Origin of the sequence: Shewanella sp. ULN5 (genome assembly GCF_030731885.1) — a bacterium.
In the GTDB taxonomy this organism is placed as follows: domain Bacteria; phylum Pseudomonadota; class Gammaproteobacteria; order Enterobacterales; family Shewanellaceae; genus Shewanella; species Shewanella holmiensis.
The window spans coordinates 320,105-377,775 of sequence record NZ_JAPJEE010000001.1 but is presented as its reverse complement, the minus strand read 5'-3'; the positions used below and the strand labels follow the sequence as shown (position 1 = coordinate 377,775).

The 57,671-nt window shown below is 40.7% G+C and carries 50 protein-coding genes and 2 tRNA genes (2 of these 52 running past the window's edge); 33 read left to right on the top strand and 19 right to left on the bottom strand.

The features are described 5' to 3' along the window. Nucleotides 1-244 carry the beginning of a phosphoketolase family protein gene (locus ORI98_RS01660; protein WP_261297579.1) on the bottom strand. 2,123 nt of this gene lie to the left of the window's left edge, so the window shows 244 of its 2,367 coding nt (coding positions 1-244); its start codon is at nucleotides 242-244; its stop codon lies off the left edge, out of view. Nucleotides 245-735: 491 nt separating this feature from the next. Between ORI98_RS01660 and ORI98_RS01655 the strand changes: the two genes are divergently transcribed. Both ORI98_RS01655 and yaaA read left to right on the top strand, forming a co-directional pair. Next, complete coding sequence (locus ORI98_RS01655; protein WP_261297622.1) at nucleotides 736-2,172, top strand: sodium:alanine symporter family protein; 1,437 nt, start codon at nucleotides 736-738, stop codon at nucleotides 2,170-2,172. A 124-nt stretch (nucleotides 2,173-2,296) separates the two neighbouring features. Continuing rightward, entirely contained in the window at nucleotides 2,297-3,073 is a 777-nt protein-coding gene (gene yaaA / locus ORI98_RS01650) for a peroxide stress protein YaaA (protein WP_261297580.1), read from the top strand. A 173-nt stretch (nucleotides 3,074-3,246) separates the two neighbouring features. Here the strand turns inward: yaaA and ORI98_RS01645 are convergent, their stop codons facing one another. Continuing rightward, nucleotides 3,247-4,683, bottom strand: a complete 1,437-nt coding sequence (locus ORI98_RS01645) for a M20/M25/M40 family metallo-hydrolase (protein WP_306134000.1) — start codon at nucleotides 4,681-4,683, stop codon at nucleotides 3,247-3,249. 134 nt (nucleotides 4,684-4,817) lie between these two features. Between ORI98_RS01645 and ORI98_RS01640 the strand changes: the two genes are divergently transcribed. Then, nucleotides 4,818-5,114 carry a metalloregulator ArsR/SmtB family transcription factor gene (locus tag ORI98_RS01640; protein ID WP_188841265.1) on the top strand — a complete coding sequence of 99 codons (297 nt, stop codon included), beginning with the start codon at nucleotides 4,818-4,820 and terminating at the stop codon, nucleotides 5,112-5,114. Nucleotides 5,115-5,252: 138 nt separating this feature from the next. Here ORI98_RS01640 and rpsT read toward each other — a convergent pair whose 3' ends face one another. Continuing rightward, entirely contained in the window at nucleotides 5,253-5,519 is a 267-nt protein-coding gene (rpsT, locus tag ORI98_RS01635) for a 30S ribosomal protein S20 (RefSeq protein WP_261297582.1), read from the bottom strand. A 258-nt stretch (nucleotides 5,520-5,777) separates the two neighbouring features. On the opposite strand from rpsT, the gene murJ reads away from it, so the two are divergent. The 12 genes from murJ (at nucleotide 5,778) to ORI98_RS01575 (ending at nucleotide 19,739) form a co-directional block, all read left to right on the top strand. Next, nucleotides 5,778-7,346, top strand: a complete 1,569-nt coding sequence (gene murJ, locus ORI98_RS01630) for a murein biosynthesis integral membrane protein MurJ (protein ID WP_261297583.1) — start codon at nucleotides 5,778-5,780, stop codon at nucleotides 7,344-7,346. A 110-nt stretch (nucleotides 7,347-7,456) separates the two neighbouring features. After that, the gene (gene ribF / locus ORI98_RS01625; RefSeq protein ID WP_306133998.1) at nucleotides 7,457-8,392 is read left to right on the top strand and encodes a bifunctional riboflavin kinase/FAD synthetase; all 936 of its coding nucleotides are present in this window, start codon (nucleotides 7,457-7,459) and stop codon (nucleotides 8,390-8,392) included. A gap of 31 nt (nucleotides 8,393-8,423) precedes the next feature. Then, nucleotides 8,424-11,246: an isoleucine--tRNA ligase gene (ileS, locus tag ORI98_RS01620; protein WP_306134063.1), complete on the top strand. Its 2,823-nt coding sequence runs from the start codon at nucleotides 8,424-8,426 to the stop codon at nucleotides 11,244-11,246. Nucleotides 11,247-11,258: 12 nt separating this feature from the next. Then, nucleotides 11,259-11,777: a signal peptidase II gene (gene lspA, locus ORI98_RS01615; protein ID WP_261297585.1), complete on the top strand. Its 519-nt coding sequence runs from the start codon at nucleotides 11,259-11,261 to the stop codon at nucleotides 11,775-11,777. After that, on the top strand, nucleotides 11,774-12,217 hold the full coding sequence (fkpB, locus tag ORI98_RS01610) for an FKBP-type peptidyl-prolyl cis-trans isomerase (RefSeq protein WP_306133997.1): 444 nt from the start codon (nucleotides 11,774-11,776) through the stop codon (nucleotides 12,215-12,217). Before lspA ends, fkpB begins: the two co-directional genes overlap by 4 nt. A gap of 39 nt (nucleotides 12,218-12,256) precedes the next feature. After that, the gene (gene ispH, locus ORI98_RS01605; RefSeq protein WP_306134062.1) at nucleotides 12,257-13,186 is read left to right on the top strand and encodes a 4-hydroxy-3-methylbut-2-enyl diphosphate reductase; all 930 of its coding nucleotides are present in this window, start codon (nucleotides 12,257-12,259) and stop codon (nucleotides 13,184-13,186) included. Nucleotides 13,187-13,445: 259 nt separating this feature from the next. Continuing rightward, nucleotides 13,446-13,973 carry a type IV pilus modification protein PilV gene (gene pilV / locus ORI98_RS01600; RefSeq protein WP_306133996.1) on the top strand — a complete coding sequence of 176 codons (528 nt, stop codon included), beginning with the start codon at nucleotides 13,446-13,448 and terminating at the stop codon, nucleotides 13,971-13,973. Then, nucleotides 13,974-14,987, top strand: coding sequence for a PilW family protein (locus ORI98_RS01595; protein WP_306133995.1), 1,014 nt, complete (start codon nucleotides 13,974-13,976; stop codon nucleotides 14,985-14,987). A gap of 12 nt (nucleotides 14,988-14,999) precedes the next feature. Further along, nucleotides 15,000-15,470 carry a pilus assembly PilX N-terminal domain-containing protein gene (locus ORI98_RS01590; protein ID WP_306134061.1) on the top strand — a complete coding sequence of 157 codons (471 nt, stop codon included), beginning with the start codon at nucleotides 15,000-15,002 and terminating at the stop codon, nucleotides 15,468-15,470. Next, nucleotides 15,467-19,054 carry a pilus assembly protein gene (locus tag ORI98_RS01585; RefSeq protein WP_306133994.1) on the top strand — a complete coding sequence of 1,196 codons (3,588 nt, stop codon included), beginning with the start codon at nucleotides 15,467-15,469 and terminating at the stop codon, nucleotides 19,052-19,054. The genes ORI98_RS01590 and ORI98_RS01585 overlap by 4 nt, the downstream gene beginning before the upstream one ends. Nucleotides 19,055-19,056: 2 nt before the next feature. Further along, nucleotides 19,057-19,446, top strand: a complete 390-nt coding sequence (locus ORI98_RS01580; RefSeq protein ID WP_306133993.1) for a type IV pilin protein — start codon at nucleotides 19,057-19,059, stop codon at nucleotides 19,444-19,446. Further along, complete coding sequence (locus tag ORI98_RS01575; protein ID WP_306133992.1) at nucleotides 19,443-19,739, top strand: TapY2 family type IVa secretion system protein; 297 nt, start codon at nucleotides 19,443-19,445, stop codon at nucleotides 19,737-19,739. The genes ORI98_RS01580 and ORI98_RS01575 overlap by 4 nt, the downstream gene beginning before the upstream one ends. A gap of 77 nt (nucleotides 19,740-19,816) precedes the next feature. Here the strand turns inward: ORI98_RS01575 and ORI98_RS01570 are convergent, their stop codons facing one another. Together ORI98_RS01570 and ORI98_RS01565 are read right to left on the bottom strand one after the other, a co-directional pair. After that, the gene (locus ORI98_RS01570) at nucleotides 19,817-20,314 is read right to left on the bottom strand and encodes a GspH/FimT family pseudopilin (RefSeq protein ID WP_306133991.1); all 498 of its coding nucleotides are present in this window, start codon (nucleotides 20,312-20,314) and stop codon (nucleotides 19,817-19,819) included. 121 nt (nucleotides 20,315-20,435) lie between these two features. After that, nucleotides 20,436-20,960 carry a GspH/FimT family pseudopilin gene (locus tag ORI98_RS01565; RefSeq protein ID WP_306133990.1) on the bottom strand — a complete coding sequence of 175 codons (525 nt, stop codon included), beginning with the start codon at nucleotides 20,958-20,960 and terminating at the stop codon, nucleotides 20,436-20,438. A gap of 236 nt (nucleotides 20,961-21,196) precedes the next feature. Here ORI98_RS01565 and glnB point away from each other — a divergent pair, with 236 nt between their 5' ends. Both glnB and ORI98_RS01555 read left to right on the top strand, forming a co-directional pair. Continuing rightward, nucleotides 21,197-21,535: a nitrogen regulatory protein P-II gene (glnB, locus tag ORI98_RS01560; protein WP_188841253.1), complete on the top strand. Its 339-nt coding sequence runs from the start codon at nucleotides 21,197-21,199 to the stop codon at nucleotides 21,533-21,535. Nucleotides 21,536-21,620: 85 nt separating this feature from the next. After that, the gene (locus ORI98_RS01555) at nucleotides 21,621-22,907 is read left to right on the top strand and encodes an NAD(P)/FAD-dependent oxidoreductase (RefSeq protein WP_306133989.1); all 1,287 of its coding nucleotides are present in this window, start codon (nucleotides 21,621-21,623) and stop codon (nucleotides 22,905-22,907) included. Between the two features lie 65 nt (nucleotides 22,908-22,972). On the opposite strand, the gene ORI98_RS01550 is transcribed toward ORI98_RS01555, so the two are convergent. Further along, a complete protein-coding gene (locus tag ORI98_RS01550) occupies nucleotides 22,973-23,992 on the bottom strand; it encodes a LacI family DNA-binding transcriptional regulator (RefSeq protein ID WP_261297595.1) in 1,020 nt (339 codons plus the stop codon). Between the two features lie 394 nt (nucleotides 23,993-24,386). On the opposite strand from ORI98_RS01550, the gene ORI98_RS01545 reads away from it, so the two are divergent. The 3 genes from ORI98_RS01545 (at nucleotide 24,387) to ORI98_RS01535 (ending at nucleotide 29,478) form a co-directional block, all read left to right on the top strand. Beyond that, complete coding sequence (locus ORI98_RS01545; RefSeq protein WP_306133988.1) at nucleotides 24,387-26,987, top strand: TonB-dependent receptor; 2,601 nt, start codon at nucleotides 24,387-24,389, stop codon at nucleotides 26,985-26,987. A gap of 77 nt (nucleotides 26,988-27,064) precedes the next feature. Next, nucleotides 27,065-28,588, top strand: a complete 1,524-nt coding sequence (locus ORI98_RS01540) for a tryptophan halogenase family protein (protein WP_306133987.1) — start codon at nucleotides 27,065-27,067, stop codon at nucleotides 28,586-28,588. 188 nt (nucleotides 28,589-28,776) lie between these two features. Continuing rightward, nucleotides 28,777-29,478, top strand: coding sequence for a SapC family protein (locus ORI98_RS01535; protein ID WP_306133986.1), 702 nt, complete (start codon nucleotides 28,777-28,779; stop codon nucleotides 29,476-29,478). 86 nt (nucleotides 29,479-29,564) lie between these two features. Here the strand turns inward: ORI98_RS01535 and ORI98_RS01530 are convergent, their stop codons facing one another. Continuing rightward, the gene (locus tag ORI98_RS01530; protein ID WP_306133985.1) at nucleotides 29,565-30,467 is read right to left on the bottom strand and encodes a sulfite exporter TauE/SafE family protein; all 903 of its coding nucleotides are present in this window, start codon (nucleotides 30,465-30,467) and stop codon (nucleotides 29,565-29,567) included. 592 nt (nucleotides 30,468-31,059) lie between these two features. On the opposite strand from ORI98_RS01530, the gene ORI98_RS01525 reads away from it, so the two are divergent. From ORI98_RS01525 to nagP, 5 genes are all read left to right on the top strand, one after another. Beyond that, the gene (locus tag ORI98_RS01525) at nucleotides 31,060-33,753 is read left to right on the top strand and encodes a family 20 glycosylhydrolase (protein WP_306133984.1); all 2,694 of its coding nucleotides are present in this window, start codon (nucleotides 31,060-31,062) and stop codon (nucleotides 33,751-33,753) included. A 267-nt stretch (nucleotides 33,754-34,020) separates the two neighbouring features. Next, the gene (nagK, locus tag ORI98_RS01520; protein WP_306133983.1) at nucleotides 34,021-34,926 is read left to right on the top strand and encodes an N-acetylglucosamine kinase; all 906 of its coding nucleotides are present in this window, start codon (nucleotides 34,021-34,023) and stop codon (nucleotides 34,924-34,926) included. A gap of 338 nt (nucleotides 34,927-35,264) precedes the next feature. Next, nucleotides 35,265-36,416 (top strand): N-acetylglucosamine-6-phosphate deacetylase, encoded by a 1,152-nt coding sequence (nagA, locus tag ORI98_RS01515; protein WP_306133982.1) that lies wholly within the window; start codon nucleotides 35,265-35,267, stop codon nucleotides 36,414-36,416. 54 nt (nucleotides 36,417-36,470) lie between these two features. Beyond that, nucleotides 36,471-37,631, top strand: a complete 1,161-nt coding sequence (gene nagX / locus ORI98_RS01510) for a transmembrane glucosamine N-acetyltransferase NagX (protein WP_306133981.1) — start codon at nucleotides 36,471-36,473, stop codon at nucleotides 37,629-37,631. Between the two features lie 162 nt (nucleotides 37,632-37,793). Then, nucleotides 37,794-39,092 (top strand): N-acetylglucosamine MFS transporter NagP, encoded by a 1,299-nt coding sequence (gene nagP / locus ORI98_RS01505; protein ID WP_261297604.1) that lies wholly within the window; start codon nucleotides 37,794-37,796, stop codon nucleotides 39,090-39,092. A 627-nt stretch (nucleotides 39,093-39,719) separates the two neighbouring features. Here nagP and ORI98_RS01500 read toward each other — a convergent pair. Both ORI98_RS01500 and ORI98_RS01495 read right to left on the bottom strand, forming a co-directional pair. Next, nucleotides 39,720-39,795, bottom strand: a tRNA-Thr gene (locus ORI98_RS01500). A gap of 7 nt (nucleotides 39,796-39,802) precedes the next feature. Further along, nucleotides 39,803-39,878 (bottom strand) — tRNA-Phe (locus ORI98_RS01495). Between the two features lie 380 nt (nucleotides 39,879-40,258). Here ORI98_RS01495 and ORI98_RS01490 point away from each other — a divergent pair. Both ORI98_RS01490 and ORI98_RS01485 read left to right on the top strand, forming a co-directional pair. Next, nucleotides 40,259-40,807: a cytochrome b gene (locus ORI98_RS01490; RefSeq protein ID WP_261297605.1), complete on the top strand. Its 549-nt coding sequence runs from the start codon at nucleotides 40,259-40,261 to the stop codon at nucleotides 40,805-40,807. Between the two features lie 125 nt (nucleotides 40,808-40,932). After that, complete coding sequence (locus ORI98_RS01485; protein WP_261297606.1) at nucleotides 40,933-41,520, top strand: YceI family protein; 588 nt, start codon at nucleotides 40,933-40,935, stop codon at nucleotides 41,518-41,520. Between the two features lie 400 nt (nucleotides 41,521-41,920). On the opposite strand, the gene ORI98_RS01480 is transcribed toward ORI98_RS01485, so the two are convergent. From ORI98_RS01480 to mutY, 3 genes are all read right to left on the bottom strand, one after another. Further along, on the bottom strand, nucleotides 41,921-42,718 hold the full coding sequence (locus tag ORI98_RS01480; protein ID WP_306133980.1) for a sugar-binding protein: 798 nt from the start codon (nucleotides 42,716-42,718) through the stop codon (nucleotides 41,921-41,923). A 179-nt stretch (nucleotides 42,719-42,897) separates the two neighbouring features. After that, complete coding sequence (locus ORI98_RS01475; protein ID WP_261297608.1) at nucleotides 42,898-43,173, bottom strand: oxidative damage protection protein; 276 nt, start codon at nucleotides 43,171-43,173, stop codon at nucleotides 42,898-42,900. 2 nt (nucleotides 43,174-43,175) lie between these two features. Next, the gene (mutY, locus tag ORI98_RS01470) at nucleotides 43,176-44,294 is read right to left on the bottom strand and encodes an A/G-specific adenine glycosylase (RefSeq protein WP_306133979.1); all 1,119 of its coding nucleotides are present in this window, start codon (nucleotides 44,292-44,294) and stop codon (nucleotides 43,176-43,178) included. Nucleotides 44,295-44,448: 154 nt separating this feature from the next. Between mutY and trmB the strand changes: the two genes are divergently transcribed. The 5 genes from trmB to ORI98_RS01445 all read left to right on the top strand — a co-directional run bounded on the left by trmB (nucleotide 44,449) and on the right by ORI98_RS01445 (nucleotide 49,067). Beyond that, on the top strand, nucleotides 44,449-45,165 hold the full coding sequence (trmB, locus tag ORI98_RS01465) for a tRNA (guanosine(46)-N7)-methyltransferase TrmB (protein WP_261297610.1): 717 nt from the start codon (nucleotides 44,449-44,451) through the stop codon (nucleotides 45,163-45,165). A gap of 23 nt (nucleotides 45,166-45,188) precedes the next feature. After that, nucleotides 45,189-45,515, top strand: coding sequence for a 50S ribosome-binding protein YggL (locus ORI98_RS01460; protein ID WP_261297611.1), 327 nt, complete (start codon nucleotides 45,189-45,191; stop codon nucleotides 45,513-45,515). Continuing rightward, complete coding sequence (gene glsB / locus ORI98_RS01455; RefSeq protein WP_261297612.1) at nucleotides 45,516-46,430, top strand: glutaminase B; 915 nt, start codon at nucleotides 45,516-45,518, stop codon at nucleotides 46,428-46,430. 345 nt (nucleotides 46,431-46,775) lie between these two features. Continuing rightward, entirely contained in the window at nucleotides 46,776-47,651 is an 876-nt protein-coding gene (locus tag ORI98_RS01450; RefSeq protein WP_261297613.1) for a YggN family protein, read from the top strand. 474 nt (nucleotides 47,652-48,125) lie between these two features. Next, nucleotides 48,126-49,067, top strand: a complete 942-nt coding sequence (locus tag ORI98_RS01445) for a LysR family transcriptional regulator (RefSeq protein WP_188841233.1) — start codon at nucleotides 48,126-48,128, stop codon at nucleotides 49,065-49,067. Nucleotides 49,068-49,955: 888 nt separating this feature from the next. On the opposite strand, the gene ORI98_RS01440 is transcribed toward ORI98_RS01445, so the two are convergent. From ORI98_RS01440 to ORI98_RS01410, 7 genes are all read right to left on the bottom strand, one after another. Further along, nucleotides 49,956-51,803, bottom strand: coding sequence for a DUF885 family protein (locus tag ORI98_RS01440; protein ID WP_306133977.1), 1,848 nt, complete (start codon nucleotides 51,801-51,803; stop codon nucleotides 49,956-49,958). A 384-nt stretch (nucleotides 51,804-52,187) separates the two neighbouring features. Further along, nucleotides 52,188-53,324 (bottom strand): radical SAM family heme chaperone HemW, encoded by a 1,137-nt coding sequence (gene hemW, locus ORI98_RS01435; RefSeq protein ID WP_306133976.1) that lies wholly within the window; start codon nucleotides 53,322-53,324, stop codon nucleotides 52,188-52,190. 44 nt (nucleotides 53,325-53,368) lie between these two features. Beyond that, nucleotides 53,369-53,986, bottom strand: coding sequence for an RdgB/HAM1 family non-canonical purine NTP pyrophosphatase (gene rdgB / locus ORI98_RS01430; RefSeq protein WP_306133975.1), 618 nt, complete (start codon nucleotides 53,984-53,986; stop codon nucleotides 53,369-53,371). Nucleotides 53,987-54,170: 184 nt separating this feature from the next. Continuing rightward, complete coding sequence (locus ORI98_RS01425) at nucleotides 54,171-54,611, bottom strand: DUF4426 domain-containing protein (RefSeq protein WP_261299271.1); 441 nt, start codon at nucleotides 54,609-54,611, stop codon at nucleotides 54,171-54,173. A gap of 71 nt (nucleotides 54,612-54,682) precedes the next feature. Then, nucleotides 54,683-55,231, bottom strand: coding sequence for a YggT family protein (locus ORI98_RS01420; RefSeq protein ID WP_261299272.1), 549 nt, complete (start codon nucleotides 55,229-55,231; stop codon nucleotides 54,683-54,685). Nucleotides 55,232-55,379: 148 nt separating this feature from the next. Further along, entirely contained in the window at nucleotides 55,380-56,198 is an 819-nt protein-coding gene (gene proC, locus ORI98_RS01415) for a pyrroline-5-carboxylate reductase (RefSeq protein WP_306133974.1), read from the bottom strand. A gap of 371 nt (nucleotides 56,199-56,569) precedes the next feature. Next, complete coding sequence (locus ORI98_RS01410) at nucleotides 56,570-57,262, bottom strand: YggS family pyridoxal phosphate-dependent enzyme (RefSeq protein ID WP_306133973.1); 693 nt, start codon at nucleotides 57,260-57,262, stop codon at nucleotides 56,570-56,572. Between the two features lie 24 nt (nucleotides 57,263-57,286). Between ORI98_RS01410 and ORI98_RS01405 the strand changes: the two genes are divergently transcribed. Continuing rightward, nucleotides 57,287-57,671, top strand: partial view of a type IV pilus twitching motility protein PilT gene (locus ORI98_RS01405; protein ID WP_188841225.1) — the beginning only. It continues 653 nt past the right edge of the window; 385 of the gene's 1,038 nt are visible here — the first part of the coding sequence; the start codon lies at nucleotides 57,287-57,289; its stop codon lies off the right edge, out of view.

Here is a 57,671-nt window from a genome sequence, read left to right as displayed (position 1 = left end):
GTCCTGGGCCAACAAGATAAATGAATTCACGGTTATGTTTAACGATAAGACGGTTTACGTTGGCATAAACAAAGTTGATACCAGGACATGTTCCCCAGTGGCCTAATAATCTTGGCTTAATATCCGTGTGCTCAAGCTTGCGTTTGTACAATACATTTTGCTTAAGATAAATTTGTGAAGTAGCAAGAAAATTGGTAGCTCTAACATATTTTTTCAGAGCAATAATTTCATTAGCAGTTGTCATAGTGGCCTCGTACATAGTGAAATATAAAATATTTAGTCTTAATTTAAGAACACTGTATTCTTATTTTGCAGTTAATAATGTGTGATGGTTCAAACTTTTGCTAACCAGATGGGATAAAAAAACAGCAGTATTGTTTTTGAAGTGTTAACGGGTTTAATTTTGAGCAGTTTATAAGGTTGTCGATTTGTTATTCTGGCGGGGGAGGAATGTTTTTTTGCGATCAGCTTATCAAGATCAGTTTGACAGCTCGTGTTAATTTGCTCTTGTTAAAAAAATACAATTAACACTGAAATTTCAGTTTAGTTGGGCAAACTAAATTAGAGATAGTTTGTTGAATGAGTATAATGAAGCCAGTTAAATAACGGGTTATTACTCAGTTATTACATTAAATCTATAATAATCAAATAACTAAGATATTTTTATTTTGTCGTGCTTATACTTAGGTTGCACAAAATAAAGCTATCCCAAAGGAATAGACAAGCATTATGGCAATGTTAGAGACGATCGTTAATTTTTTAAATGACCTCCTATGGGGCAAATTATTAGTCTACGGACTAGTGGGTGCAGGGTTATATTTCACCATTAGGCTGGGATTTATTCAGTTTAGCCAGTTTGGTCATGGTCTTAAGTTACTTTCTATAAGTCGCCGACCAGGAAAGAATGGCTTGTCATCTTTCCAAGTATTTTGTACCAGTATGGCAGCGCGTGTCGGTGCAGGTAATATGGCTGGTGTAGCCTTTGCGATAGGTGTTGCAGGACCAGGGGCTGTTTTTTGGATGTGGGCTATTGCGGTTTTAGGCATGGCCACAGCAATGATCGAATCCACACTTGCTCAAGTTTACAAAGTTAAAGATGTGGATGGACAATATCGCGGCGGCCCTTCTTATTATATGGAGAAAGGTTTAGGGCAGCGTTGGATGGGGATTTTATTCTCCATTCTACTCATTATCTGTTTTGGTCTAGTCTTTAATGCTGTTCAAGCTAATACCATTGCTGGCGCAATGACGACGGTATTTGATTTTAATCCGCTTTATGTGGGGATTGGGATCACAGCCTTTAGCGGCGTCGTTATTATGGGTGGTTTAAAGAAAGTGGCTAAGGTTTCTGAATTTATTGTACCTGTGATGGCGCTGGCTTATATCTTGATGGCATTTGTAGTTGTAATGATGAATGTAACCGAGCTGCCTAGAGTGTTTATGCTTGTTATCAATAGTGCGTTTGGTTGGCAAGAAGCGGCTGGTGGTGCCATTGCTTATAGTGTTGCGCAAGCCATGCAAGCTGGTATCGCACGTGGTTTGTTTTCAAATGAAGCCGGTATGGGCAGTGCGGCAAATATTGCCGCCAGCGCATCTCCTAATCCGAATCACCCAGCATCACAGGGTTACATTCAAATGATGGGGGTATTTTTCGATACCATCGTGATTTGTACCGCGACAGCAGCAATTATTTTATTATCAGGTGAGGCTGCTGGTTCTGGTGAAGGTATTGGTATGACAATCAATGCCCTATCTTCGCATGTTGGCAGTTGGGGTGGTGGATTTATTGCAGCTGCCATTTTGCTATTTTGCTTTACTTCCATTATTGCAAACTACTCTTATGCTGAAACCAATGTGATGTTTTTATCAGGTAATAGTAAAAAGGCGTTACCCATTTTTAGATTGATTGTATTAGGCATGGTAATGTTTGGTGCTATGGCTAAAATTGGTTTGGTGTGGGATTTAGCCGACGTTTCAATGGGCTTAATGGCCTTGGTGAATATTGTCGCCATTTCATTACTATCTGGTTTGGCTATTCGAGTCATTAATGACTATCGCGAGCAAGTTAAGGCTGGCAAAGATCCCGTATTTGATACCAGTAAATTTCCGGAGTTAGCTGATCAATTAGAAGAAAAGATTTGGCCTGACGGCTCCGCAAAACATAAGTCATAGATAGTACAAAGATATAATGCATTGAAAATGTGCGTTAGCTTAATCGAAAAAACCATGCTGATTTAGCATGGTTTTTTTATATTAGTCACGTATCATAAACCTAATTAAGAAAGAGGAGCAAACTATGCTGGTTTTAGTATCACCTGCCAAAACGTTAGATTTTGAAAATCCCCCTGCGACGAAAACATTCACTCAGCCAACATTATTATCCTACAGTGAATCACTTATTAAGGTTTGTCGTGAGCTTTCGCCAGTTGATATAGCCAGCTTGATGAAGGTCAGTGATAAAATTGCAGGGTTAAATGCAGCCCGATTTGCGCAGTGGCAGCCCAACTTTACTCCCGATAACGCCAAGCAAGCCATTTTTGCTTTTAGAGGTGATGTCTATACAGGCTTTGATGCGGATAGTTTATCTGAAGCACAAATTCAATCAGCACAGCAACATTTACGCATACTATCTGGTTTATATGGATTACTTAAGCCGTTAGATTTAATGCAACCATATCGCCTTGAAATGGGAACAAAGCTTGCTAATCCTCATGGAAGTAACCTATATGCTTTTTGGGGCGATACCATTACCAAAGAGGTAAATAATGCATTACTAGAACAAGGTGATGACATCATTATTAATTTAGCTTCTAATGAGTATTTTAAGTCGGTAAAAGTAAAACAACTTAATGGTCAGTTAATTACGCCAGTGTTCAAAGATTGCAAAAATGGACAATACAAAGTCATCAGCTTTTATGCCAAAAAAGCCCGTGGTTTGATGGCAAGATACTTGATAGATAAGCAACCTAAGACATTATCAGCATTACTCGAATTTGATCTTGAAGGCTATTTTTATAGTCCCGCGCAATCCACCCCGAATAGCCCTGTGTTTTTACGAGAAGAGCAAGTTTAGAGCTTGTAAGGCTTTAAAGATTGTAAGCTAAGGGATTGTTGGTCATGAGTGCAATGAAGGCTTTGTGGTGTAGATGTTTTACCTATTAAACCAGACCTCAGCTTAAATAGCGCTTTATCAGTTAATGCAAAAAAGCCCTTAATAAGGGCTTTTTTATCAATATGACATTGAAATTATTTAGACGAAGCTAACGGTCTTAAATCAATTTCAGATTGCGCCATCATATAAGCAAATTGAACATAAGCAGCCACATTTTGGGCTAATGCCTTGGGATCAATTTTATCTAAGGTGTCATTAGGCGTGTGGTGGTAATCAAAGTAATCGGTACCATCTTGTTTTAATGATGCAACAGGAACGCCTAAACCCGGCATCATAGATACATCTGGGCCACCAGACGCATCGTTTGTGCCTAACGCGACGCCAAATAGCGTCATTGCAGAGACTTGATGTTGTGCCTGACTAAAGCTGCTAGGTGCGACATTGAAGTCTATTTGATAAATTGGTCCTGCGCCAAAATCAGATTCTGCCGCAATATAGTGCTTATCTAATTCATCCGCATGTTGAGCAGCGTATGCTTTACCGCCGACCAAGCCCACTTCTTCAGCAGCATATAAGACAACCCTTACAGTGCGAGCTGGCTTTTGCGGCAGATCTTGAATTAACTTTGCCGCAGCGGTCACAATTGCCACACCTGCGCCATCATCTATTGCACCTGTGCCTTCATCCCATGAGTCTAAATGTGCTCCGATTAGCACTATTTCGTCAGGCTTACTGCTGCCAGTCACTTCGGCGATGACATTATATGATGTTGCAATACCAAGGTTTTCTGAGGTCATATTTAATGACATCACAATATTAGGGTCGCGTTTAAGCATGTCGTTAATCAGTTCTGCATCAGGAATAGACATTGCCGCGGCAGGAATTTTAGGTACATCTTCTTCATATCGCATCATGCCAGTGTGTGCCATACGGTCGTGATTTGTGCCTATTGAACGAATGACAATGGCAACCGCTCCCTTTTTAGCTGCTTCAACGGCACCTTTTGAACGACCACCCACAGTCACACCATAACCATTACCATCTTTATGACGCTCAGTTTTATGGTCGATGAATACTATTTTACCTTCTATGCGACCAGGAGAGGCTAATGTAAGTTCTTCTAATGAATCAAATCGTACAATCGGAGCTTGAATTCCTTTAATTGGGGTCGCAACACTTCCACCTAGTGCGGTAATCACTAGAGGCTGATCATATGGCGCTATGATACTGGCACTTGCATGGCCGCGAGACCAAGCGGGTACTTGAACAGATTCTTTATAAACCTTATCAAATCCCATCAACCATAACTTTTCCATGGCCCAATCAACCGCCATGATATCTTTGTCTGTTCCAGCTAACCTTGGACCCACTTCTACCGTCAGTGATTCAACAATGTCATAAGCGGCATTTGAATTTAAGGCTTTTTGGGCAAGTTGCTGACTAATGATTGCGTCTTGTGAATTATTTATCACCAATTCAGGTTTTTTTTGAACCGAGGAGGAGGTCGGTTGACAGCCTAATAATGCCATTGTAAATAAGGCGGTTAAGCTGACGTGCGTATAGTTTTTCATGAGTTTCCTTCAAATATTCTAACTATGTCTCACTTTTTTAAACAATCTACCAAAAAGTGTGCTTCATGTCCCGACTCTATTTTTAAGGTGACGCTATATTAGGCTAAGGTTAGATGAGGAGAGTATTTCGGGTGATGAATATAGAAAAAATGCAACAACAAGCCGATCATGCTGTTGTGTTACTGAAGGCACTAGCAAACGAACGTAGATTGTTTATTTTATGCCACCTTTTAAATGATGGTGAAATGTGCGTTGGCGATATGAATAAAAAGCTAGGTTTGAGTCAGTCTGCGTTATCACAGCACCTCGCATGGTTAAGAAAGGATGACTTAGTGTGTACACGTAAAGAAGCACAAACTGTTTATTACTCGTTAAAAAGTGATGAAGTGAAAGCGTTAATTCAAGTGCTAAATAATATGTATTGCCACTAGTTTTCAATTTTTTATTGAGCCTTAATCATTAACCTGATTAAGGCTTTTTTATTGCAAAAAAAAACATAAATAAGATAGGGCTAAATTTTAGGCATAAAAAAACCGGCCTAAGCCGGTTTTTTAAATTGATTACTAAAATTAAGCAGCTAGTGCTTTGATTCTAGCATTCAAACGTGCCTTTTGACGACCAGCTTTATTCTTGTGAATAAGGCCTTTTGTCGCCATACGGTCAACGATTGGTTGTGCAACTGCGAACGCTTCTGTAGCCGCTTTGTGGTCACCGCTCTTGATAGCAGCGATAACTTTTTTAACGTATGTACGTAACATAGAGCGACGGCTTGCATTATGCTGACGACGCTTTTCAGACTGAAGCGCGCGCTTCTTTGCAGACTTGCTATTAGCCAAGGTGCAACTCCTAAAAACTGGATTTGATACTTTTAAAGGCCGAGGAATATGCCTGCTTTTTGTCGCTTTGTCAACGACAATGATTGAAATGCCATCATAAAGATAAAAATTTCAATCGAGCGTGCTTATCTTCAACCCACTCGTGTAATATGTGGCGGCAATTCTAACAGCTCTTTCGCCTATGTGACAGGGCTTGGTTAGAATATTTGTGACAAATCCCATTAAATTTTGTGGGCAGGATGTGCTTCAGGGGGCCAATTGAGTAAAAAGTTAATAAGATCAGGTGTGATTGTTAGTGCTATGACATTGATTTCACGCGTATTGGGTTTGGTGCGGGATGTTGTCATTGCAAACCTAATGGGTGCGGGAAGTAGTGCCGATGTGTTTTTTTTCGCGAATAAAATACCAAACTTTTTACGTCGACTGTTTGCAGAAGGTGCTTTTGCACAAGCTTTTGTACCTGTTTTAACTGAATACCAAGAAAAGCATACTCCAGAAGAAACAAGGGAGTTAATCGGTAAAGTTGCCGGTACCTTGGGGGGATTAGTTACATTGGTGACACTTTTTGGGGTATTAGGCTCACCTATATTAGCGGCATTGTTTGGCGGAGGCTGGTTTTTAGATTGGTTAAATGATGGCCCGAATGCCGAAAAATTTGAACTTGCATCATTAATGCTGAAAATCACCTTCCCCTATTTGTGGTTTATCACCTTTACCGCCTTAGCAGGATCAATTTTAAATACCAGAGGTCGCTTTGCTGTTTCAGCGTTTACGCCTGTTTTTCTTAATATTTCGATCATTGCATTTGCTTTATATGTCTCGCCTACCATGGAAAGCCCTGAAATTGGATTAGCATGGGGTGTTTTTGTTGGTGGCCTAGTACAATTTATATTTCAAATTCCTTTTTTAATCCAAGATCGTGCTTTAGTTAAACCTTCATGGGGGTGGCATCATCCTGGTGTGGTTAAAATTCGCACTTTAATGATCCCTGCGCTTTTCGGCGTTTCGGTTTCGCAAATCAACTTACTGTTCGATACTTTTATAGCCAGCTTTTTAATGACGGGATCGATTAGCTGGCTATATTACGCCGATCGATTGCTTGAGTTTCCGCTCGGATTATTTGGTATTGCCATTGCCACGGTGATTTTACCTGCGCTCTCAAAAAAGCATATTAATGCTGAAGGAGAAGGGTTTCGTCACACAATGGATTGGGGAGTTAAAGCTATTTTGCTTTTGGGTATGCCCGCGATGTTCGGCTTGATTTTACTCGCTCAACCAATGTTAATGGTGCTATTCATGCGTGGAGCATTTAGCATCACAGATGTTGAAATGGCTTCATACAGTCTAGTGGCTTATGGTGCCGGCCTGCTGAGCTTTATGATGATTAAGGTGTTAGCCCCAGGCTACTACTCAAGGCAGGATACTAAAACACCGGTTAAATTTGGCATAATTGCTATGGTAACCAATATGTTTTTTAACCTTATTTTTGCTATTCCTTTTGGTTATGTAGGCTTAGCGATAGCAACATCAATGTCCGCACTGCTAAATGCTGGGTTACTGTATCGAGGTCTGCATAAAGCTGGGGTGTATCAAGTCAGCCGTTCTACTTTGATTTTTACCTTTAAAATTATTGTTGCTACAGCTGTGATGTCTGGTTTGCTATTTTATTTCTCCCCAGATCAATCTCAGTGGCTGAGTTGGAATATTGGTCATCGAATGCTGATGCTTATCACCTTAATTATTGCTGGTGCAATCAGTTATTTAATGACGTTGCTTTTACTTGGCGTGAGGCCATGGAAAATTAAAAAAGCCCCTGTTTCACGATAAAGATAGAATTAAACGGGCTTAATAGAGTTAGTGGGTTTAAGTGAATAGGGCTTTGGGTATATAATCTGCCGATTTACTAACATCAAATTACTTGGGCAAGCATTGGCGAAATGGAATTAATCCGCGGTATACACAATATATTACCTTCTCATCATGGGTGCGTGCTCTCCATTGGTAACTTTGATGGTGTGCATCGTGGCCATGCTGAAGTGATAAAACGTTTGGTAGATAAAGCGCATCATTTTCAATTGCCTGCAACGATAATGACCTTTGAGCCTCAGCCACAAGAATTGTTTCGTGGCGACAAAGCGCCTGCAAGGTTAAGCTTGCTGCGTGATAAAGTCCGTTTACTTGATGAGCTAGAAGTCGACCGTTTATTGTGTGTTAACTTTACACCTTCTTTTGCCAGTCAACCCGCACAAGCTTTTATTGAAGATTTACTTGTTAATAAGCTTGGGGTGAAATACCTCGTAGTTGGTGACGATTTTTGTTTTGGCAAAGGCCGTGAAGGCACCTTTGATATGTTGGTCGCTGCAGGAAAAGAATTTGGTTTTACTGTGGTGAGTACGCAAAGTTTTATTGTTGGCTCGCAACGTGTGAGTTCAACCTTAGTACGCGAGCAACTGCAGCTTGGTAACTTAGAGCAAGCAAGGCGGTTGCTGGGACACCCCTTTATCTTAAGTGGTAGAGTGGCCCACGGACAAAAAATTGGCAGAACCATAGGTTTTCCAACGGCAAATATTGCTTTAAAAAGGAAAGTTGTTCCAGTACGCGGTGTTTTTGCTGTGCGTTTTTTTTGGGATGACAGTGATATATATGAGGGTGTTGCTAATATTGGTTTTAGACCAACGGTGCAAGGCCAAGTTTGCCAATTAGAAGTGCACTTATTCGATTTTGATGGTGACTTGTATGGCAAGCGAGTAGAAGTAGAATTAGTGGCAAAAATTCGTGATGAACAACCTTTTGAATCACTCGATGCACTAAAAAAACAAATTTTGAATGATGCGAATGAAGCCAAGGCTTTGTTCAGCTTTGATGCAAGCTGATGTATTCAGCTTAAACAACGGTATGGGATCAATGAGCGACTATAAACTGACTTTGAATTTGCCGGAAACTGAATTTCCGATGCGTGGTAACTTAGCTAATCGCGAGCCAGAAATGTTAAATCGCTGGACGCAAGATGGGCTGTATCAACACATTCGTGAAAATAGAACGGGTCGTAAACCGTTTATTTTGCACGATGGCCCTCCATATGCGAATGGCAGTATTCATATTGGTCACTCAGTTAATAAAATCCTAAAAGACATTATTATCAAGTCTAAAACCATGTCAGGTTTTGACGCGCCTTATATCCCTGGTTGGGATTGTCACGGTTTACCTATTGAGCTGAAAGTTGAGCAAAAAGTGGGTAAGCCTGGGCAGAAAATTTCTGCTGCAGAGTTTCGTGAAGAATGTCGTAAATATGCGGCTATTCAGGTTGAAGGTCAACGTGATGACTTCATCCGTTTAGGCGTGTTAGGTGATTGGCACAACCCATACCTGACCATGGACTTCAGCACTGAAGCGAATATTGTTCGCTCACTGGCGAAAGTGATTGACAGTGGCCACTTGCATAAAGGTGTTAAACCTGTGCACTGGTGTACCGATTGTGGTTCAGCGTTAGCTGAAGCCGAAGTTGAATACGAAGATAAAACGTCACCCGCAATCGATGTGGCTTTTGAAGCGACTGATAGCGCAGCCATTGCGGCTAAGTTCGGCGTTGAAAATTACGCTTATCCCGTTTCTATGGTCATCTGGACAACCACTCCTTGGACATTACCGGCTAACCGCGCATTGTCACTCAGTCCTGAATTAGATTACAGCTTAGTGGAATACACCAAAGAGGGTGTAACCGCAGCGGTGATTTTAGGTCGGGTGTTAGTTGAGTCATGTGTTGAACGTTTTGCATTTGATTCACATACTATTATTAGTGAAATCAAAGGTGCAGAACTTGAATTAACGCGCTTTAAACATCCTTTTTTAAGTTTTGATGTCCCCGCAATTTTAGGTGACCATGTTACCACCGACGCTGGTACCGGTATTGTTCATACAGCACCTGGTCATGGTCAAGACGACTTTGTTGTTGGTCAAAAATATGATTTAGAAGTTGCAAACCCTGTGGGTGATAATGGCGTATTTAAGCCTGATACTGAATTCTTTGCTGGTCAACATGTGTTTAAAGCCAATGATAACGTGGTAGCACTTTTAAAAGAAAAAGGCGCATTACTGAATCATGTGGCTTATCGTCATAGTTATCCGCATTGCTGGCGCCACAAAACCCCGATTATTTTCCGTGCAACGCCACAGTGGTTCATTTCGATGGATAACAAAGGCCTACGTACTCAAGCATTAGCTGAAATTGAAAAAACACAGTGGGTACCTGATTGGGGTCAAAGCCGTATCGAGAAAATGGTTGAGAACCGTCCAGACTGGTGTATTTCACGTCAGCGTACATGGGGAGTGCCAATCACCTTATTTGTACACCGTGAAACCGAAGAGTTACACCCTGATAGTGTTTCGTTGATGGAGCGTATCGCGCACCGTATCGAGCAACAGGGTATTCAAGCTTGGTGGGATTTAGATGAGTCTGAACTACTTGGTGAAGAAGCTTCACAATATCGCAAAGTGACAGACACACTCGACGTGTGGTACGACTCGGGTTCAACCTTCTCATCGGTTGTAGCATCACGTCCTGAGTTCCAAGGCCATGAAGTTGATTTGTATCTTGAAGGTAGCGATCAACATCGTGGTTGGTTTATGTCATCACTGATGATTTCAACGGCTATGAATGGCAAAGCGCCTTACAAGCAAGTGCTGACACACGGATTTACCGTTGATGGTAAAGGCCGCAAAATGTCTAAGTCTGTCGGTAACGTGATAGCGCCATTACAAGTTACCAACAAACTCGGTGCTGATATTCTACGTTTGTGGGTTGCCGCAACTGATTATAGCGGTGAAATGACGGTATCAGATGAAATTCTAAACCGCAGTGCTGATGCTTATCGACGTATACGCAATACCGCGCGTTTCTTATTGGCTAACTTGAATGGCTTCAATCCAGAAACCGATATGGTAGCCCCAGAAGATATGGTGGCATTAGATCGCTGGGTTATGCGCCGTGCAGATGCGTTGCAAAACGAAATTATTGCCGCATACGATCAATATAATTTCCATCTCGTCACTCAAAAGTTAATGCAGTTCTGTTCAGTTGAACTGGGTGCATTTTACTTAGATATTATTAAAGACCGCCAATATACCGCTAAACAAGATGGTAATGCGCGTCGTAGTTGTCAGTCGGCTTTATTCCACATTGCTGAAGCTATGGTACGTTGGATCACACCAATCTTAAGCTTCACCGCGGATGAAGTGTGGCAGTTACTACCGGGTAAACGTGAAAAGTATGTGTTTACTGAAGAATGGTATCAAGGATTACAATCTGTAACGCTTGACTCTGACTTAAGCGATGAATATTGGCAGAAGCTGCTTACGGTTAGAAATGAAGTTAACAAAGTGATTGAACAAGCCCGTCGTGATAAGCGTATTGGTGGTTCATTAGAAGCTGAAGTGACGCTATTTGCTGATACCGAGCTTATGGCGCAGTTGGCTAAGTTAGATGATGAACTACGCTTTGTATTGCTAACTTCTAAAGCCGTTGTTGCACCTTTAGCCGATGCACCAGCAGATGCAGTGGTTACAGAGCTCGAAAGCCTTAAATTAGTGGTGACCAAAAGTAATGCGCAAAAGTGTGAACGTTGCTGGCATCACCGTGAAGAAGTTAGCACCATTGAAGCTCACCCAACATTGTGTCAACGCTGTGTGACCAATATTGAAGGTGAAGGCGAAAAACGCGAGTTTGCATAAGGGTATGATTTTATGAGTACTGCTCCATTAAATTGGAAGGACAGTGGCTTGCGTTGGTATTGGGTAGCTGTATTTGTGTTTATTGCAGATCAGCTATCTAAACAATGGGTGCTGAATACGTTTGAGTTATATGACTCAATTCAGTTGTTGCCATTTTTTAATTTTACTTATGTACGCAATTACGGTGCAGCCTTTAGCTTTCTAAGTGATGCAGGTGGTTGGCAGAGATGGTTTTTTGCTGTTGTTGCCATAGGGTTTAGTACAATACTGACTATATGGTTAAGAAAGCAATCACATCAAATGCTGCGTACAAACCTTGCATACACCTTAGTCATAGGTGGCGCATTAGGTAATCTAGTTGATCGTTTAATGCATGGTTTTGTTGTCGATTTTATCGATTTCTACTGGAACACCAGCCATTACCCTGCATTTAATATTGCCGACTCAGCTATTTTTATTGGTGCAGTACTGATTATTTGGGAAGCATTTAAACCTGATGTAGTAAATGCTGAACAGGAGCAACCAAAGTGACCGATTTAAATCAGCCAGATATTCACGCGATTGTTTGTCATATGAATATCATTCTTGAAGATGGCTCTACTGCTGATAGCACTAAAGCATCTGGCAAACCTGCACGATTAAATATCGGTGATCAAAGTTTAAGTCCAGCTTTGGAAGCGCAGATTATTAATTTAATGGCTGGAGATAAGCATACTTTTACCCTAGAGGCTAAAGATGCTTTTGGTGAGTCGAATCCAGATGCGATTCACCATATGGATCGGAGTCGTTTTCCGGCGGACATGAAATTAGAGCCTGGTGTTATTGTCAGTTTTGCTGGCCCCGGTGGCAGTGAAATTCCTGGTATCGTGCGTGAAACATTGGGTGATTCAATCACTGTAGACTTAAATCATCCTTTAGCTGGGCGTAAAGTCACTTTTGAATTGGACGTTGTCAAAGTCATCACGGAGTAAACATTAGCCATGTTAAAAGTTGATCCTACCTCTGCCGAATTGAATATTTTATTAGCGAATCCTCGAGGTTTTTGTGCGGGGGTTGACCGGGCTATTAGTATCGTTGAGCGCGCATTAGAGCTATTTGAACCGCCGATTTATGTTCGTCATGAAGTGGTGCACAATCGTTATGTGGTGCAAAACTTAAAAGATCGCGGTGCCATTTTTGTTGAAGAGTTGCATCAAGTACCTGACAATTCAATTGTTATTTTTAGTGCCCACGGTGTTTCACAAGCAGTAAGAAAAGAAGCTAAAACTCGTGGCTTAAAAGTATTTGATGCGACGTGCCCATTAGTGACTAAAGTGCATCTACAAGTGACCCGAGCTAGCCGCAAAGGTATTGAGTGCATTTTGATTGGCCATGAAGGCCATCCTGAAGTTGAAGGCACAATGGGGCAATATGATAATGATGAAGGCGGGGTTTATTTAATTGAATCGCCAGAAGACGTTAATGCCCTAACGGTAAAAAATCCTGACAACTTATGCTTTGTTACTCAAACAACATTATCTGTGGATGACACACTAGATATTATTGCTGCATTACAAGCACGCTTCCCTTCTATTGAAGGTCCGCGTAAAGATGATATTTGTTATGCGACTCAAAACCGTCAAGATGCGGTAAGACAACTTTCTGAACAAGTTGATTTACTCATTGTTGTAGGCTCTAAAAACAGTTCAAATTCAAATAGATTACGTGAACTAGCTGAAAAAACCGGAACCCAGGCTTATTTAGTTGATACTGCTGCTGATGTTGAACCTTCATGGTTTGACGGCGTCACCAAAGTCGCTGTTACTGCTGGAGCTTCGGCACCAGAAGTGTTAGTTCAGCAGGTTGTAAATGCGATTGCTGAACATGCGCCTAGCGTGATCACTGAGGTGGAAGGGCGCAAAGAAGATATCGTTTTTGCGGTGCCTGCCGAGTTAAGGTAGCGTAAGCGCTTTTTCTCAGTCATACTGTATTAAATAAACCCGTAGCTTTTTAGTTACGGGTTTTTTTGTGCTTAAATTTTAATCGGAGTATAGTTGTTAGTTATAGTCGCTTTACGCAAACGTAAACAGATTAAACTAGATTGTTACCAACTTGTAAGTTAGAATTATTTGTCTACACATACGGTATAAGTTATAGATTTTTAAGCTTAAAACGTTATTTTTGAGGTCAAAATTATGGCGATTGTCGAAGGCTTGACACATGCAAGCTAAAGTCAAAGGATTTTCTCTCATTGAGGTGATGGTCTCACTGCTTATTCTAGTGATAGGCCTTATTGGCATTTTCAATTTACATATTGTTGCCAAAAGAGGTAGCTTTGAATCTTTCCAGCAAACTCAAGCTTCTTATTATGCCAATGATATTATCAACAGGATGAAGCTGAATAGAAGTCGATTAGCGCAATATGATGACAACTCACCTTATGTGGATATGCCGTCTACGGCACCTAAATCATGTAATGGCGCAGCCCTTTGCTCCGCAGATGAGCTAATGGCCTGGGATTTATATGAATGGCGAGCATCTTTTTCAGGGGCTAGTGAAAAGATTGGTGAGAAAAATGTAGGAGGGTTAGATACACCTACTGCCTGTATTGAGGTTAATGCAAATACCGTAACTGTAGTCCTCGCATGGCGAGGGATTCGAAAGACGACAATTGATGCCAATTTACCATCGTGCGGAATTGGCAAATTGAACCGCCGTATATTTTCTATTCAAACAGTGATTATTTAGATGAGAAATATAAACCCAAGTCTAAAAGTATATCAAAAAGGTATGTCTCTGGTTGAGTTAATGGTCGCTATGGTTATCGGCTTGTTCTTAACCGCGGGCGTTTTTACCATGTTTAGTATGTCGTCATCTAATGTGACGACAACCAGCCAGTTTAATCAATTGCAAGAAAATGGCCGGATAGCTCTGGCGATTATGGAGCGAGATATAAGCCAACTGGGTTTTTTTGGTGATTATACTGGGAGCGACATAGATACTACCAACCCTAATGTTATGTCGGGGGCAGTGCCTAATGATTGCTTCGGTGGGGGAGCTAATAATGCGACACTTCCAAATACTTCTGGGCTCCAATTTAGGCGCGTTTGGGGTTATGAAGCTGGTGTTAGTGGAGCAGGAATAAATTGTTTGGTTGGGGTGCGAGCAAATACCGACGTCATTCAACTTAAAAGACTCTTAGGACCCTGGGCTCCTTTACCGCTTAATACTTCACGTCACTATGTCGCAACCGCATCTCATGACGCAATTTTTTTCACTGGTGGGCAAGCTTTGCCTGTTCTTGAAAATAGTCGAATTTGGGAGTATCAGCATCATATTTATTTTATTAAAAATGACGGTGAGATACCAGTTCTGAGACGACGTACGCTGACGGTAACTAATGGTATGAATAACGAGGAACAGCTAGTCGAAGGAATCGAAAATATTCGAGTGTTATATGGATTTGATGATGATGCAGATGGTGTTGTTGATATATATAGACCTGTTTCTAACGTTTCAAATTTAATGTGGGAGTCTGCATTAATGAGACCCAATACAGATGCAACATTACTTACGCTACCCCGTTTGGTTGCTGTAAAAATATATGTGTTGGTTAGGTCGCAGCGAGAAGACTTTACTTACACCAATGATGTTGAATATCAGTTAGGAGATAAAACGATAGCCGCACCTAAAGACCACTATAGGCGTAAGGTGATGTCAACAACCGTAATTTTAGAGAACCCAATGCTTATAGGGAGCTAGATAATGGTACAAATCAAAAAGCAAGAAGGTGTGGTTCTGTTTTTTTCATTAATTGTTCTCATCATTATGACAGTTATAGGTGTTGCTTTAGCCATAAACTCTACTCAATCATTAAGAATGGCTGGGGCCGGAGCTGAACGTATTGAAGCAAAGGCGTTGGCTGATGGTGGCATCGCAGCCGTTTTATTAGATAAGGCTCCAGCATTTTTAGCAACTATGTCTAATGTTGATAATGCCAATAACTATTCTGGTGGGACACAAGTATTAACTCCGCTTCCTTTGGTTGATGATGGGGCTGGTGGACTTAAGGTGGAGCCTAAAAATGTGTCTTGTCATCGCGTAGGGCCTGCTAGTGGAACAGATGTATTTAAATGTCGACGTATTGAAATATCTAGCCAGGTTAGTTTTGGCCGAGATAATTTAGGTCAGTTGATAGTCGTTACAGGTATTGAGCAGGAAGTGCTCAGCGGGAGTGGAATATGAAGCTTAGTCAAATATTATGTGCAAGCCTTGTTGCCGCATTAACAATGCCAGCGCAATTACTGGCTGACGACACTGATTTGTATTTAAATCCAGAGTTAACTCAAAACCGTAGTAAGGTTTTAATCATATTTGATAACTCTGGCAGTATGGATGCTGAGGTTGAGGGGGCGCAAAAGGGTTATGACCCAACTATAACTTACCCTGCCGTTGGGAGTTCCAATTCGTATCAAGGTAGAATGATCTATTTTACTGTTGGCACGGGGATGGACGAGTCGTCATTACCTGTACCTGATAGTCCATCCGAGTCTCGCCGATTTAATGAGTTAATTAATGGTTGTGCTGCGTCAAAAATAGCATTAGATAAATATGGTCGTTTTACTGGCTATATTCGAGAGTTTAAATTTACCGGAAATGGTAAAGGTACATGGCAGCAGATTAAAGAAAATAGCGGTGCGGAAAAGAACAATCCGGTTGATTGTGGTGAAGATATCGAAGAAGGCACAGCTGATAATAATAAAACTTTAACAGGGTATGAGCCTGGTTATCCCCAAGATAGTGTTAAATCTGGCAATACTTATACCCCCTATGGCGCTGTAGATTCTGATGCTCAAGATACCGCTAAAGCTATTGGCTTTGGCACTGGCGAGTTAGTAACTCTTTATACCGACAATTATCTACGTTGGTACACTCTGTATAAAGGTGGCTTATTGCCCCCAGATGAAACCCCACCAACTCGACTAGAAATGGCGCAAAGTGCAATTACAGGTGTGATTAGTTCTATTCCCTCGGTCGATTTTGGTTTGGCTCTTTTCAATTTAAACTATCCTGATGAAGGTGATAGAGATGGCGGACGTATTGTCGCGGGCATTAAGCAAAGAACAAGCGCTGAAAAAGATTTATTAATTGGTACTGTTGAGAATATACCTGCTGAAACCAATACCCCTTTGTGCGAAACCTTATTCGAGGCATATAAGTATTTTAGCGGAGGGAAAATTACCTTTGGTCATTCTGATAGTAACTATTCAAATTGGTACCGAGCTAACAGGCCGCCCTATGATTCAAGCATTGAAGCGGATGGTAGTTATAAATCACCATTAACTGAGTGCTCAAAAATTGCGTACGTGATTTATATCACCGATGGTGCGCCAACGGTTGATACCAGTGCGAATAATTTTATAAAAGCATTAAATGACGCTCCATATGAGTATGACACCGTTCGGAATAGGTCTAGCTATTTACCTGCCTTAGCTGGATATATGTATAACAACGATATTCTGCCTAATACAGATAACTTTCAAAGAGTGATTACTCACTCAATAGGTTTTAGTTTAGCTGAGGGGTCTGAAGCAGAGCCATTATTGATCGAAACAGCTAGACGCGGTGGAGGTAAGTACTTTGCCGCTAATGATACCGCTCAGTTACAAGAAAAAATTAGTAATATAGTTGATGAAATAACCAAGACCGGACAGCGTTTTTCTGCTCCCGGAGTCGCTTTTAGTAATGCAGATCCTACAAGAACATTAGATTCTGCATATTACGCACTCTTTCGCCCTTCTCAAAGTCCAAAATGGGCCGGTAACCTCAAAAAGCTAAAAGTAAATTCAACTGGAACTCTTGTGGATGCTACTGGGAAACCTGCTATTGATAGCTCAGGAGGTATTTCCGAAACTGCTTGTAGTTTTTGGAGTGATTGTGCAGGAACACCAGATGGTAATGATGTGATTCTTGGAGGGGCAGCTAGAACCATTTCCCCTGACAAACGCATATTATACAGTGATATTGGTGCTGGAGGGGCTGTTACAACTCTATCTTTATCTAATGCGGCATTATATGCAGGCGGTTCAATCTCTTTGGCCACATACATGTCGCTTCCTCTCACAGATGTTAGTGCAGATTTAACTAAAGCGTTTGAATGGATTAAGGGGAATAATGTTGATAAAGCCGATGATGGAGAGTTTACATCTGAAGACTTTTCTGGAATACGAGGCGACATAGTAGGCGATCCCTTACATTCACAACCGCTTGCGATAGATTATGGCGGCGATGGTTCCAATGTGGTTATATTCTTCGGAACAAATCATGGGATGCTTCATGCTTTTAAAGATACAGGTTCATCAGTTTCTGAGAGTTGGGCATTTATGCCTTATCAATTGCTTCCCAATGTGACGACTCTTAGAGGAAATAATTATGCTATAGGCCATAGTGTATATGGAATGGATGGATCACCTGTCGCGTATTTAGAGAGAAACTCTAGTGGTGCAATAACTAAAGCATGGTTATTTATTGGTATGCGAAGAGGGGGCGAAACATATTTTGCGTTTGATGTGACAGATCCTTCTGCCAAACCCAAATTATTGTGGAAAGTGTCTAATAGTACCGATGGATTCACCGATTTAGGACAAACTTGGTCAACCCCGGTTGTGACTAGAGTCCTTGGTTCTGATAAACCTGTAGTGATTTTCGGTGGGGGATATAATCATGGCTATGACTCCGGTACGGGCAAAAATTCCGACGGACGTGCTGTTTTTATTGTGGACGCAGAGACTGGGTCGTTGGTACATAAATTTGGAGCGAGTGGTAGTACTATATTAAGTGGTATCGAAGATTCGATCGTTGGAGCTATTGCAACTCTTGATAGCAATAGTGATGGCTATACAGATAGATTGTATGCATCGGATTTGGGCGGTAAAGTTTGGCGCATGGACATGCCATCTGATGATAAGAGTACTTGGAGTGGGTTTAAGTTCGCTGATTTGGGCGGTACATTAAGTAACGATCGTCGATTCTTTTATGAGCCAATTGTTGCCCAAACCTACTTTACCAACACGACTAAAGTCACTGTTACCGATGCGTCAGGTACGACATCAACAGTCTCCTATCAAAATGTTCCTTATGATGCTGTAACTTTAGGCACAGGTAATAGGGCAGAACCATTAAATCGAACAACTAATGATATGTTTTATGTCTTACAAGATAGGAATGTTATTACTCAACAGTTTGGTTCTGGTGGTTCACCCGTTCCAGAAGCGATTACTTTTTCGAATCTTTACAATGTAACATCTGCGTCACCGACCACAGAGGCTGAAAATATCGAATTTGGTACTAAGAAAGGTTGGTATTATGACTTTCCTGTTGCTGGGGAAAAAAGTTTATCGCCTTCAATCATCATTAAAGGAAAGGTTTATTTTACGTCCTTTATTCCGACACAACCAGCGGCAGATCAAGATGTATGTACCGTTTCTTCTGTTGGTAGACTTTATACATTAGATCTACATAAAGGGGCCCGTTATGCTGAAAAGTATGTTATTGACGTATGTGATAATTGTATTCCACAACCTCCAAAAATTATCACTCCGCCAGCTGATAAGCCAATTCCTTGCGAGGGGGAGGATTGTCCGCCACCTTGTGAAGGGGAGGGTTGTACAAATCCTCCGGAGCCGGAGCCTGATTGTGAAAGCCAAATTAAGTTGATCATTGGTAAAGGTATTTGTGATGAGAATGGATTTAATTGTACAGGAACCATTAACCTTGATGCCTGTTTAAATACCAATAAACTTTATTACCATCAAGCTGAGAATAATTAATAATGCATAAAACTAAAGGCTTTACTCTAATTGAGTTGATGATAACGGTGGCTGTGATTGGTATTTTAGCTTCGATAGCCTACCCATCTTATATCGACTATATCACTAAAAGTGGGCGCTCTGAGGGTGTTGCTGCTGTGATGAAAGTGGCAAATTTGCAAGAGCAGTATTATTTAGATAATCGTGTTTATGCTACTGATATGTCTAAGCTTGGTCTTGCAAGTCCCTTTGTTACAGAACATGGTCATTACAGTGTTGCTTCTGCAGGCACCAGTGATTTTACAATAACTGCAACAGCCAAAGGAAGTCAGGCTAGCCGCGATAGCACCTGTGCAACAATTACCATGACATCAGTTGGAGTTAAAGGCCCCTCTACGGAGTGTTGGAAATGATTAAATATATTAGTGTTCTAACTTGCTTTATTTTATGTAGTTTGGCTTTGCCCGTGATTGCCGCCAAGCAGGACTATAAGTGCTATGTGAATAGTACAAAAGGTTCACAAGTTTTGTTTTATCGCTGGCAAGAGAAAGAAGCTCAATTGAGAGCTGCTAGCATAGTAGGTAAGCAGTTAACTGATAATAAAGGCAAAAAATATTTTATTAAAGAAGTTGAAGAATGTGTGCTGTTAAGTGAAGAATTTACTAGTGAAAAGGCCAAAGAGCAAGATAAGCAAACATTAAGATAATTTATTCGCATAAAAAACCTAGAGTGTGTCTAGGTTTTTTTATGGGCGGCTATAAATATATAAAGGGCTGATTAAATTTACAAACATGATAGGCCATCAACGTCATAAGAGATTAAACCGCTGGTACTGACATTGACGCTTTTAGAGTCAGCATCTTTAGCGCCTGGGCAATATATTATGTTGCCGCTACCAGCACTCACCATACCTTCAGCGGTAAATGAAAGCACAGATGCAGCACCTTTGACTTTATCTTGGCTATTAAAGCTATCAATTACCCTTAACTCATGTTCACCATCTGCATTATTAAGATAAACGCGAATACCATTACTCCAATCTGTAGTCGCTCCACAAGACGTTGCACTAGCAAACGGGCAGACATTAACCGTAGCGCCATAACTAATGGCTTGGTTGCGTGCAAAAGCCATTATATTATGAATTTTTTCGACATTATTATTTACTCTAACACCTTCATAAATAGATGTTAATGAAGGAACACCTATAGTGAGCAAAATTGCTGCAACTGCAATTGTTACCATAAGTTCAACCAAGGTAAAGCCGTTTCGAATTTTGAACATGATTACTATCCCCATAACTGCTTAAATGAGTATATGTGAGAATGGTTTAAATTTCAGTATCTAAAACTTAATCATTAAACAATTTTATAACAGATAGTAAGAATGTCTGATGCAGTTTGCGTTAATTATCTGAGCATTTGATATCTTTATTGGTTGAAAACCTTGCTCTACCAGCTTGATTGATGATTACTGCTCTAGAATAAGGGCTATCAAACGTTTCTGGGCAATAAGTGAGTGTGCCGTTGGTTCCGGAGGCTAAGCCGTCTGGCTGGAAACGTACAGCTTTTCGATTATATTGAACGATATCGTTTACGTGGAAGGCATTTATTTTTTTTAATATTTTATCCTTGCTATCTAATTGATTCATTACACCATTATCACTGAAAATTGAAAAACCAGCCTGCCAGTTGTTACTGCACTTGCCTTGCTCTAGAGGACAGACAGTCACTCTTGTGCCATAGCTGATGGCCATGTTTCTGGCGAATTGCATCGAGTGTTGAATGGTTCTTATATTGCTATCTACTCTTGATTGCAGCTGAATAGCATTAAAAGATGGGAACGCAATGACAGATAGTAAGCTAGTAATGGTTATGGTGGTCATTAGTTCAACCAAATTAAACCCAGTATTATGGCGAGGTAAGTACATAGTTGATTCATCCTTGATAACAATAAAGCCGCATCCCGCAGTAGTTGGTTAAATTATAGTCGATGATTAGGTTTTTAACTGAAAATACGGTTTTAAAATAAGTTCAAAATGCTGCAGAAAAATAAGTTGCTTTCAAGTAAGATGTTGAACAGTTGCATTTTGTTACGATAAACTTTAAAAGTTACATCATCTTAGGCAAGTTAATTCGCCTGTTTAGCCCTTTTAGGAGTGATTAAATGAAAAAAGTAGAAGCCATTATTAAGCCATTTAAGTTAGATGATGTGCGTGAATCACTCGCAGAGATTGGTATTACTGGCATGACAGTATCTGAAGTAAAGGGATTTGGCCGCCAAAAAGGTCATACAGAACTTTATCGCGGTGCTGAATATATGGTTGATTTTCTACCTAAAGTGAAAATTGAGTTAGTGATCCAAGATGATCTTTTAGAGCAAGCTATCGATGTTATTGTCGATACCGCACGAACAGGAAAAATAGGTGACGGCAAAATATTTGTGACTGAAGTCGAGCGCGTAATACGGATACGTACCGGTGAAGAAAACGAAGAAGCGGTATAACCTAAGGCCTTTGTGGCCTTTTTTATTGGCTTAATTTTGTTAAAACGTTGTCTGTTTAAGTTGTGTAATTCATAGGATTGTTGTCATGGCTCAAAAGATTGTCATTGTTGGTGGTGGCGCTGCAGGTTTAGCGTTAGCGTCTCGACTTGGTCGCAAGTTTGGACTCAGTAAACAAATGGATGTTTGTTTAATTGATAAAAACACCATTCATATTTGGAAACCTAAACTCCATGAAGTGGCTGTCGGCGTCATTGATCAGTCGATTGAAGGTTTACAATATCGAGATCATGGTTTAAAAAATGGCTATCAATATGTGCGCGGCTGTATTGAGCAATGTGATCCACAAACTAAGTCTATTCAACTCGCTGCTGTTATCAACGATGAAAATGAAGTCATCATTCCACAAAGAAAAATAGAATATGATTATTTAGTGCTTGCTTTGGGTGGCGTTTCTAATAGTTTTAACACCTTAGGGGCAGAACAGAATTGCATCTTTTTAGACAGTTTGAATAGCGCTAACCGTTTTCATGACAAACTGTTAGATGCCTTGTTGCAATTAAATGAAACACAAGACAAATTGAGTATTGGCATTGTCGGTGCTGGCGCAACCGGCGTTGAGCTGGCTGCTGAGTTGCATCATGTAATCGAGTCGGTTGCTGAATATGGCTATAGTAATATTTCAAAACAACATTTAGAAATACACCTTATCGAAGCCGCAGAAAAAGTATTACCTCAGTTACCTGAACAGGTGAGTTTACGCGCACAGGCAGTGTTATCAAAATTAGGCATTAAATTACATTTAGCCGTTCAAGTAAAAGAAGTTACAAAACAGGGGTTTATAACCTCTAGCGGTGAAACGATTAATGCTAATATTAAAGTTTGGGCTGCCGGAGTGAAAGGCCCTAAGGTGTTAGAGCGTTTTTCTGCATTACCTATCACGCCTCGTAATCAAATTGATGTTGATCAATATATGCAAGTGAAGGGCATCGACAATATTTATGCGCTTGGTGATTGTGCTCAACTGATCCAAGATAATGGCAAGCCTGTGCCGCCAAGAGCGCAAGCAGCTGCGCAGATGGCTGAAACATTATTTAAAAACATATGTTTAAAAATGAAGCATCAACCTGAAAAACCTTTTATTTATAAAGATTATGGTTCATTAGTTTCTTTAAGCCGTTTTTCTGCAGTAGGGAATCTAATGGGGAACTTACGTACTGGAACCTTTTTTGTTGAAGGCCATCTTGCTCGTATTATGTATATTTCTTTGTATCAACGTCACCTTATTAGTCTTTATGGTTGGATGTCTGCGTTCGTTTACCGTCTTGCACAAAAATTGCTTCGCTGGAAAAGACCAAAACTGAAATTGCATTAATAATGGCAAATACTGAAAAGAAAAAACGTCTCTATATGGAGACGTTTTTTATGAAGTACAGAGTATTAATTGATATGAGGTGATGCAGATGAATCACGTATAACCGGATTAGGTGTAAAGATTTTGAATTTTTCACCACCTTGATCTTTATGTTTATTGATCAACAGTTGCGTTGCTATCTGTGCAATTTCAACATTGGGTTGGTGAACTGTGGTTAATTTTGGCCATGTTTGGCGCGAGAATGGGCTATCTTCGAATCCCACAATCGATAAATCTTTCGGAATATCAAGCCCCGCTAAACGGGCTGCAAACAATGCTCCCGCTGCAATTTCATCGTTACAAGCCACAATGGCCGAGGGGCGGTTTTTCATCGCGATCAGCTTATTTGCACCTTCTACACCCGATTCAAAGGAATATTTGCCATCGAGAACCCAGTTTTCATTAACTGTTAACTGGTTACTTTCAATAGCCTTTCTAAATCCAAGTAAACGCTCTTTTGTCGATTCATGTTGATGGTCACCACTTAAAAAACCGATATGCTGGTGGCCAAGACTGATTAAGTGCTGAGTGATTTCAACTGCACCATGCTTATCGTTTACTAATACCGTTAGCCCTTTATGTTCGTCAGTGTTTTCACCGGCGATGATCCTAACGTAATTGGCGTTTATCTTATCTAAGGCCGCCAATATATTTGGGTCTTCAGACATAGGTGGCGTCAGCACTAACCCAGCAAGTCTTGAATGCTTCACCATAGAAGTAAGCTCATCGCAGATGGATTCAGATTTCGCATTGCAAGGATGAATCAATAGCTCAAACCCTCGATCATTACACGCCGATAAAATGCCATTTTGCATATCAATCACATAATAAGCATTTGGGTTATCGTAAATAAAACCAATAACATAAGAGCTAGTGCTGGCAAGGTTTCGTGCTGCAAGGTTGGGCTGGTAATTCAGCGCTGCTATGGCTTGATTCACTTTATCAATTGTTGCTTGTTTCACTGAGGGTTCTTTATTGGTGACCCTAGATACTGTTTTTATCGACACGCCGGCATATTTGGCAACGTCATTTATGGTTACTTTCATGTAAGAGTTAGCTCTTCTTCAGGCGAAACCCACTTAATTGATCCCCCGTAATCGATCGCTTTCATGGGTTATTTATCGGGTAATAGTGCGAGTTTTTAAAAAAATAGGCAATCATCAATTTTTTAACAGGTAGGATCAGCTTGCTTTTTGAGGCGATAATAGCAGTGTTTACATCGTGTTTACATTATTTACATCCATGTTTTATAAAGTTTTATCATCATTTATAATGATAAATTGCATAATAAAGTAGTAAAAAAAAACAGCGAATAGTTATTTTGTTGTGGCGTGGCTGTTAATTTTTGTGTAATGTTTGCTCTAGACATGACAGCGTTGTCATTCCGTCGGAATGGTTATGAACTCAAAAACGATAATAAGTTATGGAAGGGGAACAAAGATGCGACCATCAACCTTTAAGAAAAATGTACTAGCGACTAACATCGCAATCCTACTTGGCAGTGTTGTATCTGTTGGCGCTTATGCCGCAGATGAAGCCACTGCTGCTGATGAAAATATTGAAAAAATTGAAGTGCGCGGTATGCGTGCATCTTTAAAAGCTTCTGTAAACGAGAAGCGTTTTTCAAATGCCGTTGTTGATGCAGTGACTGCAGAAGACATTGGTAAGTTCCCTGACGGTGATGTTGGTGAATCTTTAGCACGTATTCCTGGTGTAGCTGTTAATCGTCAATTTGGCCAAGGCCAAGGTGTATCGATTCGTGGTGCATCAAGCAGTTTAACTCGTACTTTGTTGAACGGTCACTCTGTAGCTTCTACAGGTTGGTACGACCAACAGGGTATTGACCGTAGCTTCAACTATTCTTTATTGCCACCAGAAATGGTCGGTGGTATTGAAATTTACAAATCATCTCAAGCTGACTTACCGGAAGGTGGGGTCGGTGGTACTGTAATTGTTAAAACTCGTAAGCCATTAGACTTAGACGCTAGTTCATTATTTTTAAGCGCTAAAGGTGACTACGGTACAATTTCAGAAGAAACAGATCCTGAATTATCTGGCCTTTACAGCTGGAAAAATGATGACGAAAACTTCGGTTTCCTAATCTCTGCTGCGGGTTCAGAAACAAATTATCAACGTAACGGTATCGAATCTTTATTAGGTTGGGGCGAAATTGTTCCGACTACATTCGAACAAGAGCGTAAGCGTACTGCGATTAATGGTGCATTCCAATACAGCCCAATGGATAACTTAAACTTCGGTTTAAACATCATGAGCCTAGACATGAAAGCGAACAACGCTAACACGTCTTTATTTGTAATGTTCCCTGATGATAAAGATGCTGCATGTGAAGAGCGTAACGCTTCTGGTACTTGTACTTTCTACCGTCGTGATGGTAAAGGTGCTAATCCAGGTTGGGCACAAACATGGGCCCGTCAAGCAAGCATGGATTCAAATACCTATGACTTAAACTTCGACTATGAAGCCGAAAACTTTAAAGTAGAAGGCCGTGTAGGTAATACTAAATCTGAAGGTGGTACTGATTTAACGTCTAACTACGGTTTCTGGTTAGGTACTGCTGCTGATTACGCTGGTACATATGATGCCAGAGGCGAAGTAATTGACATTAATATCGCTAACAAAAACTTCACAGCTGAAGATTTCGGTGGTCAATTATCGCCAGCAGGTTGGGCACTGAAAAGCCAACCAAACTCTGATGAAGAAACTTATGCGCAGTTTGATTTCACTATTCCTGTTGATTTAGGTGTAATTACTTCATTCAAAACCGGTTTACGTTATGCAGACCATGATGTTACTCAGTTGACTTTACCTGCAAATGTTAAAGCTTCTATTACTGAAAAAGATGCTTCAGCGTATTACAACGGTCAAGTTTCATCAGGTGCTGGTTTCACATTGCCTAAGCCTAATATGGATGCAATGCTAGCTGATGCGTGGGCAGCAATTGACGGCTTCTCAACTGACGGTACTCAATATAAGTCAGGTTACGGCACAATTAACGAGAAAAACCTGTCAGTATATGCAATGGCTAACTTCGATGCTGAAGGTATGCGTGGTAACTTTGGTTTACGTTATATTTCTACAGACGCTGAATCAGATTATTATAAGCTTCAAGCAGACGGCACTTATGCTGATGAGTTAAGCACTAATAAAGCAAGCTACAACGATGTATTACCAAGCATTAACATCGCATTTGATGTTGCATCTGACGTAATTATTCGTACTTCTGCTTCACAAGTTATCTCTCGTGCTACCTACGGTGATATGTTCTCAGCTTCGTCTTTAGCTGGTTACAATGACGGCACAGCAGGCAATGAAGTATTAAATACTGGTAATGTAGGTTTAGAGCCGTTTAAAGCAACTCAAGCTGATTTAGGTGTTGAATGGTACTTCAGTCCAGACGGGTTATTTGGTGCCTCTTACTTTATTAAAGATATCAGCTCATTTATTACCTCTGCACAGATTTTAGGTCAAAGCATTGGTATCATCGATCCTAACTCAGGTAAAGATGAGTGGACTGTTTCAACGAAGAAAAATGGTACTGGTGGTCAAATCCAAGGTATCGAACTTCAATTACAAGATGCATTTGATAACGGCCTAGGCTATTCAGCTAACTATACTTTTGCTGATTCAAATGCTGATGCTGAAAACTATCCAGACCAAGTGAGCGTGTTCTCTGATTCATCTAAGCACACTGTTAACTTAGTGGGTTTCTATGAAATGGATGATTTCTCTGCCCGTGTTGCATACAACTGGCGTAGTGAATATATGATCCGCGAATTACCAGGTTTCTATGGTAACCGTGAGCATCAACCATTTGGTACTGTTGATTTAAGTGCTAACTACCAGATCACTGATTATTTAGGTGTGTCGTTTGAAGTGGTTAACTTACTTGAAGAAGACAGCGTACAGTTAGGTGTTGCACCTGATGGCGCCGACGTTAAGCCTGAACTTAAAAATGGTTACCCAGCATGGAGCTTTGAAGGTGAAGCGCGTTACAAGCTTGGTTTAAACCTACGCTTCTAATTTGAATCAATTTTTTAATTGATATGCCTTAAAGCCCAGCCTATGCTGGGCTTTTTATTATATTCAAAGGTCGTCGTATGAATATTCAAAAAGTTGCTGTCATTGGCGGTGGTACGGCGGGTTGGTTAGCCGCTAACCATCTTGGAAAAGCGTTACTTAGCAAGAATGTGTCAATTACCTTAGTAGAGTCACCTGACATTCCGACCATTGGTGTGGGGGAGGGCACTATACCGACTATTCGCAAGACATTACAAAGTTTTGGTATTAGTGAAACAGAGTTCATCAAGCGCTGTGATGTGACATTCAAGCAATCAATTAAGTTTCAAAATTGGCTTGATAAGCGGTTACATGGACCCACTAATTTTTATCATCATCTGTTTGACCCACCAAGTCCAATGGGGGATGATTTATCAGCACTATGGCTTCAAACACCAATGCAAGAGTACAGCAAACTGGTGTCAAGTCAGCATGCTGTTTGTGAGGCTAACCTTGCGCCTAAGCTGATTACAACGCCAGAATATCAAGCTATTCAGGGGTATGCTTACCATTTAAATGCAGCAAAATTTGCATTATTATTGGCCGATAATGCGCAACAAAAATTTGGTGTAACGCATATTAAAGCCAATGTGGTTGACACTAAGTTGCACCTCGATGGCAGTATAGATGCTTTGATACTGGATACCTGTGGTGAGCAAAAGTTTGATTTTTATATCGACTGCAGTGGGTTTGAGTCTATTTTGCTAGCTAAAGCATTAAAGGTGCCTTTCGTCGATAAATCTCAGCAGTTATTTGTTAATAAAGCCGTTGTTGTTCAAGTGCCAACCGAATCAGATGCCATTATTCCGCCGTACACAAAAGCAACGGCCCATCAGGCCGGTTGGATTTGGGATATAGCCTTATCCTCCCGTCGAGGTGTTGGGTTGGTGTATTCAAATGCCCATCTTGAAGATGAGCAAGCGCAGCAAAAACTCAATCGATATTTACAAGGACGCTTAGATCAATACTCCTATCGCACGATCCCGATGAATGTAGGCTATCGAAAACAATTTTGGGCTAAAAATTGTGTCGCTTTAGGTTTGGCTCAAGGCTTTTTAGAGCCGATTGAAGCCACATCTATCATGCTAACTGATTTTGCTGCCGGGTATTTAGCTAATCGCTTTCCGACGAGCACAGAACAAATGGCTGCATTATCAGAACGATTTAATCAAACCATGACCTATGCGTGGGAGCGGGTTGTGGAGTTTGCTAAGATGCATTATTGTCTTTCGGATCGCACTGATTCAGACTTTTGGATTGAAAATAGAGATCCACAAACCATTCCAGAGGGATTGCAAAACAAACTTGCCTTGTGGAACGAATATGTCCCAATGAGTGAAGATTTATTTTCAAAATTTGAAGTGTTTAATGTTGAGAATTATCTCTATGTGCTTTACGGCATGAAGTATGCGACTAAAACGCCTCAAATTGGCGAACTATCGCTAACAGAAGGCAAAAAGCATGCAGATAGGATACAGCAGCGTGCAAATTTATTATGTCAGCAGCTGCCTTCCCATAGAGACTTGCTACAAAAAATCCATCAGTTCGGTTTACAAAAAGTATGATTTCAACCATTTTTGATGGTTATTTAAGCTATTGATGTTCAGTATCTTGAATAAGCCACGTTGCCACTTGAAAAAGCTGGATAACTTGGTAGTTTCAAGTACTAATTTTATTTTAAACACACATAACGTTTGCCAAGCGCCGTTATTACAGTGTTCACATTGAATGAGAAGCGCCTCAAGGAGCCAAGATGTCTAACCCAATTACTCTACTAGAACAAGCAAAGCATGGTGAACTTAAAATCACTGCAAGTGATTTTAACCATGTTGCAGAACAGCACATTGTGCCTGTAACTCTGCATGAAATTGCTCGTGCTGCGACTGAATACCCAATTGTATTCGTAAAAAACAGTGAGACTGGTGAGTTTCAATCAGTGGCTATGTTAGGTTTAAAGCCTGGACAAAATTTAAGTGTTAAAGATGGTAAGTGGTTAGGTTTATACATCCCAGCCGTGATCCGAGATTACCCATTAGGATTAGTGTTAAATCCTGAAGTAAAAGATAAAGTGTGGATTGGGATACGTGAAGAGGCTAAAGAAGTCAGTAAGACTGAAGGCCAAGCGTTATTTAATGGCGAGCAAGAAACCCCCTTTTTAGAAGCTCGTAAAAAAGCCCTGATCGCTCATTTCGAACAAGATCAAGCAACTCGCGGTATTCTTGGATTTTTAGCTGAAAAAGAGTTATTGATTAGTCAAACATTAACCGTTGATGTTGCTGGTGAGAAGCGCAATATCAATGGTCTATACCTAATTGATGAGCAAAAGTTGAATTCATTGTCTGATGAGGACTTCTTAGAGTTGAAAAAGCGTGGTTTACTTGGTCCTATATATGGTCACTTAAGCTCAATCAACCAAGTTAATCGTTTAGCACGTATGGAAGTATTAGGACGTTAATCGTTTTATACCCAAGTGATAAAAATGGCGCGATTAATGCGCCATTTTTATGCCTGTATATTTTGTTCTCATTGATAACGACAGTGCTAAGCCACCGCTATCATGACTAGGCCTGTAAGCATAATCCAAAGTGCAAAAAATATTTTTAGCTTGATCACCGAAAAAAATAATGCAATCCGTTTGGCAATTAATCCGCCTAATAATGCTCCAGGGCCCGCAAAAAGTAATACTTCAAAGTTAGCAACAGAATCAGCACTTAGCGTAATCGGTGTCGCAGACCACACAGTCATTGCGCTAACGACCACGCCTGTAGCAATGGCCAGTTTGGTGCAATATCCTCTTAGCATAAGATAGATAACGATTATCTCGCCAACGCCTACCGACAACCAGGCTGTAATTATTCCGCCCAAAAAACTGAGCCCACTAAGCATAATACAATCATTTACAGGTGAAGTTTTAAATGTGGTCAAAGAATGCGAACTGATGTTTTTAAGGCTATTTACAATAATAATTGCGCCTAGGGCGATAGAAAATACACTAAAACTGACATGTAAAGACACTGGCGCGCTAAGTGCTGCGTATTGGCTTATCCATAGGCCTGAAATAGAGAAAAGGGCGCAGCAGGCCACCAAAAGAGGAAAGCCTTGCCATGAATCATCTTGATGATGTTGTTTAAGGTAATAATGGCACCAAGTCATGGCCCCTGCCGTCATACCAAAGCATTGGATTAGAAATGAGGTGGTGATCGCTTCTGCAGGACTAAAACCTAAAGCAGAAAACGCCGGGATAAAAATAACGCCGCCACCAGCGCCTGTCGCGTTAGCAAATATGGCTCCGCAGACACCTAAAAACAAAAAGCCGCTATGACTTAAAAACAGTTGATCTATATTTGGGGTCGTCACTGCCCACTGCAGCCATAAACCAATCAAGCTTATTGCGGTGATAAAAATAATGGGATGTATTTTAGGTAAACGACGTTTTAGCTGCATATAACCTGAAAAAGCCAGAAGGTGAAGTTGAATTTATCCTATCAGTGCATTCACCACTTGTCATTGACGATGTTAATTCACTGTGACTTTTTATTGGGTGTTGATAATACTTGTAAGGTAATGATATTTAATAACTTTGTTTAAAATTAAGCTTGCGTTAATAAAATTATGTCAAAAAGATGTAGATCTCATTAAATAAATTAGGTAACTTAATAAATGACAGCGTTGTCATTGCTTGTGGGTAACGCTGTTATTTAAGGTCAACATGAAGAGGAAGAGGTCTCTGATTCATGCTTGATAGTGTTAGCTCGGTCGGGCGAGCGACATTATCTTTTTAATATACTTTTAGTCTCTCCCCAGAAACGAGTATAGGCTGGGTACATGTCTTAACAGATTTATGTCCCAGCTTTTTTTTTCCTTAAATTTAAAATTGAACATTTATCGAGCACTCATTTTATAAAGTGGCGTAATGAATAAACCAACAATGTAAAATTCTAAGGGTTGGACTCTAGATGAAGTATTAATTGGTTATCATATCAACAGACCACACTCAATAAGCCCTAATAAAAACAAGATATATAACGAGGACGCTATGAAAACGACTTGGGCGCTCAGTGCCATAATGATGTCATTAAGTTTGACAGCTTGCTCTCCATCACAATCTACAGTCTCAACTACCACTTCAGCCACAGCCAGCTGGCAGCAGAGTCATCTCGCCGAATTTGCAGATCAACTTATCGTTAAATATCGCTTAGTTTCAAATTTACCTGAAGAAGCATGTCCAGCTGATGCTAAAGCGGATGAGCGTTGCTTTATTGCTGAGATTGATTTCACGAGCCCAAAAGATATGTTGCATGGTGATTGGGAAATCTATTTTAGCCAGATGCGCCCAATTCAAACGGTACTGAATGACGAGTTTGTTATTGAGCGTGTTAAAGGCGATCTTCACCGTTTAACGCCAACGGATAAATTTAGTGGTTTTAAAGCGGGGCAGGTAAAAACAGTGCGTTTTCGTGGCGAATTATGGCAATTGTCTGAAACCGACTTTATGCCTAATTACTATATCGTTGCTAAAGATGCTAATGGAATTGAATTAGCACCACAGATCATCAGTAGCACGCGCGTTGAAATTGATGCTGACACGGGCATGGAAGTAAGGCCATATGTCGAAGCATTTGTTGATGCTAAAAGGCAGTATCAGCGCACTGATAAAGATAAATTAGTCTGGGCAAAATCGGGTGTTTTATTTGAACAAAATAAAGCTGTATCAGTTGCACCCGCATTAATCGAAAATTCTTTATTACCGACACCTCAAACTCAAGTTTTGTTAGAGAACGTCAAAGCGGTTTCTTTATCACAAGGCATCACCTTAGACACTCAAAGCTTTACTGATGCAAAGTTAAATGCTGATGACATTCAAGCGGCTTTAGCCCGTCTTGAACGCATCGGTGTGCCACAATCCGAAAATGGTGTGAAAGTCTCATTTGCAGCGTTATCGCCAGTTGATAACCTAAAAGCGGGATCATATCAGTTAACTGTTGCTGATTCGGGCATTGTGATAAAGGCAAGTGAACCCAGTGGTTTTAGCTACGCAATTGCCTCTATTACTTCGCTAGTTGATGTCAACGATTTAACCATTAATGCCATGAAAATTGATGACAGCCCACGTTATCAATACCGTGGTATGCATGTCGATGTGTCACGTAATTTCCATAGTAAACAGTTTTTGTTAGATCTGCTTGATCAAATGGCAGCCTACAAACTTAACAAATTACATTTACATATGGGTGATGACGAAGGCTGGCGTTTAGAGATAAATGGCTTACCTGAGTTGACCGATATTGGCAGCAAACGATGCCATGATATAACCGAATCAAGCTGTATTTTACCCCAGCTAGGCAGTGGCCCTTTTGTTGATACTAAAGTGAATGGTTACTATACCAAAGCTGATTATATTGACATTATTCAGTATGCGGATGCGCGCCAAATTCAGGTGATTCCGTCAATGGATATGCCTGGTCATTCACGTGCTGCAATCAAATCAATGGATGCACGTTACCGCAATCTTATGGCCAAGGGCGATGAGCAAGCAGCAAAAGAGTTCCTACTTACTGACCCTAATGATACTACCCAATATTCATCGGTTCAGTATTATGACGACAACACGCTTAACGTGTGTATGGAATCGACTTATCATTTTGTCGATAAAGTCATTACTGAAATTGCAGCCCTGCACACTCAAGCCGGACAGCCTTTAACGACTTACCATATTGGCGCTGACGAAACAGCGGGGGCATGGTTAGAGTCGCCTATTTGTCATGACTTTATTGCTAATAACCAATACGGCGTAACAGATATCAAGCTAGTTGGTCCTTACTTTATTGAACGCGTAGCTAATATGTTAGCTGAAAAAGGCATTCAACCGGCAGGTTGGAGCGACGGTATGAGCCATACTAATCCAGACAATATGCCGTCAAACTCGCAAAGTAATGTGTGGGATGTGGTGTCGCATAAAGGCTATCAACGTGCCCATCAGCAAGTTAACAATGGCTGGACAACGATTCTGTCAAATCCAGAAGTGCTTTATTTTGATTTCCCATATGAAGCCGATCCTAAAGAACACGGTTATTATTGGGCATCAAGGGGGTTAAATAGCAAACACATATTCAGCTTTATGCCAGGTAATTTACCAGCCAATGCTGAACAATGGCTAGATATTGAAGGCAATCCATTTGAAGCTGATGATCGTCCTCAAGTTGATGAAAATGGTAAACAAACCAGTGGGCCAATCGTTGCGGGTAAAACCTTTGATGGCATTCAGGGACAGCTGTGGAGCGAAACATTACGCAGCGATCAAACAGTTGAATACATGATTTATCCAAGGTTATTAATGCTAGCAGAAAGAGCATGGAACAAACCTGAATGGGAAGTTCCGTATCAATATGATGGCGCGGTATATAACCAATCAACTCAACACTTTAGTGTTCAAATGAGACAGCAGCAGGCTACTGATTGGCAAAAAATGGCTAACCATTTAGGCCATAAAGAGTTAGCTAAACTTGATAAAGCAGGTATTGAATATCGAGTGCCGACAGTGGGGGCCATTATTGATGATAAAGGCGTGTTAACCGCAAATATTGCTTTCCCTGGACTGCAAATTGAATACAAAGAGCAAGGTAAAGCGTGGCAGACTTACCTTAACCCTGTTGCAGTTGAAGGTCAGGTTGAAGTCCGTGCGATTACACCTGATGGTAAGCGAAAAGGGCGCACACTAGTTGTAAACTAGTTGTTGCCTTGAACACCTTAAAAGCCGTCAATAACTTAGTTATTGACGGCTTTTTTGTTTTACTGAGACAAGTTTTTAGAACGTAAATATGCCTCTAGGATGTTGTTTTTCAATGGTTAAGTTTTCATTTTAATTTTATGCGTTATTTTTGGATAAAAAATAAATGACAACGCTGTCATTTTGGGTGTAACATAGCCTTAACTTATTCATAGGCGCAAATACAATCAAAAAAATAGCGACCTTAAACTGAATACCGAGAGGAAAGTCATGGGTGAGAATCAGCTTAGCAATTCGCAGCTTTACATTGGCATCGATGGCGGTGGCAGTAAATGCCGTGCAACCATTTATACTCAAGACCATAAGCAAATAGGCACAGGTGTTTCAGGCCGAGCAAATCCATTACATGGTTTAGAACAAACTTTTCAATCAATTACTGAATCCACTCAGCTTGCTTTAGCCGACGCGGGTCTACCTGCTGAAGCATGTAGCCAACTTGTCGCCGGTTTGGGTCTTGCTGGTGTCAATGTTGGTCATTTTTACGATCAAATTTCAAATTGGCAGCACCCTTTCAAATCGATGTATTTAACAACCGATCTGCATACGGCTTGTATTGGGGCGCATAATGGTGCAGATGGTGCCGTCATTATTACGGGAACTGGTTCATGTGGATATGCACATGTTGGCCATCAAAGCATTAGTCTAGGTGGTCATGGTTTTGCATTAGGGGATAAAGGCAGTGGCGCATGGTTAGGGCTTAAAGCCGCTGAACATGCGTTGTTAGCACTTGACGGTTTCGCCTGTGAAACCGCATTAACCGATAAATTGCTTGCCTACTTTGAAGTTGATGATGCAATTGGTATCGTCGAAAACCTTGCAGGTAAATCATCGAGTGTTTATGCAAAACTTGCTCGCATTGTGTTAGCTACTGCGCACGAAGGCGATGAAGTAGCCATTGCTATCGTCAAAGAAGGTGCTGCTTATATCAGTGAGCTGGCAAGAAGATTATTTACCATTAACCCTAGTCGTTTTTCTATGATTGGTGGTCTAGCTGAGCCATTATTAACTTGGTTAGATGATGACGTTGCTATAAAAGTTTCCCCTTCACTATCGCCACCAGAGTTTGGTGCATGTTTGTTTGCTCAGCAGCAATATTCAGCAGAGTCAGTCGCCTAATTACATTAATGGTAAGTTTTCTAACTTACCATTTTTCGATTAACTTATTAGGCACTGCATACTTATAGTGTAGTAAGGGTGACAATGACAATGAAGACCATCATGGAATAAGCAGCTCACATTGCAGCAGATGAAATTGCTCTGCTGTTAAATACTTGTGTTAGCTGAAGTAATTGGAGCTCTTCCACAAGTATTGTGCCAAGCAGTCAAGCTTTTATATCAATGTAGCAGCAGTCGCTATCGCCCTAGGCATAAACCCTGACCCGCCAACAGGCTTGAAAAAATTGACTCAAACACTGTAACGTCAAAGAAATATTAAGAATTAAAACGAGAGTATTATGAAACAAATCCTGATTGTTGAGCGACTATTTGATGGTGAAGCATTTCATCAAAACATGGCAGTAACCATTGAAGCTGGCAAGATTACAGCGGTTACCGCAGCTGCAAACGTAGTTGATACCGACCCTAACATTGTTAATCATCTTGCTGGAACACTTGTGCCAGGATTTGTCGATGTGCAAGTTAATGGCGGTGGTGGCGCATTGTTTAACGACCTACCTAGCGTTGAATGTATTGAAACCATTGGTCGCGCCCACGCCCGCTTTGGAACAACGGGTTTTTTACCTACGTTAATTACCGACGATGTTTCAGTAATGGCTAAGGCTGCAGACGCTGTAGCTGAAGCGATTAAACATAATAAAGCCGGGGTATTAGGTGTACATTTTGAAGGCCCGCATTTAAGCGTTCCTAAAAAAGGTGTTCATCCACAGCAGTTTATTCGCAAAATCAGTGATGAAGAATTAGCTATCTTCAGTCGTCAAGATTTGGGGATTAAAGTGGTCACTTTAGCGCCAGAAAATGTCTCTACTCAGGTGATTAAGTCATTAGTAAAAGCTGGTGTGCGTGTATGCCTTGGCCATTCTAATGCCGACTATGACACTGTGGTAGCCGCATTAGATGCTGGCGCTAGCGGGTTTACTCATTTATTCAACGCTATGTCACCTCTAGGCTCTCGTGAGCCGGGTATGGTCGGCGCGGCACTTGAACATCAGGATTCATGGTGTGGTTTGATTGTTGATGGACACCATGTTCACAGCGCAGCCGCAAAAGTGGCAATTAATGCTAAACCGCGCGGGAAAATGATGTTAGTGACCGATGCCATGCCTCCCGTTGGTATGAGTGAAGACGCAAGTTTTGAATTATTTGGCATTAAAGTTGTGCGTCAGGGGGATCGTCTTAATGCCTCTACGGGTGAGTTAGCGGGTTGTGTGCTTGATATGGTTGGCGCGGTAAATAATAGCGTTACAATGTTAGGACTATCCCATGATGAAGCGCTGCGTATGGCATCAATGTATCCGGCGCAATTCCTTGGTTTAGAAAAATCCTTAGGGGTAGTGAAACCAGGATTTAAAGCTGATTTGGTACTGTTAAATAGCGCAAATCAAGTTAGCAGAACCTACATAGGTGGCAAAATAGTATTTGCAAAATAGGCTGCCAATTTAAGCCAGCAAATGTTCCAAAATATAATAACAATAGGGGCCGTAATGTCTGCCGAAGCCGCTGCAAACATAGAGTTAAAGCAAGATAAACCCAGTAAGCCAAGATTAATGTCACTCGATGCTTTACGTGGCTTTGACATGTTTTGGATTATTGGTGGGGAAGGGTTGTTTGCAGCTATGTTTGCTTTGACGGGGTGGGCTGGTTGGCAAATAGCCGCCGGACAAATGCTTCATAGTCAGTGGCATGGGTTCACATTGTATGATCTTATTTTTCCACTATTTATATTTCTTTCTGGTGTCGCATTAGGTTTATCTCCTAAACGATTAGATAAACTGCCGTTGCAACAGCGAATGCCTTTGTATCGTCATGCGTTTAAGCGTTTAGCATTATTGATTGGCTTGGGTGTGCTTTATAACCATGGTTGGGGGACGGGCGTTCCTGTTGATCCTGAACAAGTACGTTTTTCGAGTGTATTAGCGCGCATTGGATTTGCATGGTTCTTTGCAGCATTTTTGGTATGGCACACTTCATTACGCACTCAGATAATAACAACCATCGGCTTGTTAGTCGGTTATTCGTTGTTACTGTGCTTTATGCCGTTTCCTGGCGGTCAAGCAGGAATATTTACCATGGATGGCAGTATTAATGCTTACATTGATGGATTATTACGTCCAGGCATAGCCTATCAAAACAGACCATTAGATCCTGAAGGTGTGCTCTCAACTATTCCTGCAGTGGTCAATGCATTAATTGGTGTGTTTGTCGGTCAGTTTATTGTTAAACAACACCCCAAAGGGGATTGGGCAAAAGTATTGATTATGACGCTGAGTGGCCTTGTGTTATTGGCACTTGGCTGGTTATTAAATCCTATTATCCCTGTTAATAAAGACCTTTGGAGCAGTAGCTTTGTGTTGGTCACGTCTGGGTGGAGTTTACTCTTTTTAGCCTTATTTTATGCAGTGATTGATGTGCTTAAATGGCAAAAATGGGCTTTTGTATTCGTTGTCATTGGCACAAACGCCATCATCGTTTACTTAGGTTCGAGTTTAATCGACTGGCATTATATTACTCGCAGTATGTTTGGCGGCGTAATCCAAGCTTTTCCTGATTCAGCTCAACAACTTGTTAGTGTGATAGGTTTTATCACAGTGCAATGGCTAATATTATTATGGATGTATCGCCGTAAAATATTTATTCGAATTTAAATTAAAGACAGAGTTTTTTATGCTTTAGTTGTAAATGACAGCGTTGTCTTAGTGGTTGAATTGTTCTACTATCGAATAAGTTGGTCAATGTGACTCAATTCACATCATGGCCAAACAAACCGCAAAGACCCTATAAATAAAATAATGAGCAGGTTTATGGAAATGACAGCAACGAAAGAACAATCTAAAAGTAGCTTAGTACCGATGGCAATTGTCGCGGTTCTGTTTTTTATTCTCGGCTTTGCAACATGGCTGAATGGCTCTTTGATGCCATATCTTAAACAAATTCTTCAACTTACTCCTTTCCAAGCTTCACTCATCCTGTTTTCATTTTACATTGCAGTAACCTTTACCGCGTTACCATCCGCTTGGGTTATCCGCAAAGTTGGCTATAAAAATGGTATGGCGCTAGGCATGGGTATCATGATGATCGCAGGCCTGCTATTTATACCTGCTGCGCAAACCCAAATCTTTGTGTTGTTTTTATTGGCACAGCTAGTTATGGGTACAGGGCAAACGCTACTGCAAACCGCAGTAAATCCATATGTGGTTCGCTTAGGGCCTGAAGAGTCTGCCGCAGCCCGTGTTAGCGTGATGGGAATTTTGAATAAAGGTGCAGGTGTTATCGCGCCAATGGTGTTTACGGCATTGATTCTTGATAGCTTCAAAGACCGCGTAGGTACCGAGCTAACTCAAATTCAAATTGATGAAATGGCCAATAGCCTTATTTATCCATATCTTGGTATGGCTATCTTTATCGGTATCTTAGCTTTTGCAGTTAAAAAGTCTCCGTTACCAGAATTAGAAAAAGAGCAAGAAGAGCAGGGTTCTGAAAAGGGTCAAATTAAACAAGCTTTATCGCATCCTAATCTTGCACTAGGCGTAGTGGCGTTATTTGTATACGTTGCAGTTGAAGTGATTGCCGGTGACACCATTGGTACTTTTGCACTGACCTTAGGCGTTGAAAACTATGGTGTGATGACATCATACACCATGCTTTGTATGGTGCTTGGTTATACTCTCGGCATTATCTGCATTCCTCGCTTTATCTCACAACCAAATGCATTAATGGTGAGTGCGGTTTTAGGCTTATTATTAACTGCAGGTATTGTGTTTGGTGATAGCCAATCATACGTCATCGCTGACTTATTATTAGTTCCATTTGGTGGCGCACAGTTACCTGATACGCTATTGATGATTGCTTTCTTGGGTTTAGCGAATGCTATCGTATGGCCTGCTGTATGGCCTCTAGCCTTGTCTGGTATGGGCAAGTTAACCAGTACAGGCTCAGCGTTATTGATTATGGGCATTGCTGGCGGGGCGTTTGGCCCACTATTTTGGGGCTTAACCAGTTCAGCCACCTCGCTTGGTATGCAAGGCGGCTATATGGTGATGTTCCCATGTTATCTGTTTATATTATTTTATGCCGTAAAAGGGCATAAAATGAAAAGTTGGAAGTAAGCAATAAATTGAGCCTTAGTGCTTTAGCTTAACCAGCATCAATTACTTTATGAAAGCCGCTCACTGATTGTGAGCGGCTTTTTTGTTCTGAACGGCGTAATGTCAAGGAGGATAGGGATTATCGTGTTAAGCGCTCCTCATAGGTGTTTATTTGTAGGTGTTAATTTGGCTGTGAATGGTGGTAGCCATTACCTCAACGTCGGTGTGGGATATTAAATACATATCAACCTGTTTCTTGCGCCACTAACCGTGTTGAATTTACTTGCAATAGTTAAGACCTTGATGAGGTAATTCTGCTCGTTATCAGTACACCACTCATGTTTTGCTTTAAAAGATTGAATATCAATAAAATACTGTTTGCTTATCCCTAAGCCTAAGCCTAAGCCTGAGTCTAAGCCTGAATCGAGGCTAACTTCATTACCACTGAAATTATTGAGTATCCTCAAACTTGTGCATGATTTATTGTTGTTGGTGCTGATAGTGATCTTTTAATCGTAAGGGTGAGTTAACCCATTCGAGCAGTTTATTAACGGTTAAAACTGAGCTGTTTAATGTGGGGAATATTAGAAATATAGACAAATTGCAGATACAAAAAAGCCACTCATTGAGTGGCTTTTTTGTTTTTTATGGTGCCGGCACCAAGAGTCGAACTCGGGACCTACTGATTACAAGTCAGTTGCTCTACCAACTGAGCTATGCCGGCTAAATTGTGGTGCCCGAACCCGGAATCGAACCAGGGACACGAGGATTTTCAATCCTCTGCTCTACCGACTGAGCTATTCGGGCAACTAAACTAAGTGTTAGTTATCTACTTCAGATTCAATTGGCTTACTGTGTAATGCCTGTCTCGTCTGGAGTGCGCACATAATATAGGGATGGTTTTTATCGTGCAAGTAGTTTTTAAAAACTTTTTACTCGTTCGCTCACATTCTAGCCACGATGACGTTTTTTTAGCTGAGTCGATGGTTTTTAGAACAATAAAGTGTATTTTTTAAACCAAAGGAGTCTTTAAAGTCCCGTATGAAGCTGTAGTAAGAGTATAAATACTCAATACTTCTATTTTTTAGAAAGATATTGGCTATTTTTACGGATTTATCTTTACTAAATAGTAAGTAAACTGTTTCACATGGTGTTAATGCATCAAAAGTCAAATTAAAGGGGTAGTCATGTTTAACAATAGTCCTGCTGGATATGGGTTAATCACCATTTTCATTCATTGGATATCAGCAGTAACCGTTATAGGTTTGTTTGCGCTTGGTTTTTGGATGGTTGATTTAACCTATTACAGCAGCTGGTATAAAACAGCACCCGATATTCATAAAAGTGTCGGGATCCTATTGTTGCTTATAACCATACTCAGAGTGTTATGGCGGTTTATTGCAATAAAGCCGGCAGCCGTTGCAACGCACAAGCAGTGGGAGCAACAAAGTGCTCATTGGGCTCATCGCATTATTTATCTTTTGATGCTGTCCATTATGGTTTCTGGCATTTTAATTTCTACTGCAGATGGTCGAGCAATTTGGGTATTTAATTGGTTTCAATTTCCTGCAGTGGGTGAATTGTTTGATGATCAAGCCGACCTTGCGGGTTTATTTCATCAATATGCAGCATATAGTTTGATAGGTTTGGTGATCATCCATGCCGCAGGTGCGTTAAAGCATCATTTTATAGACAAAGATTCAACCTTAATCCGTATGTTACGTATTAAGCGTTAATTGGCAGAGACGTTTAATCTGTTAACAAGCAAATATTAATCTGCTTGATTATATCGGTTACGCTCAGTCACACATAAACAGTTATCTCAATACATAAAGTCATTAACCTATAGGAAGGATTAACAATGAAAAAACACTTAATAGCAGCCGTAATGAGCTCTGCCATGTTAGCGCCAATGTTTGTTGCCAATACCGTAAACGCAGCAGACTATGTTATCGACACCCAAGGTGCTCATGCGTTTATCCAATTTAAAGTAAGCCATTTAGGCTATAGCTTTGTTATGGGACGCTTTAATGACTTTAGCGGTGACTTTAGCTTTGATGCCAGCAAAGTTGAACAGGCGAGTATAAATGTTGATATCAACACCGACAGCGTTGATTCTAACCATGCTGAACGTGACAAGCATTTACGTAGCCCTGATTTTTTAAATACGGCAAAATTTCCAAAAGCGAGCTTTAAATCAACTTCGGTACAAGATAAAGGTGATGGTAAGTTTGTTGTTAATGGCGATTTTACTTTTAACGGAGTCACTAAACCGTTGGCGATTGATGCTGTAATGATAGGTGAAGGCGATGATCCTTGGGGCGGATACCGCGCAGGCTTTACCGGTACAACCACTTTTAAAATGAAAGACTACGGGATGAAAATGGATTTAGGCCCTGCTTCAGCGAATGTTGAGCTTGAGTTGGTTGTTGAAGGGATTAAAAAATAGCTCGCGATTGATTTAACTCGGGAATAAGTCATTTGCATTATTTAACCTGAACTCTGGATAAGAGATTAGCTAAATGTATGAAATTAAATAACATATATCTAACCCATGTATTTTAGAGAGATATTTTTTCTTAGAACAAGGCAAATTTGTGCGTCAATAGCTGGCCTATTGCAAACAAAGTTAACACAGTTTTCAGTAAAAAATAGCCTCTAGAAAGCAAGTTGTTATCCAGAGTTCAGGTTATTTAGCTTATTAACCGATGATATTAACAAAAAACCGCCATTATCATTAATGGCGGTTTTTGTTATGGGTATTTTGAGTGGATAAGGCCATAAACTTTCGTGTTAACTCAACATCGTTTGAGCTCAATCTAAGTCTGCCTTATCATCCCAAGCTGAGGTTATTTAATCAGTTGAATTTTACCGAAAACATCAGCTGTTTTATAACCTAAATTTTTGTCACCATTGATTGGGATTATGCTATGCGAACCGACAAAACTTTCACGTTCGGCTGAACCATCGTTATCACAATAGGCCAGCATAAATCCGATAATATCACCAAGCTGCAAGGTGACGGCTAATGCCTGTAACTTATCATCTGCCGCGAGTTTGTCATTGTAAGAGTCAGGAAAAACATTAATGGCAAGCTCCCAATAGATAACCTCAGGATGGTCCGTATCTCGCTGCCAGCGGCTATAAACGTGTTGGTTAAAGGTTTGCGCCTGTTGAGATGAATTGAAGTCGGCAACTTGATTGTCTAGTGCAACATGATAAGCAAATGCATTGTGATTAAATTGATGCTCGCCGCCAGACGCATCCTGGTCAATAAATAACTCAAGACAATCATCATCCCAATATAACTTGGTCGGATCGGCAGTTTTATCGAACAAAACATTGTCAACAATTTCAGCCAGTAGATACAGTTTATCTTCACGCCACAATAATTTATAACGTCCACTAAAGTCACCCAATACTGGTTTTACACCAAGAATAAGCTGATCGATTGCTAACCAAGGGGCGTTGTCCCACAAACTCTCTGGTTTGCCATCGATATTAACTGGTGTATCAGCATATTTTACTTCGATAGGATGATTTTTTGTGGCAGAGGGCGTTTCGGCAAATGTCTGAAAACTGCATAAGGTCATTGTTAAATAACCCAGCTTGAATAGAGTCTTATTTAAATTAGGTAGGCTAAACATGCGGTTCCTTATACTAGTGAGTTACTTAAGGCGGGTGCAAGTCTAAGCGACTAAAATTGAATGATCTTAACCCGAGTTTTTAAGCTTGCCTTGTCTATCACCACTATGAAGGATAAAAAAGGATAAGCGAAACACTTATCCTTTAATTGTCACTTAGGCTTTTATGCTAAATGAGATGATTAATCTTCTGAAGGAGGAACATAGCCTTCAATTTCTACATCTTTGCCTTCAAATAAAAAGTTAGTCATTTGTTCTTCAAGAAATTGACGATCTTCAACATTCATCATGTTAAGTTTTTTCTCGTTGATAAGCATGGTTTGCTTTTTTTGCCACAACCCCCATGCTTCTTTGCTGATATTGTCAAAAATACGTTTACCTAAGGCACCTGGGTAAAGTTGGAAGTCTAAGCCGTCAGCTGATTTATTTAAATGAACGCATTCTACAGTGCGAGACATGTTTACTCCTTAACGTGTATTGGGGCAGCGACATTATCGGGGTGTTTAGCTAATTCAGCAGCAAGATTGGCTAAAATCTTTTCAGTTGCTGCGGCTAAACCGACTTTGGCTGGATGGATGATGTTATACCAGAGTGGTGGCGTTTGTTCCATCACCCCATTAATATCCGCTGTTGAAAAGCATAATTCTTGATGTTCGACGACGACTAAAATAGGGGTAATATCTAAGTGAAAATGACTAAAAGTATGCCTAAATCCGACTAAGTCGATAGCAGATTTAATTAACTGGTGCTTTTGGGCATAGTGTTCAATAGATGCTTGATCATCAAATTGTGGGAAACACCATAATCCCCCCCATATTCCTGCGGGTGGACGTTGAATTAATTGCACTTGTCCTTGATGCAGCATCACAAGCATCCAGGCTTGCTTTGTTGGGATGGTTTTTTTCGGCTTTTTACCTGGATACAGATGTTGGTTACCGCTTAGCTGGGCTTGGCAATCAATTGCCACAGGACAGTTTGAACATTGTGGTTTACTACGACTGCAAATACTGGCACCTAAATCCATCATGGCTTGATTGTATTTTTGTACCTCTTTTATAGGGGTTAACTTATCGGTTAAATCCCATAAAGTTTGCTCAACGTTTTTTTGTCCTGGCCAGCCATCAATGGCACCATGGCGGGCAAGCACTCGCTTTACGTTACCATCTAAAATTGGGTGGTGTTGCCCAAGAGATAAAGATAACACCGCACCAGCCGTTGATCGCCCAATGCCTGATAAGGCTAATACCTGTTCAAACTCGGTTGGGAAAACACCGGCAAATTCATCTCGGATATGAATTGCTGCTTTATGAAGGTTACGTGCTCTGGCGTAATAACCTAGCCCAGTCCAAAGATGCAGTACTTCATCTTGGTCAGCATTAGCCAAATCAACAACCGTTGGAAACCGTGCCATAAATTTTTGGTAATAAGGGATAACAGTTGCAACTTGGGTTTGTTGCAACATGATCTCAGAAACCCATACGCTATATGGGGTTTTATCTATTTGCCACGGCAGCTTTTTACGCCCGTGAATGTCATACCAAGCGATGATTCGCTCAGCGAAAGAGGATACTTTTTTCATCGTCGCAGTGTAGCGATAGGCAATTAATCAAACAAGGTTTATATAAACAATTGTTAGCAGATTAGGTATACTACGGGGCTGAAATAAAATTTTAAGATTAACTATTACAAATAGAGTCGTTTTTTAAACGCATAATTGTAATAAAGAGGCGAAAATGAGCGACGTTACCACAGCTGAATTTAATGAAGAAGGTAAGTACCTTCGTAAAATCAGAAGCTTTGTATTACGTGAAGGCCGTTTAACGAAAGGGCAATCACAAGCTATTGAATCACACTGGCCAACAATGGGACTTGATTATAGTCCTGAAGCTTTGGATTTAACTCAGGTATTTGGCCGCGAAGCCGACACGGTTTTAGAGATCGGTTTCGGTATGGGCGCATCTTTAGTGCAAATGGCGAAAGCGGCTCCTGAGCTAAACTACATTGGCATTGAAGTGCATAAGCCTGGAGTAGGAGCGTGTTTGGCTGATGCTGGTGAAGCCCAAGTCACTAACTTGCGTGTTTATCATCATGATGCAATGGAAGTGTTAGAGCACAGTATTGCCGACGGCTCTTTGGCTCGTGTGCAGTTGTTTTTCCCCGATCCTTGGCATAAAAAACGTCACCACAAGCGTCGTATTGTTCAGCCAGAATTTGTCCAGCTTATTCGCCGTAAACTGAAAGTAGGTGGCGTATTCCATATGGCGACAGACTGGGAAAATTACAGCGAACATATGCTAGAAGTGATGCAAGCTGCCCCTGGTTATAAAAACCAATCAGCAACAGGCACAGTGGTAGAAAGACCCGATCACCGTCCTTTGACAAAATTTGAAGCCCGTGGCCATCGCTTAGGCCATGGTGTTTGGGATATAATGTTCGAACGTATTGATTAATAACGTCTATTAGGAGAAAAATCATGGCAAAGAATCGTAGCCGTCGTTTACGTAAAAAGTTACGTGTTGATGAGTTCCAAGAGTTCGGTTTTGACATCCAGTGGACGTTTGAAGAGTCTGTGTCAGAACAGGATATTGATAGTTTAGTTGATCAGTTTATCGATGAAGTGATTGAACCTCGTCAATTAGGTTTTCATGGCGGTGGTCATAAAGAATGGCAAGGTATTATCGCCACACAGCACATTGGTAAATGTACCGATGAAGATATCGCAGCAGTTACCGGTTTTTGGCAAGGCAAACCAGTTAAAGAAGTGGAAGCGTCTACTTTATATGATATCTGGTGGGGCTAATTGCTAAACCAAGCGTTACTACAACAAGCGGTCGACAGTGTCAGGCCGCTTTTAGGTAAAGGTAAAGTTGCCGACTACATCCCAGCTTTAGCGAATGTTGATAACACTAAGCTTGCCATTGCTGTTACAACCGTTGACGGGCAAACAATCGGTGCTGGTGATTATCTTGAGCCTTTCTCTATTCAATCTATTTCTAAAGTCTTTAGCCTTACACTGGCACTGAATCTTTATCGTGAAGATGAAATTTGGAGTCGCGTAGGTAAAGAACCTTCAGGTCATTCATTTAACTCTCTGGTACAAGTTGAGTTAGAACGCGGTAAGCCTAGAAACCCTTTTATAAATGCAGGTGCCTTGGTGATCGCTGATTTATTGCAGGCCCGAAGCGGTGCGCCAAAACAGCGCATGTTAGAGGTAGTGCGTAAACTCAGTATGAACCCGACGATTGCATACGACAAAGTGGTTGCTGATTCTGAGTTTGCTTTTAGTGCGCGTAATGCTGCAATCGCCTATTTAATGAAGTCATTTGGCAATTTTGATGGCGTCGTTGAAACGGTACTGAAAAATTATTTTCATTATTGCGCCTTACGAATGAACTGTGCTGATTTATCTAAGTCGATGCTGTATCTGGCAAACCGTGGTAAAACCTTAACCGGCGAGCAACTAGTCACTCCTGTCCAAACTCGTCAGTTAAACGCGTTATTGGCAACATCAGGTTTGTATGATGGTGCGGGTGAATTTGCTTATCGAGTGGGTATGCCGGGCAAAAGTGGTGTTGGCGGCGGTATTATTGCGGTGATCCCTGGCGATATGTCAGTGTGTGTCTGGTCGCCAGAATTAGATACTAATGGGAATTCATTGGCAGGCACCGCTATGTTAGAGCATCTTTGCCAGCAATTAGGACGTTCAATTTTCTAACGTTTTTATCCAGATAATCCTCTTACGTCGTTAACTTAATTAACCATTGATTAAAATGCCTAATAAGTAGCTTATTTGGCGATTTCAGCGTGGGAGTTTTTTGGTTTTAATATATCGCTTTATTGTTAAGTTAATGAATTTTAGTTTATTTTTGTTTTTGGCATGTTTGGTGCATTGTTTAATGCAGAGTTTAGTGCAAATAGTATATTTAATATTAACGCTCTGTGTTCAAAATGACAAAACCAGGGTTTAAGTTACAGAGTAAATAGTTGGCTTGTTTTTTTTAAACCACTATTTTGCGGTTATCAGTTAAACGTGATTATCATTTTAAAAAGGATTTACCTAATGGCTAACAACAATAAAGCAACCACATCACATTCAACCAGCACAATTCAATCACCTTTACTCGGGCAAAAGTTACTTACGGGGATAGCCTTATCAGGTTTGATTTTTACAGCCAGTGCATTTACTCCGGCCATGGCAAAAATGTCTTTGAATGATCAAAACTGCAATGTCACCTTAAACTACGATGTTACTGTCGAGCCAAAATCTTTAAAGGTAAGTGAAAAGGGCGCTGAAAAATACCGTGTTGAAGTGGGGCAGCTATTCGTTGAGGGTAAAGCCGTTAATTTAAACGCTAAACAGCAAAAACTACTGACTCAATATTCTGATGAAGTTTCTCGCCAAGTGCCTGAGGTTATAGATTTAGTCGGTGAGGTTGTCAACGTGGCAACACAAGCCGTCAGTATGGCGCTTACGCCGTTGTTAGGTGACGCAGCAGGTAGCCAAATTGATAAGTTAATGGCAGGCATTGAAAAGCGTGTAGACACCATGGCATATCAACATGGCGATAAATTTTTTATTGGTTCAACCGATGCTTCATTAGAAGAAACCTTTAATGATGAGTTTGAACAGGAAATGGAAAATATTATTTCAAATTCAATTGGCAGCTTGATGATGAGCATGGGTAGTCAGATTATGTCTGCGGAAGGCGGGTCATTTGAAGAAAAAATGAATACATTTGCCACTAAAATGGAGAATGTAGGTAAAGACATTGAAACCCAGATGGAATCACAATCTCAGGCGCTAGAAGCGAGAGCGAATAAAGTGTGTGGTGATTTTGAACAGTTAATGGTGTTAGAAAACCAGCTTAGAAAAGAAATCCCTCAATTAGCGCCATATCCGCTTGCTGTTATGCAAGATCAACCTTTGGCTGAATAAGTTAACCATATGCTTAGTTAACCATAGGCTTATTTAACCATAGGCTTATATTGTTAACAGCGGTTTAGCGGCACATTTTTATCCTAGTATTGTTCGTTTTATGCTTGTCACCTGACCTTCCCCTGCATGTTTAATCGTGCAGGGGCTTTTTGTTTTTAACATCCCCAGCTGTTCACCTCGCGTTGTTTAATGCCAAGTTTGTTCTGATAAAAAAATTGACAATTATAATTATAGAGCAATAGGATAGTTTTTTGTTATACTCATAAAAATTATAAGAAAAATGCACGTTATCTCAAATTTTGTTAGTTTTTCGGATAATTGGCGTAACTTTACCGCTCAACCTAGCTGTTTTTTAGTAAAAATAAAGAACTAGCCAGTTGATTACCCTGTGATATGACATTCACAGGCAATATGGTCAGTAAAGAAATTGCCGAAAATCGTTTTCAATGTCGTAAACAGCTTAAGGCGACTTTCATGTTAGAACTTTTAGAACCTATTGCAATTTTTACCCATGTCGCACGCGCAGGAAGTTTCAGTGCCGCGGCTAGACGTCTTGGTATTTCCAAGTCGAAAGTGAGTACTCAGGTTGCTGATTTAGAGCATAAACTGGGTGTTCAACTTATTCAGCGAACGACACGTAGCTTAAGTTTGACTGAAGCAGGAAACTTACTTTATTTGCAGGGTGAGGAGTTACTGCGTGATGCTGAACAAGCCGTAGCCAGTGTACATAATTTAAATGATGCCACCCGTGGAGTATTGAAGGTTGGTATTTCACAATCGTTTGGTACCATGCATATCATTCCTGCTCTACCTGAGTTTATGGCAAAACATCCAGAGCTAGAGTTACAGGTTAGTTTACTTGATCACAAAGTCGATGTTGTCAGTGAAGGGTTAGACCTTCTGTTAACCATGTCAGAGCAACTGCCATTAGGGATGGTTGCTCGTCCGCTGATGAAGTGTCAGTTCTTGCTAGCGGCATCGCCGAAATACATTGCCAAGCATGGCAATATTTCACGCCCAGAACAACTTGTTGATCACAACTGTTTGGTCTATCAGGGTGAATGGCATGAACACAGCATGTGGCAGTTCAAAAAAGGCGAAGATTACTGTGAGATTGGTGTATCAGGTAATTTCCGTGTAGATAATGCGCCAGCGTTAAAGTCTGCAGCAGTAAGTGGTCTAGGTATTGCTTATCTTGCCAGCTACTTGATGGAAGATGAAATTGAAAATGGCACATTAGTACCATTGTTACCCGATTGGCAGTTAACCAATAACTTGCCATTACAGGCTGTTTACCCTCGTCGTAAACATCTTGCTCCCAAGGTAAGTGCCTTTATTGACTTCATTAAAGGTCACATTGGTACATCGCCATACTGGGATACAAAATTCGAACACTTGTATAAATTGCGTAAGTAATTTTAAAAACATTGTTTTACAAATAAAACAAAACCGCAACCTAGTGTGCGGTTTTTTGTTTTTCATTTTGAATCAATTGCTTACCCTTGTTGTTTAGTAGGTTTCTCTAAAGTAGTTATCAATGACTTAGGCTAGCTTGAAATTACATGTGTTGCAGTTCGTTCTTATTTGAATACAATAGGTATCAGTTGATTCGAGATGATTTGACCAAAGCATGTTACTGAGAAATGACCCCTTTTCAATAATGTGTACAAATCCGCTAACAAGCAAATTTTGAGTCACGGCTGGTATTGAATTGCAAACTAAAACAATGTCAGCTTTGAAACCATCATCCTAGTTTAATTGGTTTACCCCGGACTTTGTCTGGGGTTATTTTTTTCTACCGACTCCCGACTACCGACTACCGACTACCGACTACCGACTACCGACTCCCGACTACCGACTACCGACTACCGACTACCGACTACCGACTACCGACTCCCGACTCCCGACTACCGACTATCGACTCCCGACTATCGACTACCGACTATCGACTATCGACTATCGACTACCGACTACTGACTCCCGACTCCCGACTATCGACTACACCAGCTAACAACGACCGTCTATGATTTACTCTCAACGACTGTAATTCTTTTGACTTAGTGCTTGAGCAGCATCAACCAATAAATACCTTTAAGATTTTGTGATGTTTTCCTTTATTGAGGCGATAACATAAAGGCATATTTAAAATCTAATGGGCTGATTTTATTAGGCTGTATACACAAAAGGTGGCGCTGTAACTTTGTGCTATCAATCATTTCGTATTTTATATTGACTGATTTTTACTTTAGCCAATCAAAAACAGAAACCCGAAGGTTTCTGTTTTTAATGTGCAATCAGATCCGTTTATTTAACCGATTTAACCCATTGGTTAACTTTGGTTTCTAAAACGTCTAGCGGCAATGGGCCATTTTTTAATATCAGCGTATGGAAATCGCGAATATCAAATTTATCACCTAGTTGTTTTTTAGCATGTTCACGTAACTCAAGAATTTTAATCATACCAATTTTATAAGCGGTTGCTTGTGATGGCATAACGATATGACGTTCTACCATTTTGATTGCATCAGACTCAGCGTTAGGGGTATTTTCTACGTAGTAGGCGATACCCTGTTCTCGGGTCCACTTTTTAGTGTGGATCCCTGTGTCGACCACTAAACGGCAAGCACGCCATAACTCCATAGCAAGACGGCCAAAATCTGAGTAAGGGTCTGCATATAAGCCCATTTCCTTAGGGAAGTATTCGGTATATAACCCCCAGCCTTCTACATAGGCCGTGTAACCACCAAACTTACGGAACTGAGGAAGCCCCTCTAATTCCTGTGCGATAGCAATTTGCATATGGTGACCAGGAATGCCTTCATGGTAAGCCAGTGCTTCCATTTGATATTTTGGCATCGCATTCATTTCATACAGGTTTGCATAGTAAGTGCCTGGGCGTGAACCATCTGGCGCAGGTTGATCATAAAATGCTTTTCCTGCAGATTGTTCACGGAATGCTTCAACCGGACGGACCACAAGTTTCGCCTTAGGTTTAATTTTAAAGACTTCGTCTAAACGCGATTCCATATTATCAATTAACGCTTTTGCTTCGGTAATATATGCATCACGGCCAGCTTGGGTATCAGGATAGTAGAATTGTTTGTCATCACGCATGAATGCGAAAAAGGCTTGTAAATCACCTTTAAAGCCGACTTTTTTCATAATGTCGCGCATTTCGTCATGAATACGAGCGACTTCTGATAAACCTAAATCATGAATTTGATCTGAGGTCATATTAGTCGTAGTTGTGCGAGCTAAGGCATTGTTGAAGTAAGCTTCACCGTCAGGAAACTTCCAAGCTCCATCACGGGTATCAGCTTTAGTTTCTAACTCAGTAACGTAGCTAATTAGGCTTTGATAACCTGGTTCAACATGTTTGATTAATGCTGATTTTGCATCGGCTAATAAGATGTTTTTCTCATCGTCAGTTATCGATAATTTAGCCACTTTACGCTTAAAGTCAGCCCATAAAGCGCTGTCTTTGTCGCTGTTATCAAATGGGGCGCCAGTGATGATATTTTTACTGTCTGAAATAACGTATGGAAATACAAATTTGGGGGCAATAATGTTTTTATTGGCGCGAACAGTTAATTCAACTTCAAGCTGTTTAAGCAAAGGTTGAATGCCAGCTAAGCGGCTAATGTAAGCTTTAGCATCACTTAAGTCGGTAATCTGATGTTGGTTAATTAAAAATGATGGCACCATTGAATGCAGACCATACATTTGGTTAATGGGGTAAGTATGATAACGCCATTTATCATCGGCAATGCGCTGCTCAAAACTGGCTTTTAACAGTTCATAACTGAGGGTGGTTTGCTCATCAAGTTGACTGACATCTATGGTCAATAACTTGGCCAACTGGGTTTTAGTTAACGCTAAATCAGCATCTAAACCGGCATCTGAAATGTCATTCCACTTGTCATAGTCTTGTTTTATGCCTAAGTATGTTTGGTTAATAGGATTAGCCATAACGCTTTGCATAAAAAATTCGTCAAATAACACATTGGCTTTTTGTGAGGCTGTTTGGGGGGCGCTAACCGTTTTAACGCTTTCTTGAGCACTAGAAACCTGATTAGAATGAGCGTAAACCGCACCGCTTAATAAGCTAGAAAGGGTTAACGCAATTATGGTTGTTTTTGTTTTTATCAGCATCACACGCATCCAATAGTATTTTTAAAGCCGCTATCCTAATAAAGCTTGGGGCAAAAGTATAAAAGGAAGTGTTAGTAAGTGTTTCGGTGTTGTAATAAAAATGAGTGAGTTCTGATACATAGCGTTATATCAAATTTTTACCATGGCTAAATGACACTCTTCCACTGTGATATTGAGTCTGTGTTAAAGCTGCATTTTTGCTGAGTCTCGCGGGAGTTTTTATAAAAGAAGTCGTGGTCAGTTTGGTAGGTATTCGATGGGTTTATCTATTTGAAACGAATGAGCCGAGTCTATGCTATTTACTTGTATCACCTTGCTAATAGGACACAGTCGCAAACATCAGAACATCGCCCCGAGTTAACTGCGGGGCAATGATAAAATCGCTTAAATAAACTGCGACAACAGGTCGTTAACAAACATGTGCCCTTTAGGTGTCAAGTGCCAATGAGTATCCGTTTCGGTCACTAACCCACGTGCAATCGACTTATCCATTCCCTCTTTGACGACGGCAGCTTTCTGACCAGTACGCAACTCAAATTCAGTTTTAGGGATTGGCGTCATTAGGCGTAAGCGATTCATTAAATACTCTAACGGTCTGTCTTGCGCAATCACCTCTGTTGTTTCAAAGGTGTAATCACTGGCCGCTAAATAGCCTTTTGGATGTTTAATTTTTACTGTGCGGATGATGTTGTCTGTTTCTGGTAAGGTGATTTTGCCGTGAGCTCCGCAACCTATGCCAAGGTAATCACCAAACTGCCAATAGTTTAGATTGTGTCTGCATTGAAACCCTGGTTTGGCGTAGGCAGAAATCTCGTACTGTTCATAACCTAACTCGGCTAACTTTTTTTGTCCTTGCTCGTAAATATGCCATAGGTTCTCATCATCCGGTAATTGCGGTGGCTTAGAGTGAAATAGCGTATTAGGCTCAATGGTCAGTTGATACCAAGATAAATGCGGTGGCTGCAATGCCGCTGCCGTGTCGATATCATGCATTGCCTCATCAAAACTTTGATTTGGTAAACCGTGCATTAAATCCAAGTTAAAACTTAAATATTGCGCCTGTTTGGCTTTTTTTGCCGCAGTTTTTGCTTCATCTTGATCGTGGATGCGTCCTAAAAGATTAAGTTTCTCTCTTGAAAAACTTTGTACGCCAATCGAAAGACGGGTCACGCCCGCTGCACGATAGGCCGCAAAATCGTCATGTTCCAGTGTGCCAGGGTTGGCCTCCATGGTGATTTCAATATTGTTTTCAAAAGGGATCAAGGCTTCAACACCATTGAGTAAGCGCTGAATTTGACTCGCATCAAATAAAGATGGCGTACCGCCACCAATAAATATGGTGTGTATCGGCCTTTGTTGAACGTAGGCTAAATCGTTTTTAAGGTCAGCCAGTAACGCATCAACATAGGCTTGTTGAGGTAATTCACCATTTTGACCATGGGAATTAAAATCACAATAAGGGCATTTTTGCACGCACCACGGAATATGGATGTACAAGCTTAGTGGTGGTAATGACAACATGGATAAATCACCTTGTAATGAATGGCGTGCGCTATGGTGTAACATTAACCTTGAATAATGCCTTTGGCTTTCATGGCATCAACTAACAGCTCGAGTGCTTTTCCGCGATGGCTGTGGGCATTTTTTTCATCACTGGTTAATTCAGCCGCGGTTTTATCAAAACCCTGGGGAATAAAAATAGGATCATAGCCATGACCTTGCTCACCTTGTGGAGCAAGTGCAATTGCACCTTCCCAGGCCGCCTGACAAATAATAGGTGTTGGGTCTTTCGCATGACGCATATACACTAAAACACATTGAAATCGCGCCGCACGGTGTGGCTTTGATGTCATTTCAGCTAACAGTTTTTGATAATTGCTAAGCTCGGTCGCGTCCGCACCAGAATATCGAGCAGAGTAAATACCAGGCTCACCGTCTAATGCATCGACTTCAATGCCAGAATCATCTGCAATTGCCGGCTTTCCGGTAACACTTGCCGCATGGCGAGCTTTAATAATGGCATTTTCAACAAATGTGGTGCCAGTTTCTGCTACTTCGGGTACGTCAAATTGGCTCTGTGCAAGCACCTGAATATTAAATTTAGCGAGCATCTGGTCAAACTCATTGAGTTTGCCTTTGTTACCACTGGCTAAGACAATTTGCTGTGAAAGTGAGGTTTGCATGAAACGGCCTTAAATCATCATTTATAATGGCAGGCATTATACCCTATGCACGGGGTAAAAGAAGGGTGGCTAAAGCGGATTATCAAGCGGATTATCAAGTGGTCTGGGCGTTGTTAAGTTTCAGCGCATATTCAAGGATGAAATACGCGCTGACACTTAGCAAATGTGGTTACTGCTCGATCAGTTAGTCGACATAAAATTTCTGTTTAAACTTTAATGCGGTATTAAGTTTATTGCCATGCTTAACAGCAATTGTGAAATTGATTTCTTGATCATCACGATAGGGCACCTGTGCGATATAGTAGATTGCATCTCCTTCACGTATTTCTTTAAAATTTAAATCCATACGGGCATCTAATAAGTTATTCGCAATACCAGAAATTTCGACCGCCACCGCAGGATTGCCTTGCTGGCTTGTGTCTAACACTGTGATATTAATAATGCCATTATATTGGCTACGTTCAATACCGTAGGTTTTGGCTATAGCAGGAGTAATAAAGGTGCTGCCAAGCGCCATGTAGTGGATATCATAATTGCCAACTTGTTGCTTTTGCTCAGCAACAGCACTGGTGATAAACAGCATTAAGCTTGTCATTAACGCCAGCGAAAGTATGTTACGTAACATATTTATGTCCTTTTAAACGTTATATAAAAAAGGCAGACTGCAATGAGTCTGCCTTTGGGGATATTTTAAGCTTAGATGTTCGCCCAGAATGGAATGTACTGTGAGAATAAAATATTGATGAAGTTCATGGCGATAAACAACACTAAAACAGATAAATCTAATCCACCAATAGCAGGAATAATGCGACGGATAGGTGCAAGAATTGGCTCGGTTAACTGAGTCATAATCATGACTACTGGGTTATAACCTTGATTGAACCAGCTGAGAACTGCGCGGATTAACAACATCCAAAACAGTAGCACGCCCGCATTTTTGATCACCGCAACAACTGAGAACAATAATAAAATACCAATATCAATACCCGCGCCAGCAATAAGAGTAAGCACTAACATTTTTGCCAGTACCACTAAAAATGCCAGAACCACTGATGCGGTATCTATGCTACCCATAGACGGTAGTATTCTACGCATAGGGGCGACAATCGGTTGGGTCGCTTTCACCACAAACTGGCTAAACGGATTATAAAAGTCAGCGCGAACTAACTGTAGCCAAAAGCGTAGAATGACTACCATCAAATATAAATCAAATACTGTGCTAACTAAAAAACTCATCGCATTCATGATATTGCCTTTCTCTTTCGAGTGTTCTGGGTATTGAACTTAACTGGTTCAGTTTCATTGGGCTGAATTAATCAAGGTAACCAACGAAGTAAAGATTATTCAGGGTGATTTTAGCACCCAATACTGATAACACACTTAATTTCTATCTTTAAAATGTTTTTGCCATTTCTTCAGCTCGGGCGACACAGTTATTCATGGCTTTATCAACCAAGGTACGTAATCCTCCCTGTTCAAATGTTTCAATGGCCTGAGCTGTGGTGCCGCCTTTTGAGGTCACGTTATTACGTAACTCAGCTAAAGATAAATCTTGGTTTTGAATCACCATTTGTGCGGCGCCTAATGCGGCCTGTTCAGCTAACACACGGGCTTTTGCTTCATCCATGCCCATCTTTTTACCTGTTTCTATCATTGATTCAATAAACAAGAAAAAATAGGCCGGGGAGCTACCGGCAAGTGCAATGACTTGATTTAATTCATCTTCTTTTTCAACCCACACTACTTTGCCGCCACTTTGCATCAACTGTTGGCAAATTGCTTTATGTGATTCACTGATGCTGTTATCGGCATAGATACCTGTCATGCCAAAACCTAATTGGGTTGGGGTATTCGGCATAGTGCGGATAAGGGTAATCGGCTGGTTGAAATATTCACTGTAACGAGCGGCAGGAATACCTGCGGCAATAGTAATGACTAACTTATTCGCTAAGTCTAGGTGCTGCATCTGCTCGCAAACTTGTTGCATTAATTGGGGTTTGACACTAAGAACGATCACATCTGCTTGCTCAGCCGCCTTAACATTATCGTTAGACACCACAATACCAAAATCGGAATGCAAAGCATCAAGCTTGGCCTGGCTAGGGTTAGTTGCGTGAACCAATTCACTTGGATAACCATTTTTAATTAACCCGCTAACAATACTGCGAGTCATATTACCTGCGCCAATAAAACATACTTTTGCTTGTGTCATGTTATCAATCCATTCAATTTGTTATTTGCAATTATCTTGAGTCAAGCCAAAACGAAGCAAGAACAGACTACGTCTTTTAAACACAAGTTTATTGTTACTTTAGCCTGAGTGAAACGTAGTCATCGTTTTATCCACACACTTAGGATTAAAATCTGTAAGCTAAGCACTGTGCTCAAAGGGGGGCACAGGGGCCATTATCTACTATGTCGCTAAATCTACTTTGTCGCTAAAAAACAGTTAGGCCATGCTTATCCAAAATGTATAAACTAGGCGTTATATAATCCGAAATCTTTCATTCTATTGATATAAGGTCAAAAACCTTAAAATCAATGCATACTCAATCAATAATGAGGCGCTGTTAAATCAGTACCTCATGCCCTGTCACCAAATATTGCGCTGCCAATACGTACCATGGTCGAGCCATTGGCAATCGCAACGTCTAAATCACCACTCATTCCCATTGAAAGCGTGTCAATATTATCAAAGTGTTGTTGTAAATGTTGATAAATGCGCTGCAGCTTACTGAACTCGTCCTGTTGCACTCGGATATCATCCGTTGCCGTCGGAATGGCCATTACGCCGCGCAGTGTTAGTTTAGGCATGTGGCTTATTTGTGTTGCCAGTGCCATGACTTGTTCTGCATCTATGCCTGACTTAGTGTCTTCTTGACTAATATTGACCTGAATACACACTTGCAAAGGGGCTTTTGCTGGTGGTCGTTGATCATTTAAACGTTGGGCGATTTTTTCGCGGCTTAATGTGTGCATCCAATCAAAGTGCTCAGCAACAACTTTGGTTTTATTGGACTGTAATGGGCCAATAAAGTGCCACTCAATATCAGGAAAGTTGGCACTCAACTCGATAATTTTTTGCTCGCCTTCTTGAACATAGTTTTCGCCAAAAAGACGCTGCCCAGCGTAATAAGCTTCTATAATATCGCTATTAGGTTTGGTTTTACTCACCGCAAGCAGCTTTATCTCATTAGGCATGCGTGAACATTTTTGCGCCGCTTGATTAATTCTACTCTGGGCGATTGATAATCTGTCTGCTATTGTTGTATTCATGTTGTTAAAATGGACATCTCTATAATGGAAATCACTGAATTACTGGCCTTTAGTGTAAAACATAAAGCATCAGATCTACATCTTTCTGCAGGTGTTTCACCTATGATCCGTGTTGACGGTGAAGTCAGAAAAATTAACTTACCGGCGTTAGACCATGCGGGTGTGCACAGTTTAGTGTACGACATTATGAACGATAAACAGCGTAAAGATTATGAAGAACATCTTGAAATTGACTTCTCGTTCGAAGTGCCTAATTTAGCACGCTTTCGTGTTAACGCATTTAACCAGTCACGTGGTGCAGGTGCCGTATTCCGTACCATTCCCTCTGATATTTTATCACTTGAACAATTGGGCGCGCCTGATATCTTCAAAAAAATCTCCAGTTTTCCACGCGGATTAGTGCTGGTAA

Coding starts and splice junctions, on each gene's coding strand:
- ileS (WP_306134063.1), top strand. CDS start 8,424: ATGAGCGACTATAAACTGACTTTGAATTTGCCGGAAACTGAATTTCCG.
- rdgB (WP_306133975.1), bottom strand. CDS start 53,986: ATGCAAACCTCACTTTCACAGCAAATTGTCTTAGCCAGTGGTAACAAA.
- pilV (WP_306133996.1), top strand. CDS start 13,446: ATGCAAGCTAAAGTCAAAGGATTTTCTCTCATTGAGGTGATGGTCTCA.
- hemW (WP_306133976.1), bottom strand. CDS start 53,324: ATGTTGTCATTACCACCACTAAGCTTGTACATCCATATTCCGTGGTGC.
- ORI98_RS01595 (WP_306133995.1), top strand. CDS start 13,974: ATGAGAAATATAAACCCAAGTCTAAAAGTATATCAAAAAGGTATGTCT.
- ORI98_RS01545 (WP_306133988.1), top strand. CDS start 24,387: ATGCGACCATCAACCTTTAAGAAAAATGTACTAGCGACTAACATCGCA.
- ribF (WP_306133998.1), top strand. CDS start 7,457: ATGGAATTAATCCGCGGTATACACAATATATTACCTTCTCATCATGGG.
- ORI98_RS01480 (WP_306133980.1), bottom strand. CDS start 42,718: ATGTTTAGCCTACCTAATTTAAATAAGACTCTATTCAAGCTGGGTTAT.
- yaaA (WP_261297580.1), top strand. CDS start 2,297: ATGCTGGTTTTAGTATCACCTGCCAAAACGTTAGATTTTGAAAATCCC.
- ORI98_RS01655 (WP_261297622.1), top strand. CDS start 736: ATGTTAGAGACGATCGTTAATTTTTTAAATGACCTCCTATGGGGCAAA.
- nagX (WP_306133981.1), top strand. CDS start 36,471: ATGTCTGCCGAAGCCGCTGCAAACATAGAGTTAAAGCAAGATAAACCC.
- ORI98_RS01445 (WP_188841233.1), top strand. CDS start 48,126: ATGTTAGAACTTTTAGAACCTATTGCAATTTTTACCCATGTCGCACGC.
- ORI98_RS01460 (WP_261297611.1), top strand. CDS start 45,189: ATGGCAAAGAATCGTAGCCGTCGTTTACGTAAAAAGTTACGTGTTGAT.
- ORI98_RS01420 (WP_261299272.1), bottom strand. CDS start 55,231: ATGAATGCGATGAGTTTTTTAGTTAGCACAGTATTTGATTTATATTTG.
- ORI98_RS01490 (WP_261297605.1), top strand. CDS start 40,259: ATGTTTAACAATAGTCCTGCTGGATATGGGTTAATCACCATTTTCATT.
- ORI98_RS01425 (WP_261299271.1), bottom strand. CDS start 54,611: ATGTTACGTAACATACTTTCGCTGGCGTTAATGACAAGCTTAATGCTG.
- ORI98_RS01555 (WP_306133989.1), top strand. CDS start 21,621: ATGGCTCAAAAGATTGTCATTGTTGGTGGTGGCGCTGCAGGTTTAGCG.
- ORI98_RS01450 (WP_261297613.1), top strand. CDS start 46,776: ATGGCTAACAACAATAAAGCAACCACATCACATTCAACCAGCACAATT.
- ORI98_RS01485 (WP_261297606.1), top strand. CDS start 40,933: ATGAAAAAACACTTAATAGCAGCCGTAATGAGCTCTGCCATGTTAGCG.
- lspA (WP_261297585.1), top strand. CDS start 11,259: ATGAGTACTGCTCCATTAAATTGGAAGGACAGTGGCTTGCGTTGGTAT.
- ORI98_RS01410 (WP_306133973.1), bottom strand. CDS start 57,262: ATGAATACAACAATAGCAGACAGATTATCAATCGCCCAGAGTAGAATT.
- ORI98_RS01645 (WP_306134000.1), bottom strand. CDS start 4,683: ATGAAAAACTATACGCACGTCAGCTTAACCGCCTTATTTACAATGGCA.
- ORI98_RS01570 (WP_306133991.1), bottom strand. CDS start 20,314: ATGTTCAAAATTCGAAACGGCTTTACCTTGGTTGAACTTATGGTAACA.
- ORI98_RS01640 (WP_188841265.1), top strand. CDS start 4,818: ATGAATATAGAAAAAATGCAACAACAAGCCGATCATGCTGTTGTGTTA.
- ORI98_RS01540 (WP_306133987.1), top strand. CDS start 27,065: ATGAATATTCAAAAAGTTGCTGTCATTGGCGGTGGTACGGCGGGTTGG.
- proC (WP_306133974.1), bottom strand. CDS start 56,198: ATGACACAAGCAAAAGTATGTTTTATTGGCGCAGGTAATATGACTCGC.
- nagA (WP_306133982.1), top strand. CDS start 35,265: ATGAAACAAATCCTGATTGTTGAGCGACTATTTGATGGTGAAGCATTT.
- glnB (WP_188841253.1), top strand. CDS start 21,197: ATGAAAAAAGTAGAAGCCATTATTAAGCCATTTAAGTTAGATGATGTG.
- ORI98_RS01530 (WP_306133985.1), bottom strand. CDS start 30,467: ATGCAGCTAAAACGTCGTTTACCTAAAATACATCCCATTATTTTTATC.
- ORI98_RS01565 (WP_306133990.1), bottom strand. CDS start 20,960: ATGTACTTACCTCGCCATAATACTGGGTTTAATTTGGTTGAACTAATG.
- ORI98_RS01440 (WP_306133977.1), bottom strand. CDS start 51,803: ATGCTGATAAAAACAAAAACAACCATAATTGCGTTAACCCTTTCTAGC.
- nagK (WP_306133983.1), top strand. CDS start 34,021: ATGGGTGAGAATCAGCTTAGCAATTCGCAGCTTTACATTGGCATCGAT.
- ORI98_RS01525 (WP_306133984.1), top strand. CDS start 31,060: ATGAAAACGACTTGGGCGCTCAGTGCCATAATGATGTCATTAAGTTTG.
- ORI98_RS01475 (WP_261297608.1), bottom strand. CDS start 43,173: ATGTCTCGCACTGTAGAATGCGTTCATTTAAATAAATCAGCTGACGGC.
- ORI98_RS01585 (WP_306133994.1), top strand. CDS start 15,467: ATGAAGCTTAGTCAAATATTATGTGCAAGCCTTGTTGCCGCATTAACA.
- ORI98_RS01575 (WP_306133992.1), top strand. CDS start 19,443: ATGATTAAATATATTAGTGTTCTAACTTGCTTTATTTTATGTAGTTTG.
- ORI98_RS01535 (WP_306133986.1), top strand. CDS start 28,777: ATGTCTAACCCAATTACTCTACTAGAACAAGCAAAGCATGGTGAACTT.
- trmB (WP_261297610.1), top strand. CDS start 44,449: ATGAGCGACGTTACCACAGCTGAATTTAATGAAGAAGGTAAGTACCTT.
- ORI98_RS01550 (WP_261297595.1), bottom strand. CDS start 23,992: ATGAAAGTAACCATAAATGACGTTGCCAAATATGCCGGCGTGTCGATA.
- nagP (WP_261297604.1), top strand. CDS start 37,794: ATGACAGCAACGAAAGAACAATCTAAAAGTAGCTTAGTACCGATGGCA.
- ORI98_RS01580 (WP_306133993.1), top strand. CDS start 19,057: ATGCATAAAACTAAAGGCTTTACTCTAATTGAGTTGATGATAACGGTG.
- mutY (WP_306133979.1), bottom strand. CDS start 44,294: ATGAAAAAAGTATCCTCTTTCGCTGAGCGAATCATCGCTTGGTATGAC.